Origin of the sequence: Aquimixticola soesokkakensis (assembly GCF_900172375.1) — a bacterium.
GTDB lineage: Bacteria > Pseudomonadota > Alphaproteobacteria > Rhodobacterales > Rhodobacteraceae > Aquimixticola > Aquimixticola soesokkakensis.
Window position 1 is genome coordinate 166478 of record NZ_FWFS01000003.1, and the last position, 55940, is coordinate 222417.

The window sequence follows — 55940 nt, forward strand, 5'->3', positions numbered from 1 at the left end:
ATATGACATCCATGCCCTCTGCGCCTTCAGCGGGCACTGAGCGAACGCGCCAACCTGTCGCAAAACGCGATTATGTTTTTACGTAGGTGCGTAAACCGAATCTTTACCATATCGCGGCAATGCTCGTCTTGTCCGACGGAGCCGGACACTGCTTGCACCACATGTGATTGCGAAATCACGGAAGGCCTCGCTGCCCCCCAGCGGGGCCTTCAATTTTGCCGCTTTGGCCGCTTACCCCTTGGTCACATCCACCACCGCACCGGGGTTCATGATGCCATTGGGATCAAGCGCCAGTTTGATCGTGCGCATCGCCGCGTGTTTGGCGGGGTCCTGATAGTGGTCCAGATCCGCGACTTTCAAGCGCCCCACCCCGTGTTCTGCACTGACCGAGCCATTGTAGCGGTGGACCAGATCATGGACACAAGCCGCCACGCGTTTGGGCATGTCGGGATAATCGGCGCGGGTTTTTCCCTTGGCCGGAAAAACATTGTAATGCAGATTGCCGTCACCCAGATGGCCAAAGCAATTCACCCGAAAATCGCCCAGTTCTTTCAGCTTTTCAATGCCTTCGGGGATAAAGGCAGGGATATCGGAGCGCGGGATCGAAATGTCATGCGAGGAAATCGACCCCACCCGTTTGTTCCCTGTCGGGATCGTTTCGCGCACGGCCCAAAAGTCCTGACGCTGCGCCTCCGATTGCGCAATCATCCCGTCACGCACCAAGCCTGCTTCTGAGGCCTGTACAAACAGATCCTCCAGCGCGGCCTGCGGGTCCTGCGCGCGCGCCAGCCCAAGGTCGATCAACACCATCCAGTCGGGGATCGGGTCGAACGGCAGGCGCAGCTCGGGCACGGTTTCGGCCAAAAAGCTCTGCCCCATGCCCGACATCATCTCAAACGCGCTAATCCCGTCCCCGATCAGCTTGCCCGCCAGCGCCAGCAGGTCCAAAGCTGCCTGCGGGTCCGGCACAACCATCAGAGCCGTGCCGGTACGTTCCGGGCGCGCAAAGAGGCGCAGCGCGGCTGCGGTGATGATCCCGAGCGAGCCTTCCGCGCCGATCAGCAGGTTGCGCAGATCATAGCCCGTGTTGTCCTTGCGCAGGCGTTTGAGCCCGTGCCAGATCGTGCCATCCGGCAGCACCGCTTCCAGCCCCAGACACAGCTCGCGCGCATTGCCGTACCGCAGCACATTCACCCCCCCCGCATTGGTCGACAGATTGCCGCCAATCCGGCACGAGCCTTCCGAGGCCAGCGACAGCGGAAAGAGCCTGTCCACCGCATGGGCGGCCGCGTGGACATCGGCCAGAATGGCTCCCGCCTCGGCAACCATCATGTTTTCAACCGGATAGACCGCGCGGATCGCGTTCATCCGTTCCAGCGACAGGGTGACGGGCGCAGGGCCTTCTGTCTGGATTTGCCCCAACACAAGGCCCGTTCCACCGCTGTAAGGCACGATGCCGATGCGCGCGGCATTGCAGGCTTTGACAAGCACCGCGACCTCCTCGACGGACGCGGGCGCAACCACCAGCCCCTCGACGCCTTTCACGCGTCCGCGCGGGTCCTCGAAATATTTCGGCTCGGCGGGACGAAAGGCAGCGGCGGGCAGAACGGCGCGCAGCTGCGCCTCGAAATCTGGCGTGACAGGGTTGAGCATGGTGATCTCGGCGTGGTTGGGGTTGCGCCTGTGTAGCCTCCTGCCCTGCGCGCGGCAACAGCCTCGCAGAGCGCTTAGGCCAGCCCGATATCCGTGCGCCCGCGCCGGTCGGCACGCAGGTTGGAATAGAGCACATGATTGCGCCAGCGCCCGTTGATTTGCAGATAGGCCTGCGCGACGCCCTCATATTTGTAGCCGCATTTTTCCAGCAGGCCGCGCGAGGCAACGTTTTCGGGCAGGCAGGCGCTTTCGATCCGGCTCAGATCCAGGCTGTGAAACGCGTAGTGGATCAGCGCCTCGACGGCCTCGCGCATGTAGCCTGCGCGGGCATAGCGCGCGCCGGTCCAATAGCCGATGGTGCCCGCTTGGGCCGGGCCGCGCCGGATATTGTCCAGCGTCACCGCCCCCACCAGCTGCTGGTCTTCGCGCCGGATGAGGAAAAACGGCACCGCAGACCCGGAGGTGATGGAGCGGTTCGCCCAATACACCCGATTGGTAAAGCTCTTGCGCGACAGATGATCGGGGGACCATGTCGGTTCCCAGGGCTTGAGAAAATCCTGACTTTCGAGGCGCAATTCGGACCACGCGTGGTAGTCGCCATGCACCGGAAGGCGCAGCGTCAGACGCTGCGTCTCCAGGCGCGCTGACTTGCGCCGCATCAGCATCAGGCTGCAAACCGCCGGAGCAAGGCGTCCAGCCCCGGCGCACCGCTTACCGGCCCATACAGCGCCATCGCGGATTTTGCCTGCACCAGCGATCCGGCAAAATTGCGCACATCCGCAAGCGAGACCGCGTCAATGCGCGCCACGGTTTCTTCCAGTGGTGGCATCCGGTTCCAGATACCGATCAGACGCGCCATACGTTCGGCGCGGTTGGACGGGCTTTCCAGCCCCATCAACAGGGAGGCCTTTTGTTGCGCCCGCGCCCGCGCCACCTCTTCTTCGGTGATGCTGTCGGCGGCGCGTTTCAGCTCGTCGATGGTGACTTCGGCCAGCTGCGCGATCTCGTCCTTGCCGGTGCCCGCGTAGATCGTGGTCATGCCGGTATCGGCGTAGCTGCCGGCATGGGCGTAGATCGAATAGCACAGGCCGCGCTTCTCGCGGATCTCCTGAAACAGCCGCGACGACATGCCCCCCCCCATCACGATGGAATAGGTGTTGGAAATGTAGATATCGTCGTGGGTGTAGCCCGGGGACTCAAAGCCCAGCGTGAAATGCACCTGTTCGAGCTTTTTGGACTTGCGAAACTCCCCGCCTTGGAAATCGGCAGGCAGCGCGACAAGCGAGCTGCGCTTGGGCAGATGCCCAAACAGCGCTTGCGCTGCGCGCACGATGGCGTCGTGATCGACCGCCCCCGCAGCGGCCAGCACCATTTGCTCGGGCCCGTAGCGTTCCTCGACGAAGCGGCGGAAATCCTGCGCGCCAAAGGCGGACACCCGCTCGGCAGGGCCCAGAATGGTGCGGCCCATCGGTTGGTCCGGATAGGCCACTTCCTGCAGCCAGTCGAAGACAACATCGTCGGGCGTATCGAGAGCCTGCCCGATTTCCTGCAAGATCACGCCGCGCTCGACCTCGATCTCGCGCGGATCAAACACCGGATTGAGCAGGATGTCGGCAATGACATCCAGCGCCAGCGGCACATCCTGCCCCAGCACCCGCGCGTAATAGGCCGTATTTTCCTTGGAGGTATAGGCGTTGAGATAACCGCCCACATCTTCCAGCACTTCGGCAATCTGCAAGGGCGAGCGCGTGGTCGTCCCCTTGAACGCCATATGTTCAAGGAAATGCGCAATGCCGTTCTGTTCGGGGCGTTCGTGACGCCCGCCTGCACTCACCCAGATGCCGATGGAGGCACTTTCGAGAGAGGGCATGTTTTCGGTGACAATCCGAAAGCCGTTGGACAGGGTGTGGGTCTGGACGGTCAAGAAATACGCTCCTTCACCAGCGCTTTGAGCGCTGCGAGGTCATTGGGAACACGGGTGAAACGCTCGTCGCGCTCGAACAGATCCCCCATGCGTTCGGGCAGCGCGGGACGAATGCCGGTCGCAGCAAAGACCGCATCGGGGAATTTGGCGGGATGGGCGGTGGCGAGTGTCACCATGGGCGTTTGGCCCAGATTCTCTGTGGCCACCTTCACGCCCACGGCGGAATGCGGGCACAGCACTTCGCCGCTGCCTGCGTAGACATCGCGGATCGTCGCGCGGGTGTCGTCTTCCGAGGCGCGCCCGGAGGCAAAGAGATCGCGCAGACGCCCGATGGCCCCCTGGCTGACGGTAAAAGAGCCTGCTTTCAGCTCGTCCATCAATTGCGCCACCGCCGCGCCGTCGCGGTCATAAACGTCAAAAAGCGCGCGCTCGAAATTCGAGGACACCTGAATGTCCATCGACGGGCTGATCGAGGGCGTCACCCCCTCTTTCGTATAGGCACCTGTCACCATGGTGCGGTGCAAAATGTCGTTCTGGTTGGTCGCGATCACCAGTTTTTCGATGGGAAGCCCCATGCGTTTGGCGACATAGCCCGCGAAAATATCCCCGAAATTTCCGGTGGGCACAGTGAAGCTGACGGGGCGCAGCGGTCCGCCAAGCGACACGGCGGCCGTAAAGTAATATACCACCTGCGCCAGCACGCGCGCCCAGTTGATCGAGTTCACGGCGGCGAGTTTCACACCATCGCGAAAGGCGATATCGGCAAACATGTCTTTCAACGCGGCCTGGCAATCGTCGAAATCGCCCTCTACCGCCAGCGCATGCACGTTGGCCTCGGGCGGGGTGGTCATCTGGCGGCGCTGCACATCGGACACGCGGCCATCGGGGAACAGGATGAACACATCCACATTCGCCAGCCCCTTGAAAGCCTCGATCGCCGCCGACCCCGTGTCACCGGAGGTGGCGCCGACGATGGTCACGCGTTTGCCCGAACGCGACAGCGCGGCCTGAAACAGTTGACCGATCAACTGCATCGCAAAATCCTTGAACGCCAGCGTCGGCCCGTGGAACAGTTCAAGCAGGAAATGGTTCGGCCCCAACTGCACCAGCGGCGCGCGCGCCTCATGCCCGAAGGTGGCATAGGCTTTGGCGATGATGTCTTTGAACTCGGCGTCCGTGAAGGTGTCACCGATAAACGGCTTCATCACGCGAAACGCGACCTCCTCATAGCTTTGCCCCGCCAGATCCGAAATCTCCCCGGGCGAGAGCGTCGGGATGGATTCAGGCACGTAGAGGCCGCCATCGGAGGCAAGTCCGGTCAGCATGGCTTCTTCAAAAGAAAGCTCGGGCGCTTGGCCGCGGGTCGAAATATAACGCATGGAAACGGCAGTCCTATCGGTTCAGACGGGTTTTGTCCTGATACGCCACAGCAGAAGCAGTGTCATCCCCAACCACACCGCTGCGAACAAAAACCACTGCACCACATAGCCCATGTGGTTGTTGGGAATTCCTTCGCTACTCACGGGAAGCGGGGTCATCGCGGGTTCTATGGCTCCGCGCGCGATCACCAGCACAGGCTCTGTGTCCAGCGCCCGGGCCATCACGGGCACGTCGCGCGCATACCAGTAATTGGCCACGGCATCGTTTTGCGGCGTATAGCTGTCGCGCTCCTCGGGCCAGTGCAGGTTGCCGGTGATCGTCATCGGCCCCGACACGCGCGCGCTGTCGCGCGCCTGCGTCAGGACAAAGCCGCGATCCACCATCACCCGCCGCCCGTCCTGCGTCACAAACGGCGAGATGATGCGAAACCCTGCCCCGAGGTCGCGGGTCGAGACCAACACATGCAGTTCCTGCGGCTCCAGCGTGCCTTCCAGCACCACCGCAAGATATTCATCGGCATCGGGATCAGGCTGCGCGGGCAGCGCAACGGGGTCTTGGGCGATACGCTCTTCGATCTGCGCCAGCACGCCCTGCTTCCAGTAGTGGCGACGCAATTGCCAAAAACCAAGGCTGACAAGGATGGAAAACCCGACAATGCCGAAGATGGCGGCGGGGAGGAGGCGTTTCACGGGGCAGGCTCCGCAGGACAAAGGAAAAGGCAGAAGGGGCGCGGAAATCCCGCGCCCCTCTTGAAGGATCGTGTCAGTCTTGCGCAGACCTATCCGGGCGCGCTTACTGGCCCCAGATGTAGACGGCGATAAAGAGGAACAGCCAGACCACATCAACGAAGTGCCAGTACCAGGCCGCAGCTTCGAAGCCGATGTGATCTTCGGGGGTGAAATGGCCCTTCATCGCGCGGATCAGGCAGATCGTCAGAAAGATCGTCCCGATGATCACGTGAAAGCCGTGGAAGCCCGTCGCCATAAAGAAGGAGCCGTAGAAGAATTCGCCGCCAAAAGTGTAGCCCTCATGCACGAACAGCTCGTAGTATTCGTAGGCTTGCAGCAGCGTGAACAATACGCCCAGCGCGATCCCGATGGACAGGCCGGTGATCAGGTCCTTGCGGTTGTTTTCATGCACCAACGCGTGGTGCGCCCAGGTCACAGCCGCGCCCGAGCACAGCAGGATCAGCGTGTTGATCAGCGGCAGGTGGAAGGCGTCGATGGGGATGATTTCGGGTTTGACATAGGTCGTGCCCGCATAGTCGTACATCGGGTAGAGCGCGTTCTTGAAGAAGGCCCAGAACCACGCGACGAAGAACATGACTTCGGACATGATGAAAAAGATCACGCCATAGCGCAGGCCGATGCGCACCACCGGCGTGTGATCGCCTGCGATGTTTTCTTTGATCGTGTCAGCCCACCAGCCCCACATGGAGTAGAGCGTGGCGATCAGGCCGATAAAGAACATGAAAGGTGTGATCGCGTGCATCCAGAGCACCGCGCCAAACAGCATGATGAATGCGCCGACGGACGAGAAAAATGGCCAGATCGACGGCGGGAGGATGTGATAATCGTGGTCTTTTGCATGCGCCATAGTGCGTCCCTCTTCCCGTAATTATTGCACGACGGGTTCGTTGGTGGCCTGTCCGGTGGTGTCAGCCTCAAGGCTGGCCACATCATCGGGCAAGTCGGTTTCGTAGAATGTGTATGACAGCGTGATGCGTTTGACAAACTTTGCGTCACGATCTTTGACGATTTCGGGATCGACATAGAAGGTAACCGGCATGTCAACGCGCTCGCCGGGCTGAAGCACCTGCTCGGTAAAGCAGAAGCATTCGATCTTGGTGAAATAGCCGCCGGCCTCATAGGGGGCAACGTTATAGGCGGCGGTGCCGGCGATCACGCGATCGGTCGGATTGTAGGCTTCGTAAAACGCCAGCCCCGTTTCGCCGATGCGGATCTCCATCTCGTTTTGCTCGGGGCGAAATTCCCACGCCATGTCGGGATCGGTGTTGGCCACAAAGCGGATCTTGACGGTTTCGTCCAGAATCACATCCGACGCCGTGGCCGAAACCGAGGTCGTGCCGCCATAGCCGGTCACGCGGCAGAACCACGAATAGAACGGCACCGCCGCCCAGGCCATCGCCCCCATAAAGACCACAAGGCCAAGGGTCGCCATCAGCGTTTTGGTGTTGCGGTCCATTTTGCTCATTGGGAGGCCTCTGGGCTGGCTGCGGGTTCTTGCGGGGCAAGGGGCGCGGTTTCGAACGGCATCGCGGGCGCCTCGCCGGCTTGCTCGGCCTCAAGGCGCGCCGGATCGAGCACCGACACTTTGGCAATCGTCAGGCCAAAGACCATGCCGGCAAAGGCGATCAGGACAAAGCCAAGGCCGATGTTGCGGCTCAGACGCCGTTTGTGCATCTGCGAATCGCGGGTAATCGCCATTTAGAACGTGCCTCCCAGCAGACCGCCAAAGACGCCCGTGCCGATCAAATCATAGCCCCGCAACAGGGCGTCGATCATCAACGCCGAGAAATGCAGGAACAGGTAAAACAGGGAAAAGCGGAAGAATTTGCGTTCGACCGCATATTTATCCGCCTCCGCTTGCGCCTCGCTGCGGCGGTAAATCTGTACCGCACCTTTGATGAACAGGAGGTTCATCACCACCGCGACAAAAGCATAGACCGGACCGGCGATCGAGGTAAGCAGGATCGCCAGCGCGAAAGGCGCCAGTGCCAGCGTATAGGCAAGGATGTGTTTGCGCGTCACGCGACGCCCATGGGTCACGGTCAGCATGGGCACGCCTGCCGCATCATAGTCGGAATTCATGAACAGCGCGAGCGCCCAGAAATGCGGCGGCGTCCACATGAAGGTCAGCATGAACATCAGCACCGATTCGACGCTGATGCCGCCCGTTGCCGCCGCCCAGCCGATCATCGGGGGAAAGGCCCCCGCTGCGCCACCGATCACGATGTTCTGTGGCGTCCAGCGCTTGAGCCACATGGTATAGATCACCGCGTAAAAGAAGATCGTAAAGGCCAGAAGGCCCGCCGCGACCCAATTCGTCGCAAGACCGAGCATCGCACAGGAAAAGCCCGACAGGGCAAGGCCCAGCGACAGGGCTTCGCCGCGCTCGATCCGGCCCGACGGGATCGGACGGGCTGCGGTGCGCTTCATCACGGCGTCGATATCGCTGTCATACCACATGTTGAGCGCCCCCGAGGCCCCGCCCCCGATGGCAACGCACAGGATAGCAAAAAACGCGATAAACGGATGCACAGTGCCGGGGGCGACCACAAGCCCCACAAGGGCCGTAAACACCACAAGCGACATCACGCGGGGCTTGAGCAGGGCGAAATAATCCCCGAATCCGGCGTCTTTTTCATATTCCATCAGGCTTAGATCGCTCATTGGCTTGGAACTCCGCAGGGCGGTTTGCCCCGATATGTGCATTTCACGCGCGGGGTCTTTGCCCTCTTGTGCGTGCAGAAGAGCGCCACGGCGGCTGCAGCGCCGCGTGGCGCGATCCGGACTTGTGGCGCTTTGTCGCAGGCATGGTGCCTTCAAAGCAGCGAGGCCGTGATCTTTGACCACGGCCCCCGTTTTCGTATCTCAGGCGCGTGGCGTTACCGAGCAGCGGCCAGTTTGATCGTGCGCGGCGCGCTCTCGAGCGAGGCGTATTCCTCTTTGGCTTCCAGCAACCACTGCTGGTAGGCTTCGGGGGAGACAACCTTGACGGTGATCGGCATGTAGGCGTGGTCTTTGCCGCACAGCTCTGAACATTGGCCAAAATACACGCCTTCGACCTCGGGCTCGAACCACAGTTCCGCCACACGACCCGGCACAGCGTCCTGTTTCACGCCAAAGGCAGGGATCGTCCAGGAGTGGATCACATCCGCGCCGGTGACCTGCATCACCACAACCGCGCCGGTGGGCACAACCACCGACGTGTCGGTCGCCAGCAGGTAGAGATCGTCGGTATAGCCGTTCTCGGCAAGCTGGTCGCGCGGCAGCATGAAGCTGTCAAAGGCGATGCCCTCGTCGGAATATTCATACGACCAGTACCATTGGTTGCCGGTCACCTTGATGGTGATGTCACCTTCGGGGATTTCCTGTTGCTTGAACAGAACCGGCAAGGAATAGGCCCCGATGACCACAAGAATGAGGATCGGAACAATCGTCCACGCCACTTCGAGGGGCGAGTTATGGGTAAAGGTCGAGGGGGTGGGGCGCGCTTTGCGGTTGTGACGCACGATGACCCAGGCCATCAGCGCCATGACGAACAACACGATGACCGTGATGATCACCAGCAGGAAATGGTCCAGCCCGTGGATGTCACGCGCCAGTTCGGTCGCGGCAGGTTGAAAGCCCATTTTGCCGTTCACCGGCTTGCCGATGATTTCCAGCCCGTCGGTCGCGCTCTGTGCGAAAAGCGCAGTGCCCGAAGCCAGAGTGCCAGCCAGTGTCGCAAAAGTGGCCGTCAGGCCCGTCGAGAGGAATTTTGTGCGCATGTTCGTTTCCCATTTCGTCGTGTCGCGCCCCGATCGTAGGGCAGTGTCCCCTGCCCGATCAAGGCCACCACACGGCGCCGCTGCCCGTGCTGGTGCGGATTACCGTTGAGTCTTACGCCCCAAAAACCATATTAGGCCGGTGGGGACAAGATTTTGTGCTGCGTCATTGAGCCGCTTTTTGGCTTCGGATCAAGTCCCGAAAAGGAGAAATTATATGACCACTGCCCATTCCGGCGACCGTTTCGCCCCTTTCGAGACCGATCTGGACCGCGAAGAGGCACTTTCGTCGCTGCGACAGGCCGTCGCAGGGGCCGATGACGGCGAACTTTTCTTTGAACGCAAGCGCTCGGAAGGCATCGTTTTTGACGATGGTCGCGTGCGGACTGCGTCTTATGACGCGAGCGAGGGCTTCGGGCTGCGCGCCGTGCGCGGGGAAACCACGGGCTATGCGCATTCGACCGAGATTTCCGAATCTGCGATCAAGCGCGCTGTGGAGACCGCGCGCCTTGCCGTGGGCCATGGCGGCGGCAGCCTTGCGCAGGGACCGCGCCCGACAAATGTGAAACTCTACACCGATGAGAACCCGATGGAGGGGGCGGCATTCAACGTCAAACTCGACACCCTGCGCGAGATCGACGCCTTTCTGCGCGATCTTGACCCGCGCGTGGTGCAGGTCACCGCCTCGCTTGCCGCGTCGCACCAAGAGGTGTTCATCCTGCGCCCCGAGGGCACGCTGGTCAGCGACATCCGCCCGATGACGCGGCTCAATATTTCGGTGATCCTCGAGGAAAACGCGCGGCGTGAAAGCGGCTCTGCGGGGGGCGGCGGGCGCACGGGGTTGCTGGGGCTGATCAGCCGCGCGCATTGGGAAGACGTGGCGCGCGAGGCCCTGCGGGTCGCGGGTGTCAACCTTTCGGCCGAGGCGGCGCCTGCGGGCGTGATGGATGTGGCGCTTGGCAACGGCTGGCCCGGAATTTTGCTGCACGAAGCGGTGGGTCACGGGCTTGAGGGGGATTTCAACCGCAAGAAAACCTCCGCCTTTGCCGGCCTCATGGGCCAACAGGTCGCCGCGCGCGGCGTCACCGTTCTGGACGATGGGACCATTCCCGACCGGCGCGGCTCGATTTCCGTTGACGACGAGGGCACGCCCAGCGCGCGGAACGTGCTGATCGAGGACGGGGTTCTGGTGGGCTACATGCAGGACCGCCAGAACGCACGGCTGATGGGCGTCGCACCCACAGGCAACGGACGGCGCGAAAGCTACGCCCATGCCCCCATGCCGCGCATGACCAACACCTATATGCTGGGGGGGGAGGCCACGCGCGAGGACATCGTGGCCGAGCTGAAGGACGGGATTTACGCCGTGGGTTTCGGCGGCGGTCAGGTCGATATCACCAACGGCAAATTCGTGTTTTCCTGCACCGAAGCCTACCGCGTCAAAAACGGCCGCATCGGCGCGCCCGTCAAAGGTGCCACCCTGATCGGTGACGGGGCCACCGCGTTGCAGAAAATCCGTATGATCGGCAATGACATGGCCCTCGACCCCGGCATGGGCAATTGCGGCAAACAGGGGCAATGGGTGCCAGTCGGGGTCGGCCAGCCCTCGCTTTTGATCGGCGGGCTGACGGTGGGCGGATCGGCGGCGTAACCATGGCCCTCTGGCGCTCGGCGCGAACAGGCCACCGGATGCTTGGATGGTGGCGCTTGCTGGGCGCAGCCCTTGTGCCGGTGGTCGCGCTACCGCTCGTCGGGCTGGGGCTGTTTTTTCTGACCGCCGCGCAGGAGGACAGCCTGTCGGTCAATGCCGCGCAGGCGGTCTCTGGCGTGGCATTACTGCTCGCCTTTAGCCCCACCCTGTCCCTGCCCGTCATGCTGGTCGCGCTGCCGCTCACCTGGCTTGCACTGGCACGCGGCCTTGCCGGATGGGGCAGCGCCCTGTGCCTGTGCTGCGTGCTCTGCCTTGGCCCTGCCCTCTGGCTTCAGACCAGCCTGCGCGACATCGCTGCGGCCTGGGCCCTGTTCTGTGCCTATGGCGCTGTTCTGGCGCTCAGCTTTCGCGCCACCCTGCTGTGGCTCTGCCCGCAGGCTTTCAGACCCGAAGACGCGCAAAAGCGGGATTTCGATAAAATTTGAGCCTTAGTCGTAAAAACTTGGATTTGGTAACGAACGGTTAACCAATTTGCGCGAAACAGGAGGGGCAGAAGACGGAGCGAGACGGACATTGGATCACATCCCTTCCAACCACCCCCTCACCCCACCCCACTGTGCGGAAGCTTATTTCGACTGGCTTCGTCTTTTGCGTTCCCGCCGCGTCGGCCCCGCCACTTTTTTCCGCATGATGCGCGAACATGGCACGGCGCGCGACGCCCTTGCCGCGCTGCCCGATGTGGCCCGCGCGGCTGGCGTCACCGATTATTCCCCCTGCCCCACTGGCGTGATCGACGCCGAACTGAAAGCGGCGCGCAAAGCGGGCGCAACCCTGCTGGCCTTCGGGGATGAGCACTACCCGGCCGCCCTGATGGACCTTGACGATGCCCCGCCGATGCTGTGGGCACTGGGCGATCTGTCGCTCTTGAAACGACCCATGATCGCCCTTGTGGGGGCGCGCAACGCCTCCTCTCTGGGGCTGCGCATGGCCCGCGCCCTCGCCCGCGAGTTGGGCAAAGAGGGCTTTGTCACAGTCTCCGGCCTCGCGCGCGGGATCGACGCCCAAGTGCATCAGGCCACGCTCGACAGTGGTACTGTTGCGGTCCTCGCCGGTGGCGTCGATGTGGTCTATCCCGCAGAAAACGCCGTTTTGGCACAAGATATAGCGAAAAAGGGGCTGCGCCTGTCAGAACACCCCATGGGGATGAAGCCCTTCGCGCGGCATTTCCCCATGCGCAACCGCATCGTCTCGGGGCTGGGACGCGCGGTTGTCGTAATCGAGGCGGCCTCCGGTTCGGGGTCGCTGATCACCGCGCGCACCGCGCTCGATCAGGGACGCGATGTCATGGCCGTTCCCGGACATCCCTTTGACGGGCGCGCGGCGGGGTGCAACATGTTGCTGCGCGACGGTGCGACTCTGGTGCGCGGCGCGCGCGATGTGATCGAAGCGCTTCCCGCAGATGAGGGCCCCACGCCGTCCGGGCAACTGGATCTTGCGCTTTCCCCGCCCCGCGAAACACGCAGCCTGGCCGACCATGCCGCACTGCACCGCGAAATCCTTGCCCGCCTTGGCCCCTCGCCCCTGGCCGAGGATCAACTCATCCGCGACCTTGCCCTTCCCGCCGAAGCCATCGCGCCGCAACTTTTGGCGCTCGAATTGGAGGGGCGGATTGCGCGCCACTCGGGGGGGCTTTTGGCCCTGGCATAGAGGGTTCGTTCCCCTCGCAAAATCGTGCGCAACTTTCCTGCCCTAAAGGGCAGTGGCAACCAAAGCGGGGCTTGCGCATTGACAAGCCCCGCCGCGGCCCACATCTTCCGCCGCCAAGAGCACAAGAGCAGTCCCCGAAAGGAATCTCATGCCGGTCGTCGTCGTGGAGAGCCCTGCAAAGGCCAAAACAATCAACAAATACCTTGGCAGCGACTATGTCGTTCTCGCCTCCTATGGTCACGTGCGCGACCTGCCGCCCAAAGACGGATCGGTCGATACCGAGCACGATTTTGCCATGAAATGGGATGTCGGGGCGGACAGTCGCAAACACGTCAAAGCCATCGCGGATGCGCTGAAAGATGACGACACGCTCATTCTTGCAACTGACCCTGATCGCGAAGGCGAAGCCATTTCGTGGCACCTCCAGGAAGAGCTGACGAAGCGCAAGGCGATCAAGAAAACCACCGCCGTCAGCCGCGTGGTGTTCAACGCGATCACGAAAGCCGCCGTCACGGAGGCGATGAAAAACCCGCGTCAGGTCGACACGCCGCTGGTGGATGCCTATCTGGCGCGCCGCGCGCTGGACTATCTGGTCGGCTTCAACCTGTCTCCGGTTTTGTGGCGCAAGTTACCCGGCGCGAAATCGGCAGGCCGCGTGCAATCGGTCTGTTTGCGCATCATCGTCGAGCGCGAGATGGAAATCGAAGCCTTTGATCCGCAGGAATACTGGTCGGTGAAATCGGTGATCGAAACCCCGCGCGGCCAGACCTTCGAGGCGCGGCTGGTGTCGCTGTCGGGCAAGAAGCTGGACAAATTCGACCTCAAGGACCGCGTGTCCACCGAATTGGCTGTGCAGGCGGTCTCGTCGCGCAGCCTCACCGTGCAATCGGTCGAAGCCAAGCCCGCCGCGCGCAACCCCTCGCCCCCCTTCATGACCTCGACCCTGCAACAGGAAGCCAGCCGCAAATTCGGCATGGGCGCACGTCAGGCGATGAACGCCGCGCAGCGCCTGTATGAGGCCGGTTTGATCACCTACATGCGGACCGACGGCATCGACATGGCCCCCGAAGCCGTGGCCGCTGCGCGCGACACCATTGCCGCACGCTACGGGGCGAAATACGTCCCCGAAACCCCGCGCATCTACAAAAACAAAGCGAAAAACGCCCAGGAAGCGCACGAATGTATCCGTCCGACGGAAATGTCCGCGCATCCCGACGAGGTCAAACTGACCGACGCCGACCAGCGGCGCCTCTATGATCTGATCTGGAAGCGCACAACCGCAAGCCAGATGGCGGCCGCACGTCTGGAACGCACCACGGTCGAAATCGGCTCGCCAGATGGTCAGGTGGGCCTGCGCGCCTCCGGTCAGGTCGTCGTCTTCGACGGGTTCATGGCGGTCTACACCGAGGGCCGTGACGATGTGTCCGAGGACGAGGATGACGCGCGTCTGCCGCAGGTGATGCAGGGCGAGCCTGCCAAAATCGCCGCCGAGAGCTTGCGCCCCGATTACGCAAAACACGCCGAGGCCGCACAAACGCTGGGCACGGGCGCGCCGCAAAACGTGGTGCTCTCGGAAAATGCGGGCACTTTGGGTCTGCAACACCACACCAACCCGCCCCCGCGCTACACCGAGGCCACGCTGGTCAAGCGGATGGAAGAACTCGGGATCGGGCGTCCTTCGACCTATGCCTCCGTGCTGACGACCATCGTCGAGCGCGAATATGTCCGCAAGGAACAGAACCGCCTGTTCCCCGAGGACAAAGGCCGGATCGTCACCATTTTCCTGATGAATTTCTTTCGCAAATACATCGGCTATGATTTCACCGCCAATCTCGAAAGCGAGCTGGACGATGTGTCGGCAGGGGACGCCGATTGGAAGGAAGTGCTGGCGAAATTCTGGCGCGATTTTTCCGCGGCGATTGCCGAAACATCCGAGTTGCGCATCACCGAGGTGCTCGACAAGCTCGACGATGCGCTTGCGCCCACGCTCTATCCGCCCCGCGAGGACGGCAGCGATCCGCGCGTCTGCCCACGCTGTGGCGAAGGGTCGTTGCACCTGAAAACCTCCCGCACGGGCGGTTTCGTCGGCTGTTCGCGCTATCCCGAATGCCGCTACACCCGCCCCATCGGCGGCGAAGGGGCCGAAGGCGAGGACCGCGTGCTGGGCGTCGATGGCGATGACGAAATCTTTCTGCGGACAGGGCGTTTTGGTCCCTATGTCCAGCGCGGAGAAGTCAGCGAAGAAGTGAAAAAACCGCCCCGCGCCTCCTTGCCCAAAGGGTGGTCGGCCGAGGCAATGGACCTGGAAAAGGCGCTTACGCTGCTCAGCCTGCCGCGCGAGATCGGCCTGTATGAGGGCGCGATGATTTCCGCCAACTTCGGGCGATTTGGTCCCTATCTGATCCATCAGCTCGAAGGGGAAGCCAAGCCCGTCTACGCCAATCTCAAAACCACCGATGAGGTTTTCGAGATCGGCATGAACCACGCGGTTGAGCTGATCACCCACAAGCGCGAAAACCCCGGTCGTGGACGGACGGCTGCCAAGGCGCTCAAGGAACTCGGGGACCACCCCGATGGTGGCCCGATGCAGGTCTTCGAGGGGCGCTATGGGCCCTACATCAAATGGGGCAAGGTCAACGCGACCCTGCCCAAAGATGTCACCCCCGAGGATGTGACGCCCGAGCGCGCGATTGAAATCGTGAACGAAAAAGCGGCCAAGGGCGGGAAAAAACCTGCCAAAAAGGCAGCGGCCAAGAAACCGGCAGCAAAAAAGCCCGCGGCGAAGAAACCCGCCGCCAAGAAGGCCACCACCGCCAAAACAACCGCCGCCAAGACAACCACCGCAAAGACCACAACGCGCAAGGCGCCCGCGAAAAAAGCAGCGCCCAAAGCCGAAGATACGGCACCCGATGCGGGCGATCTGACCGAGGAGTGATCCGCGCGAATCCCGTCAATCAGGCACATGCCCCGCTGGATCAGCGGGGCATTTTGCATTTTGGGGGCAGTGCCACAGATCAAAATTCTACGATGCAGGCCACATGCACCGCAAGGCGGTCCGCGCACCTGCAGCAATTGCGTTGACACTGCACCGGAATCGCGCCCTACTCGCCTAAAGAACTGGGGAGAGAGCCATGAAGAAAGTCTATAGCTCCGCGTCCGAAGCCCTTGAGGGGCTTTTATTCGACGGGATGCTGATCGCTGCGGGGGGCTTTGGCCTGTGCGGCATTCCCGAACTTCTGATCGACGCCATCAAGGAGGCGGGCACCAAGGATTTGACCTTTGCCTCCAACAACGCGGGTGTGGATGATTTCGGCATCGGACGGCTGTTGCACACGCGTCAGGTAAAGAAAATGATCTCTTCCTATGTTGGTGAAAACGCCGAATTCATGCGCCAGTATCTGTCGGGCGAGCTGGAGCTGGAATTCAACCCGCAGGGCACTTTGGCCGAGCGGATGCGCGCCGGTGGCTGCGGCATTCCGGGATTTTACACCAAAACAGGTGTGGGCACCGTGATTGCCGATGGCAAGGATGTGAAATCGTGGAACGGTCAGGATTACATCCTAGAAGAAGGCATTTTTGCCGATCTTGCCATCGTCAAAGCGTGGAAGGCCGATGAGACCGGCAATGCGATTTTTCGCAAGACCGCGCGCAATTTCAACCCGCCTGCGGCCATGTGCGGCAAGACCTGTGTGATGGAGGTCGAGGAAATCGTGCCCGTGGGCAGTCTTGATCCCGATCACATCCACCTGCCCGGCATCTATGTGCACCGCCTGATTCAAGGCGCGCACGAGAAACGGATTGAACAGCGTACCGTGCGGGAGGCGAAATAATGGCTGATGTAAAAACCGGTTGGGATCGCAACCAGATGGCCGCGCGCGCGGCGCTTGAGCTGGAAGATGGCACCTATGTGAATCTGGGCATCGGCATCCCCACGCTGGTTCCCAATTTCATCCCCGAGGGGGTGAATGTCACATTGCAATCCGAGAACGGGATGCTCGGCATGGGGCCGTTTCCCGTTGCGGGCAGTGAGGATGCCGATCTGATCAATGCGGGCAAACAGACGATCACCGAGCTGCCGCAAACCGCCTATTTCGATTCTGCGACCTCCTTTGGCATGATCCGCGGTGGCAAGATTGCGGCCGCCATTCTGGGCGCGATGGAAGTCGCCGAAAACGGCGATCTGGCGAACTGGATGATTCCGGGCAAGCTGGTCAAGGGCATGGGCGGCGCGATGGATCTGGTCGCCGGCGTGGGGCGTGTGGTGGTGGTGATGGATCACCAGAACAAGCACGGCGAGAGCAAGGTATTGAAAGCCTGCACCCTGCCCCTGACGGGGCGCGGCGTGGTGGACCGGATCATCACCAACCTCGGGGTGCTGGATGTTGTCGAGGGCGGTTTGAAGATTGTCGAACTGGCGCAGGGCGTGTCCGAGGCCGATCTGCGCGCGGCCACCCAAGCGACGATCGTTTGAACCCTGCGTCATATTTTTGAAAAAGCCCCGCCAGGTTGCGGGGCTTTTTATTTGGGTATTTTCATCCGAAAGAAGACCCTAGTTGCGCACCGTGTCCTTCGAGGTCGCAAAGACGCAGCCGTCGGAATAGAGTTCGGGCTGGGTGAGGCACAGGCCCCGCGCAACCGTCCAAGCCGCCATGACTTTGGGCACATAGGCGCGGGTTTCGGCGTAGGGCGGCACGCCGCCTGCCTTTTTGACCGCGCCCTCGCCCGCGTTGTAGCCTGCCAGCGCCAGCACCGGATCTCCGTTGAATTCGCCCAAAAGCCAGTCGAGATAGGTGATCCCCGCGCGGATATTTTCGCTGGCGTCGGTAGCATCGCTGACATCGAAGCGTGCGGCGGTATCGGGCATGAGTTGCATCAGCCCCTGCGCCCCCACGGGGCTGGCAGCATCGGATTTTCCCGCGCTTTCGACTGCGATCACCGCCAGTGCCAAGGCCGGTGAGACCTGCGTGTCGATGGAATTGATCAACAGATCGGCGCCGTATTGATCGACAATGGCGGCAAGATCGGCAAGGCGGGGCACGGGCACGCGTTGCCCCTCGGGGCCTTCGAGGCTGGCAACGGCTTGGGTAAAGCGCGCGGCATCTGCGCCGGCCAGATCATGTGCGACCTGCGCCCAATACCATTCATAGCCCGACAGCGGCGGTGTTGCGGGTACGGGGCCCGCAAGCGGCGACAAGGGCGTCACGGCGGTTTCATCCACACTGGACAGGCCTGCCTGTTCGAGCATGAGCGCGTGCAGCTCGGCCTGAGCGGCGGCGGCTTTTGCGGCGTCTTCCTGTGTGATCTGCACGGTGATCCGCTTGCCGATGGGGCCGGAGGGCACGCCGATGCGCTTGCTTTCGACTTTGGGCCAGGGGCGCGGCGTGACACGCACCTCCTGCGCAAAAGCTGCAAAGCCCTGCACGCAAAGCAAAACGCTAAACCCTGCACAAAACAGGAGAATCGACTGTCGCATGGGGACCTGCCTCTCGGGTCACTGCTGAGGACATGCAATCTTGGTGACTGCTTTGTTAACTCATTGGAAACAAGAATGGCAAAATTCGCGGTAAAAAGCCAGCAACAGGTGCCACATCGGAGACAATACGCCCCCCGTGCGAAGCGAATTCTGCGTAAAAAGCGAAAAGATATAAATTCGTTAAAATTTTTTATTACGTAAAATCAATATCTTAAAAGGTAAACGCGTTAAGAATTCCGCTGCGCCAAAAACGTACCAAAGGTGCCCCACTCTCGCCCCAATCAAACGGCCATATAGCTACATCGAAAGCGCGGTAACGAGCCGGACGGGAAAACCGGTAAGGCACAGCGCGACGGTAGACAGAATAAAACAAGCTCAACTGAATCTTCGGAGGGAAACATGAAATTCTTCAAGCTTGCTAACAACTTCCAACGTGACGAAGACGGTGCTGTGACCGTTGACTGGGTCGTCCTCACCTCCGCCGTTGTCGGCATCGGTGTTGCTGTGCTGGCAACCGTCCAGGGCGGTATCTCCAGCCTCGGTTCGACCATCAACACCGACCTCGCTGGCCGCAGCGTCGTTGACTACTCCGCAACCGAATAATCACGTCACGTCAGGATAAAATCATGAAATTCTTCAAACTCGCAAACAACTTCAAACGTGACGAAGACGGTGCTGTGACCGTTGACTGGGTCGTCCTCACCTCCGCCGTTGTCGGCATCGGTGTTGCTGTGCTGGCAACCGTCCAGGGCGGTATCTCCAGCCTCGGTTCGACCATCAACACCGACCTCGCTGGCCGCAGCGTCGTTGACTACTCCGCAACCGAATAATCACGTCACGTCAGGATAAAATCATGAAATTCTTCAAACTCGCAAACAACTTCAAACGTGACGAAGACGGTGCTGTGACCGTTGACTGGGTCGTCCTCACCTCCGCCGTTGTCGGCATCGGTGTTGCTGTGCTGGCAACCGTTCAAGGCGGTATCTCCAGCCTCGGTTCGACCATCAACACCGACCTCGCTGGCCGCAGCGTCGTTGACTACTCCGCAACCGAATAATCACGTCACGTCAGGATAAAATCATGAAATTCTTCAAACTCGCAAACAACTTCAAACGTGACGAAGACGGTGCTGTGACCGTTGACTGGGTCGTCCTCACCTCCGCCGTTGTCGGCATCGGTGTTGCTGTGCTGGCAACCGTCCAGGGCGGTATCTCCAGCCTCGGTTCGACCATCAACACCGACCTCGCTGGCCGCAGCGTCGTTGACTACTCCGCAACCGAATAAGCGTCGTTCGCTGCGTTATCCCACCGAAGAGGGCCGGTTCTGGAAACAGGATTGGCCTTTTTCCTATGCTTTTGTGCGCGCCAGTGCAGGTCGCATAGGCTACGCCAAAGGCAAAAAATCGCGTCGATTGTCGCGTCTGGCTGCAAACTCCCCATCTGCGCCGCGCCGCGACCACGGTTTTGCCGTATTCGCGCGGCAAGGTTAACCCGATATCGAGCAAAGCGGGGCCGGACCGATGTCCGCCAAGAGACCCCGCAGCAAAAAGGACAAAAGACATGCGTCTTGTATTCGGATTGGTGCTGATCGTTGGCGTCGCGCTGGCGGGGTTTGCGGTCTACATGACCCGCGGTTATCTGGCCGCCTATCAGGCAGAGTTGTCGCGCGAACGCGCGGCGCGTCAGGAGATGGTGCAGACCGAGGAGGTCTATGTCGCCACGCGCGCGCTGAAATACGGCGAGGTCCTCACGCGTGAGGATGTCAAATCCGTGCGTTTCCCGCTTGAAGCGATGCCCGAGGGGGCCTTCAAATTGACCCCTGCCGAGGACGAGCCCGTTTTGTTTGGCGAGGACGACAAGCCGCGCATCGTGTTGCGCACCATGGAACCGATGGAAGCCCTGATGGTCAGCAAAGTCACAGAACCCGGACGCGATGCGGGCGTGGCCTCGCGCCTGGGCGTTGGCATGCGGGCCTTTGCGATCAAGGTCGATGTCACCTCGGGCGTGTCGGGCTTTTTGTCGCCGGGCGATCGGGTCGACATCTACTGGACCGGCAAAGCACCAACGCAGCTTTCCACGATTGGGTCTTCATCGGAAGTGACCAAATTGATCGACGCCTCGGTCCAGATCATCGCCGTGGACCAGCTGGCCGATAGCGAGCGTAACAACCCGACAATCGCACGCACCATCACCGTCGAAGCCACGCCCCAGCAGGTCGCCGCCCTCGCGCAGGCACAATCCTCGGGCCGTTTGTCCCTGTCGCTGGTCGGCTACTCCGACGAGACCGTCAGCGCAGGCGTCGAGGTGGATCAGAACAGCCTGTTGGGCATCGAAGAGGCCGAAGTTGTGCAGCTGCAAAAGGAACGCGTTTGCACGATCAAGACCCGCAAGAGCGGCGAAGTGCTGGAAACGGTGATCCCCTGCCGCGACTGAACCGGGCTCTACCGAACCGGTTATCGTGACCAAAAGAACGGCGCGCCGCGGTGCGCCGTTAACCTTTTCAAGGCTTTCGCTGCGCTTGCGCGCGAAAACACCCCCTCGCAGTGCCGCAAATTTTGTCGGCCTGTTGCCACATATCCACATTGATTGATGCTCATAATATATTGATTCTTGCAAATATTCCCAACCTCGCGCATCTTCTGGCGCGAAGGACCATCAGAGTCCGTGCGTGCAGACGTGAAAAATGACGTGAGACTGAGAGGCAGGATCACATGGAAATGTTAAAGATTCTCAAGGCGGGCTTGATCAGCCTTGCGGTGATGTCAGCGACAAGCGGCGTGGCCACGGCTGACAAACTCAAGGTGATGTCCGGCTCCACGTCGGACGAATTGAACGTGCCGATGAACCGTGCGGTGGTGGTCGAAAGCGACGAGCCCTTTGCCGAAATTTCGGTCGCGAATGCGTCGATTGCCGATATTTCCACCCTCTCCGATCGCTCCATCTACGTTCTGGGCCGCGCGCCGGGGCAGACGACGATGACGCTGCTGGCGGCGGATGGTTCACTTATTACCAACGTGCAGATCCTCGTGACACCGGATGTGACCGAATTCAAACAACGCCTGCAGCAGGTCTTGCCGGGCGAAAAGATTGAAGTGCGCACCGCCAATGACGGCATCGTGCTCTCGGGCATCGTGTCCTCGGTTTCGGTCATGGAAAAAGCGGTCGAACTCGCCTCGCGTTATGCGCCGGATCGCGTCTCCAACCTCCTGTCCATCGGCGGAACGCAGCAGGTGATGCTCAAGGTGCGCTTTGCGGAAATGCAGCGCTCCGTGTCCAAAAACCTCTCCGCCTCCTTGGGGTTGAACGGATCTGTTCTTGGGGGCGGTCTGGGGATTCAGGGCGGCTCGGGGGCCTTTGTCAACCAGAGCAACGTCAACAATGCCTTTGACGGTGACAGCACCACGGGCGTGACCTCGGGCGACGAAAGCAACGGGCGCTTCCTCTTGGGCGGCTCTGTTGGCGGCCTGGAAATTGCCGTGGCGCTGGAAGCGCTTGAGCAAAAAGGCGTTGTGCGGACTTTGGCGGAACCCAACCTCACCGCGCTGTCGGGTCAGCAGGCGAAATTCCTGGCCGGTGGCGAATATCCCATTCCCGTCCTCGGTGAAAACGGCGTCTATATTGATTACAAACCCTTCGGTGTGGAGCTGGAATTCATCCCGCGCGTCATCGAAGGTTCGACGATCAACCTCGAAATGAAGGCCTCGGTCTCGGCGCTGGACAGCACCGTCACCTACAACCTTGACGGCTTTTCCCTGAACGCGTTCAAACGGCGCGAGACCTCCACAACGGTGGAAATGCGCGACGGCGAAAGCTTTGCGATCGCGGGTCTGTTGCAAGACGATTTCCAGGACATGGCCGGTCAGGTGCCCTGGCTGGGCGATGTGCCGATTCTGGGCGCGCTGTTTCGTTCTGCCGATTACACCCGCGAGCAATCCGAGCTGGTCATCATCGTCACGCCCCATCTCGTGAGCCCGACCAAAGGAATCGCCCTGTCGGTGCCCACCGACCGCATCCAGCCGCCGACCGAGAGCGAATTGTTCCTCTTTGGCAAAACCGCCGGTTCCGCACCCAAAACGGGCGCGGCCGCAGAAGTGGCCAAGCAGGATTTTTCCGGCTCCTACGGCTATGTGATGGAGTAAGACATGCGTCCCACGTTTCGCCCTTCGGCCCGCAAGACGATCACCACCCTCTTTGGCGCGGCCAGCTTGCTGGCGCTTGCCGCCTGTTCCGACCACCAGATCGGCGATGCCTGGACGCAAGAGGCCGGAGGGTTTCTTGATGACGGGTACTTTGGCAATGCCACGATGAACAACACCCTCGTGCAGACCGGCCAGAAAAACTACATCACCGACCTGAACGAAAAATTCCAGGCCGCAGTGCCGACCACGGTCAATTTTGCCTTTAATTCTTGGGCGTTGGACGCGGCGGCGCGCAGCATTCTGGATGCACAAGCCGCCTATATCACCCAGTATCCCGAAGTGCGCTTTCGCGTTTACGGACACACCGACCTTGTCGGTTCAGAAGGCTACAACAAGGTTCTGGGCCGTCGGCGCGCCGAAGCGGTCGTCGCCTATCTGGCAACGCGCGGCGTGAACCGCGCCCGCCTTGAGGCGCTGGTGTCTTATGGCGAAACGCAGCCGGTGGTCGCGACCCCCGAAGAAAACATGGCCAACCGCCGTGCGATCACCGAAGTGTCGGGCTTTGTCGAAAGTCACCCCACGGTGATGAACGCAAACTATGCCAAGATCGTCTATCGCGAATATATCGCCAGCGCGACGGCGCCCTCCGAACTGATCGACTTTGGCAGTTCCTCCACGGATACGATGGGCGCGAATTAAACGGGCGGGCCGGATCGCAACCTCGGGAAAACCCCGACAACAAACCGGCCCCTTTCTGATCGACCGTCGCGAAAAAGCGCATAATGACGCCAATTCAGCCTCAATGTTGCCCAAGTTCACCGTCATCTTATGAGCACTGGGAGCAGTCCCGCGACCGCGATGTCGCGGGGAGGGGGCGTCCGCGGCAGGGGGAAATGGCGACTCGAATGTCCCGCATCCTAATCCGCCAGGCGTCCCGAACCAAAAAGGACGACGGAAATGACGAGTGCAGCGAACGTGGAAAACCCCGTGACCGAAGTCGAAGCCCCGCTTGTGGCCTGTACGATTTCGCGCGATGTGCAAAATTTCGACCTTCTGATCGAGGACATGGAAACCGAGCTGGGCGAAGGCTGGGGCGATCTGTCCTTTGACGACGCGCGCCAGTTTTTCAAACAGGACGAAGCGCGCGACCTCGAATTCGTTGCCGTTGCCATTGATGGCGAGGACGTGGATCGCCTGGCGCAGATTGCGGATGTGATCAAATCCGCACGCGACGCCGAGATCAAGGTCATCGTCATCGCCGAAGAGGTCAGCCCCAGCGCCCTGCACCAGTTGCTTCAATTGGGGGCAGAAGAATTTATCCCCTACCCGCTTCCCGAGGAGGCTCTGGCAGGCGCGATTGCCCGTCTGCGCACGCCCGCCCCCAGCGCGGCCCCTGCCCCGCAGGCCGCGCCCGTGGATGTGCCCGGCGGCAGGCTTGAGGGAAAATCAAACGGGATTATTTTGCCGGTTCAAGGGCTTGCGGGCGGAACCGGTGCATCGACACTTGCGGTTAATCTTGCCTACGAGTTGGCGACGGTCGAAAAGAAAGGCCCCCAACCGCGCGTTCTTCTGATCGACCTGTCGCTTCAACACGGGGCGGTTGCGACCTATCTCGACCTACCGCGCCGCGAGGCTGTGTATGAATTGCTGTCCTCCACGGATGTGATGGACAACGACAGCTTCTTGCAGGCCCTGTTGAACTTCAACGACAAGATGTCGGTTCTCACCGCCCCTGCCGAATTGATGCCGCTCGACGTGATCGAGCCCGAAGATGTGCAGCGTCTGCTCGACATTGCGCGCCGCAATTTCGACTATGTGGTGGTCGATATGCCCACGACGATCGTCAGCTGGACGGAAATCGTGCTGACCGAAGCCGAGGTTTTTCTCTCGACGCTCGAACTGGACATGCGTTCGGCCCAGAACTGCCTGCGCTTCCTGCGTGCGCTCAAGGCCGAAGAACTGCCGATCGAAAAGCTGCGCTACGTGCTGAACCGCGCGCCGCGCGGCATGGATATCACCGCCAAATCGCGCATCAAACGCCTTGCGGAAAGCCTTGATATCGACATCGAATTGCAGCTTCCCGATGGGGGCAAACAGGTCGCGCAATCGGGCGACCACGGCCTGCCGCTGTCTGAAAGTGCGGCGAAAAACCCGCTGCGCAAAGAAATCATGAAACTGGCACAAGCGCTGCATCTGCGTACCCGCGACGCCAAGGCGATTGCCGCCTGAACCGCGCCCCGCTTGACCCCTGACGCCCATCCACGGAGCTAACCCGATGTTTTCGCGCTACAAAAAAGACGACACAGCCAAAGCCGCATCGGTTGCAACACCGCAAGCGACCCCCGCAAAGGCCGCCGCAAGCGGCCCCGAGGTCAAGCAACCCGAAAAGCCGCGCGTCCAGCGCCGGCTTCAGCCCGTGGCCGCGCAGGCCGTCCCGCAGGACAAAGAGAAAAAGCGCAAGGAAAAGCTGTCCGACATCAAGGTCGAGATGCACAAGCGCCTGCTGGAAGATCTCAACCTCGGGGCGCTCGAAGCCGCCTCGGAAAACGATCTGCGCAGCGAGATTGCCAATATCACCGGTGAGGCGCTGACCGAACTGGGCATGGTGTTGACGCGCGACGAGCGCCTGATCCTCAACCAGGATCTCTATGACGAGGTGCGCGGCCTTGGCCCGCTCGAAACCCTGCTCAAGGACGACACGGTCAACGATATTCTGGTCAACGGGCCCCAGCAGATTTTCGTCGAACGCAACGGCAAGCTGATGCTGTCGGATGTGACCTTCAAGGACGAAAAACACCTGCTGCGGATCATCGACAAGATCGTGTCCGCCGTGGGGCGCCGCGTCGACGAATCAAACCCCTATGTCGATGCGCGGCTTGCCGATGGGTCGCGTTTCAACGCCATGGTGCCCCCCGTTGCGGTGGATGGCTCCCTGGTGTCGATCCGGAAATTCAAAAAGGAAAAGCTGGCGATTGACGATCTGGTCAATTTCGGCGCCTTCACCGAAGAAATGGCCGCCTATTTGCAGGCCGCCGTGTCCACCCGCCTCAATGTGATCGTGTCGGGCGGGACCGGTTCGGGCAAAACCACCACCCTCAACGCCCTGTCCAGCTTCATCGACAACGACGAACGCATCCTCACCATCGAGGATACCGCGGAATTGCAACTGCAACAGACCCATGTGGGCCGGATGGAAAGCCGTCCGGCCAACGTCGAGGGCAAAGGGGCGGTCAGTCAGCGCGACTGTCTGCGCAACGCGCTGCGGATGCGCCCTGACCGCATCATCGTCGGGGAAACCCGCGGCGAGGAAGTCATCGACATGTTGCAGGCGATGAACACCGGTCACGACGGGTCGATGACCACCATTCACGCCAACTCGGCGCGCGATGGTGTGTCGCGTCTGGAAAACATGGTCGCAATGGCGGGCATCGAGATGCCCCTCAAGGCAGTGCGCTCGCAAATCTCCTCGGCTGTGAACCTGATCGTGCAGGCCTCGCGCCTGCAGGATGGGTCGCGGCGCATGGTCTCGATCACAGAGATCACCGGCATGGAGGGCGATGTGATTTCGATGCAGGAAGTGTTCCGTTACCAGCGCACCGGCCTCACCCCCGACAACAAGATCATCGGGCATTTCACCGCCACCGGCGTGCGGTCGCATTTCTCCGAACGGTTTAAAATGTGGGGCTATGATTTGCCCCCGTCCATTTTTGAACCGTTCCGTCCCTGATTTGGCCGCAATCGACCGGTATTCGTGACTCTGTAGACAAACCCGACCGCAGAGTCGCGCGCGCCCCGAGCAAGAGAACTGACCCATGAATATTACTGCCGAACCTATCATCTATGGTGTGATTTTCATCGCCGTGCTGTTGCTCGTCGAGGGCATCTATCTGACGGTCTTCGGCAAGTCGATTTCGCTCAACAACCGCGTGAACCGCCGCCTTGAACTGCTCGAAAAAGGCGGCGCGCGCGAAGAGGTTCTGGACCAGCTGCGCAAAGAGATGTCGCAGCACCTCAAGTCGCGCCAGATCCCGCTGTATTCGGTTCTTGCCGAGAAGGCGCAAAAGGCCAATATCGCCTTTACCCCTGCGCAACTCATTATGATCATGGGCGTTTTGTCCTTCATCGCTTTTATCGGGCTTTCGGTTGCGACCGAAACCGCGCCTGCCGTGCGCATGTTGGTCTCGGCCGTGATGGGGATTGGGGCTGTCTTTGTCTGGGTGAATGGCAAGGCCAAGAAGCGCATGGCGCTGATCGAGGAACAACTGCCCGATGCGGTGGAGCTGATGGTGCGATCCCTGCGCGTCGGCCACCCGTTTTCGGCGGCGCTGACCATCGTATCCAAGGAAATCGCGGATCCCCTTGGCTCGGAAATGGGCGTTATTTCGGACGAGGCTGCCTATGGTCGTGACCTTGGCGAAGCGCTCAAAGGCATGGCCGAGCGCCTCGACATCCAGGACATGCGCTTTCTGGCCGTGGCTGTGGCGATCCAGCAGCAATCGGGGGGCAACCTTGCCGAAGTGCTCGACGGTCTGGCCAAGGTGATCCGCGCCCGCTTCAAACTGTTTCGCCGCGTCAAAGCCATTACCGCAGAGGCGCAGTGGTCGGGGAACTTCCTGTCCGGCTTTCCCCTGCTTGCCGTCGTCATGGTGAATGTGATCAAGCCCGATTACTACGATGTCGTCAAAGAAACCGGCGCATTTATCCCCGCCTGTCTGGTCGTCGCAGGCTTTCTGGTGACCAACATCTTCGTGATGAAGGCCCTCGTGAACATCAAGGTCTAAGGCAACACCATGAACGCATTGAACTCTCTTGCCGCTTCGATTTTCGGGGACAGCCTTGGACCCTTTGGCGGGCTGATTATCGTCGGCATTCTGGGCCTGATCCTGATCGTGCTGACCCTGCCGATGTTCCTGAACCAAAAGAAAGACCCGCTGGACAAGCTGCGCGACGAACGCCGCGGCCTCACGCCCAAGGACAGCGAAAAGAAATCCCTGCGCTACGGCACCAAGAACGACAAGCTGGCGAAATATTCCGCCTTTCTCGAACCCCAGGACGAGGAAGAATATTCTGCCGTGCAGCTCAAGCTGATCCAGGCGGGCTATCGCGGCAAAAACGCCGTGCGCATGTACCATTTCTCGCAATTCGCGCTGGCGCTTGGCCTGCTTGCTGTGGGCGTGTTCATCGCCATCATCAAATCCGCCACCGGCGAGCCCTCGACCCAATCGCTGATCATGTCGGTGCTGATTCCGGGCGGCATCGGCTACATGGGCCCCAAATACTGGATCACGCGCCGTGTCGAGGAACGCAAAAAGGAAATCACCAACGGCTTTCCCGACGCGCTCGATCTGATGCTGGTCTGCGTCGAGGCCGGACAGTCGATGGACCAATCCATCATTCGCGTGTCCAAGGAAATCCGCGCCGGTTTTCCCGCGCTGGCAGATGAATTCGAAATCGTCAGCTTTGAGATCAAGGCCGGTAAGGACAAGACCACCGTGCTCAAGGACATGGCCGAGCGCGCCGGTGTGAACGATGTGACCTCTTTTGTGACCGTGCTGATCCAGTCGCAAAGCTTCGGGACCTCGATTGCCGATGCGCTGCGGGTCTATGCGAGCGAAATGCGTGACAAACGCGTGATGCGCGCCGAAGAGGCCGCAAACAAGTTGCCCACCAAGATGACACTCGCCACAATGATGCTGACGGTTCCACCGCTGCTCATTATTCTGATTGGCCCCTCGGTCTATGACATCTATGTGCTGCTGAACCAGAACAACTTCTGAGGCGACATGACCCGATTTGCGCATCTGCGCTTTGACACGACAGCGGCGCGGGGGCCTTCCCGCGCCCGTTGCCGTTTTGCGTCCCTGCTGGGCGTCGCCGTTCTGATGGGGCTTGCGGGCTGTGCGCAGACCGGCGCGCTCAAACCGCTCAGGGATACCGACGGCTTTGCGCCGGGGGTGGCGCAGGGGGCGTCCGTGGACGGGTTGATCGTCGGCCACCGCCTGATGGCAGCGGGGCAATACGAACTCGCGCTTGAGGCCTATCTGCGCGGCGCGGCCGAACACGGTCTGACGGTCGATGTGCTCTCGGCGATCGGATCGGCGGACCTGCGGCTGGGCCGTTTGGGACAGGCCGAAGAGGTGCTGCGGCGCGCGATAACCGTGGACGAGACCTTTGTGCCGGCATGGAACAACCTTGGTGTTGTGCTTGCCGAGCAGGGCCAGTGGGGCGAGGCAGAGCGCGTGTTTCGCACGGCCTATGCGCTGGATAGTGGCGAAAGTGCCGAAATCCGTGAAAACCTGCGTCTGGCGCTCGCCAACTTGGACGATCCGCTTTATGGTGAAGGGGTTGAGAGCAATTTTGCCTTGGTACGACGGGGAACGGGGTCTTACCTTCTCTTGTCGACCTGACCGCTCTTGCACAGGCTTGGGGACGATCCGGCACCATACAGAGTGCGCATAATCGGACGGACCACCAGATAAAGGCCGTGCATCGGGATAAACGGGGCAACGAGCAGTGAGAGGGACGCAGGCAAAATGCGCCATTCAAAGATTCTTATGCTGTGCCTCGCGGGCATGGTGTCCCTGTCGGCCTGCGGCAAGAACGCGACCGATGACGTCAAACGTGCCAAAACATCCGTCAATGTGATCGACGAAAGCGGGTTGAGCGACATCATGCTCTCGGCCACCGATCCCGAAGAAGCGGTTTCCTACTTCGAGCGCGCCTCGCAATCCGAACCCGACCGCATCGACCTTAAACGCGGGCTGGCGCTGTCGCTGACCAAAGCGGGCAAGTCGGTGCAGGCGATCAGCATCTGGCAACAGATCCTCGAGACCTCCGACGCGACGAATTCCGATCGGGTGAATCTGGCCGAGGCATTGATCCGCGCCGGTGACTGGGACAAGGCCGAACTGGCCCTCAACGAGATCCCGCCAACCTACGAAACCTTCCAGCGCTACCGCCTTGAGGCCATGGTCGCCGATAGCGACAAGGAATGGCAAAAGGCCGATAGTTTCTATGAAACCGCTGTGGGCCTGACCACCAAGCCCTCCGGCGTGCTCAACAACTGGGGCTATTCGAAACTGTCGCGCGGCGATTACCGCGAAGCCGAAAAGCTGTTCGCCCAAGCCATCACCTATGATCCCTACCTCTTCACCGCCAAGAACAACCTCGTTCTGGCGCGCGGCGCGCAGGGCAAATACGACCTGCCGGTGGTCGATATGACCCAAAGCGAGCGCGCCGAGCTGCTCTATACGCTCGCCCTTTCGGCGATCAAACAGGGGGATGTGACCATCGGGCGCGGCCTGTTGCAAGATGCCATCGAAACCCACCCGCAGCACTTCGAGGCCGCAGCCCGGTCGCTTGCCGCGCTCGAAGCCAATGTCGTCAACTAAGGGCGGCGGGTCATGTTAGCGCTTCCCGCCTCCGCCGCGCTGTGGTTCCTGCCCTTCGCGATTGTGATCGGCCTTTGGGTCGCCTTTAACGACATGCGCGCCATGAAGATTCCCAACCTTGCGGTCGGGGCGTTGCTGGTGGTCTATGTGGTGATCGGGCTGATCGCCCTGCCGCTGGATCAATATCTGTGGGGCTATTTGCATTTCGTTGTCGTGCTCGCGATCGGCTTTGTGCTGAACATGGCGCGCGCGCTTGGCGCAGGGGATGCAAAATTTGCCGCCGCCATGGCGCCGATGGTGCCGATGATCGACCTGCCAGCCGTGGCGGTGCTGTTTGCGGCCTGCCTTTTGGCGGCCTTTGCCACGCACCGCCTTGCCCGCGCAATCCCCATAGTCCGCCGCGTCACGCCCGAATGGGCAAGCTGGACCCACGGAAAATTCCCCATGGGGCTGGCACTGGGACCGACCCTGATTTTCTATCTCCTGCTGGCCAGCTTCATCGGCGCGCCAACGCCCTGATCCCCCAACACATCGAGCCAAGATCACATGACCGCGCAAAACACCCCCAATGTGACCCCGCCCCCCGTGCCGCGGACTTTGGCCGAAACCGGCCTCTCGCTGGTGATGATGCGGGATATCCTGCTCAAAACCATGTTTCGCCAGAACCTTGAGCAGGTCTCCGAGCTCAGTCGCGGGCTGTGCCTGCCGATTACGGTGACGCAGGAGCTGGTCGATCTGGCGCGCACGCAGAACCTTGTCGAGGCGACCGGCACGCTGCATGCCAACTCGTCGAACGAAATGGGATATCGCCTGTCGGATGGCGGCAAGGCCCGCGCGCTCGATGCGCTGGCGCAGTCGGAATATTACGGCGCGATGCCGATCCCGCTTGAGGTCTACCGCGAGCAGATCAAACGCCAGTCCGTGCGCAATATGAACCTCACGCGCAAGGATCTGACCGATGCGATGGGGCATCTGATCCTGCCCCCCACCCTTTTGGACCAGCTTGGGCCTGCCGTGGGGGCCGGTCGCTCGATTCTGATGTATGGTCCGCCGGGGAACGGGAAATCCTCGATCTCCAACGGGATTCGCGATGCGATGGGCGACAATATCTATGTCCCGCGCGCGATTGAATATTCCGGTCAGGTGATCACCGTCTTCGATCCCATCATCCACAGCGAAGCCGCCGAGGCCGAAGACGACCCCAACGCCCTGCGCCGCACCGCGCGCCGTTTCGACCGCCGCTACGTCTACTGTCAGCGCCCCACGGTGGTCACGGGCGGCGAGCTGTCGCTCTCCATGCTCGACCTCGTGTACAACCCCACAGCGCGCACCTATCAGGCCCCGCTCCAGCTGAAATCCACGGGCGGGATTTTCATCATCGACGACCTTGGTCGTCAGGAAGAGCCGCCCCAGAAAATCGTCAACCGCTGGATTGTGCCGCTGGAAGAAAGCAAGGATATCCTTGCGCTCCAGTCGGGCGAAAAATTCGAAGTCCCCTTCGATACGCTGGTGATTTTCTCGACCAACTTCCACCCGAACGAAATTTTCGATGGCGCGGCCTTGCGCCGGATTTTCTTCAAAATCAAGGTCGACGGGCCGGATCAGGAAGGCTTTTTGAAAATCTTCGCGCTTGTTGCGCGCAAGAAAAAGATGCCGCTGGATGAGGGGGCGTTGATCCATCTGCTCAAGAAAAAATACCCCACGATCCAGAATAATTTCGCCAACTACCAGCCGGTGTTCCTGATCGACCAGATGATCGCGATTTGCGACTTCGAAGGCATCCCCTACCAGATGACCCCCGATCTGATCGACCGCGCATGGGCGAATATGTTCGTCAAAGAGGAAGTCATCGCGCATTAGGCGCAACAGGGTCTCAGGCGCTGGCGCGTCCGGCGTATTGCCAACCGGCCTCTTCGATCACGCCTTGGTTCGCGCGGCTCACAGGGACGCGCTCGCCGTTGATCAGGACCAGAAAATGACGCCCGTTTTCCTTTTCCACGCAGCGCACCGCCGCATGGGCCACCCAATGCGAGCGATGCACCTGCGCGCCCTTGAGACCGTCCAATTCGGCCACAGCATCGGCAAAGCGCATCAGCACCCGTTCCGAGCCCAGATTGGTCGCCACCTCCACATAGTGGTCGTCCACGGTCAAATGGTAGACCGTAAGCGCGCGTTTGTCCGACAGGCGTTCCAGCAGGCGTAAGCGGCGGGGCACAGCCGTGATTCCTGCCCGAACAAAGAACACCCGCCCCACCGACAACAGCGCGCAGACAAGAACCGTCACCGGCAAAATGAAGTAAATATCATCGGGATTCAGCCCCTCGACCCCCGCGAGGCCGGTGGTCACCGAGTAGCCGTAGGGGCAATAGAGCAGCGTGATCAGCACCGTTTCCGCGCAGCCCCGCCAGACCAGATCGACCTGGGGAAACCGCCGATCAAGGGCGACGCGCACGCAGTAGCCCAGAACAATGGCCCCCGCAATCATCACCGCCCAATAGGCCAGCCGTGCTGCAAAGGGCATGTCGTAGAAGGTGCCGAACGGGCCGGACATGCCCATCACCATCGTCAGCACGAAAAAAACGAACAAGCGAAACGGTGCTGTGACCTCCGCCATCACGTCCTTGATATAGTTCATCTCTGCCCCTGCCCCCGTTCTCAGGGACTGGGAATAGACAAAAAACCCAATATTTTCAATGGATAACTCATTAAAAAATACAAAAGTATATCTGCGTGAATATTCTTGTGAATATTACGCAGTCAGCCCCTCGGGTTCGGCCACATCATGCGCGCGACAGCAGGCCGTGACCGTATTGGCCAGCAGGCAGGCAATGGTCATTGGCCCCACGCCCCCCGGCACCGGTGTCACGCCCCCTGCCACCGCGGCCACGGAGGCAAAGTCCACATCGCCCACAAGGCGGGTCTTGGTCGTGCCGTCCTCGTTCGTGCCCCGCTCGGGGGCGTCGATGCGGTTGATGCCCACATCGATCACCGTCGCGCCCGGCTTGATCCAGTCGCCTTTGACCATTTCGGGCCGTCCCACGGCAGCCACCACGATATCGGCTTGCGCCACCACTGCCGCGAGGTCTTGGGTGCGCGAATGGGCAATGGTCACCGTGCAGCTATCGCCCAGCAGCAGTTGCGCCATCGGCTTGCCCACGATGTTCGAGCGGCCGATCACCACCGCAGATTTCCCCGAGAGCGACCCAAGCTGGTCGCGCAGCAGCATCAGACAGCCCAGCGGGGTGCAGGGCACCATCGACTTTTGCCCCGTGCCAAGCAATCCGACATTGGAAATATGAAACCCGTCAACGTCCTTTGCGGGATCGATCGCGTTGATCACCAGCGCCTCGTCCAGATGCGCAGGCAGCGGCAATTGCACCAGAATGCCGTGAACCGAAGGGTCGCTGTTAAGCTGGTCAATCAGTGCCAGCAGATCGGCTTGGGATGTGTCCGCCTCCAACTTGTGTTCGAAGGAATTCATCCCCACTTCGACGGTCTGCTTGCCCTTGGCACGCACATAGACCTGACTTGCCGGATCCTCGCCCACCAGCACCACCGCAAGGCCCGGCGTGATTGAGTGGCTTTCCTTGAGGCGGGTCACATGGGTTGCGACCTTTTCGCGAACGGTCGCGGCAAAGGCTTTGCCGTCGATGCGGGTTGCGGTCATGTCATATCTCCTGCGGTGCCGAGGGTTTGTTCTTCGCGAGCAATAGAGGTCTCGATCATTTCGCGCCAGAGCCGCGTGGCCAGCTCGGGATCAAAGCCGGTGCTTTCGGCCTTGGCGCGCACTTTTTCCAGCACATCCGCGACACGGCTATGCGAGCGGGCGGCGATGCCCTCGGCAGGCTTCAGGTCGATGGCACGGTCGATATAGCTTTGGCGGATCGTCAGCGCCTCCACCAGATCCCGATCCAGCCGGTCAATTTCAGCGCGCAGTTCGGCCATGGAACCGATCTGTGCAGCGGGGCGATAAGGGGACATCTGGGCGCTCCTGACAGGGGTGTCCGTCCAAGCGACCAGATCACTTCGAGGCGCCATCACGAACAGTGTTAAGGGGGCTTTAACACGTGGGACTTAGGCTGTGAAAGACCGCGCCAGACGCTTGTGGAACATTTTTGACGGTCCGCGCGTTGTCTTGGTGTCACAAAGGAGATGAGTTATGAAATCCGCAGCTATCGCAATCCCCGCATGTTTTGGTCTTGGCCTGATGTTCAGCGCTGTGTTCTTGCTGCTTCTCTAATCCCGCATCTTGCCCTGCGCGCCATTTGTTGGCTCGCGACTTGGCACCTAAGGCGCGGTCCAGCCGCGGATGCCCCCGCATGGCGGCCCCGCCCACGCAACGATCCCGCTAACGCAGCAATCCCGTTCACGCAGCGATGAGGCCCGCTCTCGCGCTCACTCGGGTATTTTGACCACGGCAAAGAGCCTGCGGAAGGGAAACCAGAGTGCCCGCCCCGCCGTACGCGGATAGGCCGCTTCGATTTCGCGACTGTATTGCGCAAGGTAGAGCGCCTGATCCGTTTCTGAAAGCGCCTCAAGATAGGGCTTGAGGTAGGTCGCACGGGTGAAGGTGACCACAGGATGCTCCTCACGGCTCGCATCCATTTTCTGAACATAAGTACAGGTCCAGACATCGGCTTGCCCCAAGCCGTCCAGAAGATCTGCGTAAAACGCCATGTCGCGAACATGAAGCGGGCGCGGCGTCGAAAACCGATCCGGGAACAGGGCTGCGGCAACCTCGCGTGCAAGCTTGTGGCTTGGCGCATCATGCTGGTCGGGCATCTGACAGGCCAACACGCCCCCCGCTCGCAACACCCCCGTCAGGCGCGGCAAAACCGTGTCATGCCCGGGCACCCAGTTCAAAACCGCATTGCTGAAGATCAGCGCAGGCGGTTTGGGCGGCTCCCAGCTCCGCACATCCCCCAATTCGCAATATTTATAAGCACCGTTGTCGCTTGCCTGTGCCAGCATCTCTGGCGAGGCATCGACCCCGATAATCGAGCGGTCAGCAAAGTGAAGCGACAGCGCAGGCCCCGCCGCCCCGTTGCCACAGCCCAAATCCACCACGCGCCCCTTGGGCAAGGTCGGCACCCGCGCCATCAAATCCAACGCCGGACGCAGCCGCAGGTCATGGAACTGCTCATAGAGGGCAGGATTCCAGCCCGTTTCCAACACGGGTGTCGGCTTGGGCGGTTTCTTTGAGGACGCTGTCCGTTTCCTGGCAAGTTTATCGGCCATTTCCGGCTCCTTTTCAGTATTGCCGCCTTATCGCACAGCCATGTGGCAAACCCGTGAAGGCGCATAAAAACGCCGCACAGTTTCCTGCGCGGCGTTCTCTCATTCTGTCACGTCCAAATCGAACGGATCACGAGGTTGGCTCCGGCTCCAAACCGCTGTCGCCCTCTGTTTTTGGCTTGGAGCGGGTCTTGGGAATGGCCGTCACGGAGGGCGCGTTGCCTTGGTCCGTATCGTCGTCATCGCCCCGGTTCAACGCTTCACCTGCGATCACCCGCGTGATCTCTGTGCCCGTCAGCGTCTCATATTCCAAAAGACCCTGCGCAAGACGTTCGAGATCCTCGTTCTTTTCGGTCAGGATGCGCTTGGCTTCGTTATAGCCGTTGTCGATGATTTCCTTGACCTTGTCGTCGATCAGTTTCTGGGTGTCGGAGGAATGGTTGGTCCCGCCACCGTAGTTGCCCAGATAACTGTCCTGCTCATTGGCATAATCGACAAACCCAAGCTCATCCGAATAGCCGAACTGCGTGACCATGGCGCGCGCGATGCGGCTGGCCTGCTGGATATCCGAGGAGGCGCCAGAGGTGACGTTTTCCTTGCCAAAGATAAGCTCCTCCGCGACACGCCCGCCCATCGCCATCGCGATTTTCGAGGTGTATTTCGTGTAGCTCACCGACAGTTGGTCGCGTTCGGGCAAGGACAGCACCAGACCAAGCGCGCGCCCGCGCGGGATGATCGTCGCTTTGTGGATCGGATCATGCTGGGGCACGTTGAGACCGACAATCGCGTGGCCTGCTTCGTGATAGGCGGTCAGTTTCTTTTCGTCCTCGGTCATGACCATGGACCGCCGCTCGGCCCCCATCATCACTTTGTCCTTGGCGTTTTCGAAATCTTCCATCGTCACGAAATGACGCCCGACACGCGCCGCCATCAGCGCCGATTCGTTCACAAGGTTCGCAAGATCCGCGCCCGAGAACCCCGGCGTGCCGCGCGCAATCACGCGCAAATCGACGTTGGGACCAAGGGGCACTTTGCGCGCATGGACGTTGAGGATTTTCTCGCGGCCCTTGATATCGGGATTGGGCACCTGCACCTGACGGTCAAAGCGACCGGGGCGCAACAGCGCCGGGTCCAGCACGTCGGGGCGGTTAGTGGCAGCCACAAGGATAATGCCCTCGTTGGCCTCGAACCCGTCCATCTCGACCAGCAGCTGGTTGAGGGTCTGTTCACGCTCGTCATTCCCGCCGCCATAGCCGGCACCGCGCGAGCGGCCCACGGCGTCGATTTCGTCGATAAAGATGATGCAGGGCGCGTTCTTTTTGCCCTGTTCGAACATGTCGCGCACACGGCTCGCACCGACACCGACAAACATCTCGACGAAATCAGAGCCCGAAATGGTGAAAAACGGCACGCCCGCCTCGCCCGCAATCGCGCGCGCCAGCAGGGTTTTCCCCGTCCCCGGAGGCCCGACCAGCAACGCACCCTTGGGGATTTTGCCGCCCAGACGCGAGAATTTCTGCGGATTGCGCAGGAATTCCACGATTTCTTCCAGCTCTTCTTTGGCTTCATCGATGCCGGCCACGTCGTCAAAGGTCACGCGGCCATGCTTTTCGGTGAGCAGCTTGGCTTTCGATTTGCCAAAGCCCATCGCACCGCCTTTGCCGCCGCCCTGCATGCGGTTCATGAAATAGATCCAGACGCCGATCAGCAGCACAAAGGGCAGGAATGTCATCAGGATCGTCTGGAACCCGCTTTCCTCCTGTGCTTTGGCGTTCACCGTCACACCGTCGGCCAACAGTTTGCTGGTCACCTCGGCGTCTTGCGGTTTGATCGTGTAATAGTTGCTGCCGTCGCTACCGCGAAACAGGACGCGCTCGCCGTCAATCGTGACGGTCGTCACATCACCGTTGTCGACCTGACGCACAAACTCGGAATAGCTCATCTCGCCAGTGTTCATCGTCGTCGCATTGCCGCTGAACAGATTGAACAGCGTCAGGATCAGCAAAAACAGCACGACCCAAAATGCGATGTTTCTCGCGTTGCCCACGGGAATTCTCCTCAAAACTCATCTCTGTCGGAGGCCCGACAGATTGTTTCTCTAAAATAGGGATCAGCGGCCCAAGTTCAATGCGATAAAAGCGTTGAAAAGAAGTGAACGCCATCGGGCACCGTCCAAAGGCCGTCCGACCCGCTGTCCAAAAGCGGCGCGACGCGCAGGTTGTCGCCTTGCCACAGCCCCGGCGAGACCTCAAGCACTTCGCGCGGCAGGCCCGATGCGCGCCATTCGGGCCGCGCCCCAAGCCCGTCACTGCCCAAAGCGCGGATCACAAGCCCTTCGCTTTGCTCACATTTCAGCTGCCAGCGCTGGTCCCAAAGCGCCCCTGCAGGCACCGCAAGACCGGCAATGGCCCCATACTCGCGCAGCAGCCAGACCTCCTCCTTGCCCGCCAGCAAGCGACAGCCATGCAGGGTTGCCGCACGCCCGCGCAACAGCGCGCTGAGGAAGTCCTGAAGCGCCATCGCCCGTGGGCCGTAATCCGCCGAAGACAGCCAGCGCAGCGCCTGAGACATCAGACGGCGGTTGATTTCGGGCGCCGCCTGGCCAAATTTGCGCCGGTTGATGCACAAGGCCCCGCCCGCGACCCGCAGGCAGCTGCGCGCGTGTGCCTGCGTTGCCACGTCGAGCGCCTGTTGCACCTGCGCCAGATGATCCATCACCCGCCCCACCACATGCATGTCGATGCCAAGCGGGGCCAATTCGCCCATCGCCTTGCGGGCTTTCACCCGCTCGAAGGCCGCATCGTCATTGGAGGGGTCGTCGATCCACGGCTGGCGGATTTCGCGCAGATAGGCGCGCAGCTCGAAGCGTTCCTGCATCAGCAGCGGGCGTACCCAGGTCAGCCCGCCCTCCTCACGCCGCCGCGCCATGCCGGTCAACCCGTCCAGCCCCGCCTCGCGCGCCAGACGCATGAAAAACGTTTCGGCCTGATCGTCGGCGGTATGGGCCAGCGCAACGCAACCAAGGCCGCGCCCGCGCGCCCACTCCCCGATCAGCGTATAGCGCGCGCGCCGCGCCGCACCTTGCAGGTTGCCGCTGCCATCCCAATCGTCCCAGCGCAAAATATCATGCGACACCCCGAGGGCGGCGCAGGTATCCCCGACGAAGCGGGCCTCCTGCGCGGCCTCGGCCCGCAGCCCGTGATCGACCGTCACCGCATGGAGGGTGATTTTCTCGCGCCCTGCCCACTCCACCATCAGCCGCAGCATCGCCATGGAATCGCCGCCGCCCGACACCGCGACCCCCACCGCGCGCGGTTTGTCATGCGCGAAGGCGCTCGCGATACAATGTAACAGAAACGGGATGTTGGGCGCGCTCACCCTGACGTGTTCCGGGCCATCGCCAATCAGGAACAGCCCAAGCTTTGGCGCGAAAAGGTCGCATCGCTTGCGGCTTGCGATCCGGCGTAGCGGCTCATCACTTCGCCCAGCATCACGCAGGCCTTGTCGGTTTGCCCCAAAGAGGCCAGCGTCGTGCCCACGCGCAACAGCGCATCGGGGGCCATGTTGCCCTCGGGAGCGGTTGAATAGGCCTCAAGATAGGCCCGCGCCGCATCCGACGCCCGCCCCGTCGCCAGCAAGGCCTCGCCGCGATAATACATCGCCGCAGGGGTCAGCGGACCGCCGGGATAGGTTTCTGTAAATGTCGCAAAGGCGCTCAGCGCCCCCTCATATGCGCCACCGTCCAGCATGGATTTGGCGGCGTCGAAATCCGATTGTTCGTTGATGGCAAGCTGGGGCATGTCGCCCCCGCTCGGAGTCGCGGGCGCCACAGAGGTCGGGGTCGCGCTGGTGCCACTGCCCCCGCCCAGCGGGGCAAGGGGGGGCAGATTGCCGATGTCGCAGCCCGCCTCAAGTTCACAGATACGGAAATTGAGATCGTCGAGCTGGTTGGTCCCGTCCTCGACCACGCGGTTCACACGAAACTGCAATTCTTCCAGCTGGTTGGTGAGTTGCGTCAGACGCGCTTCGATCAGGTCGACTTTTTCCAACACGCCGGCCTGAGCAAAATTCGCGCTTTGCGTTGCGCCCGAACCGTTCATTTCCTGCCGCAACGCCACAATTTGCGCGGCCAGTGTCGAGGCCTCGGCGCGGATATCGGCCAAAGTGGCGCTGTCTTGCGCCTGCGCAGGCAGGCAGAGCGCCAGGGATGCGGCAAAAGCAGCGCCCGCAACGGCGCGCGGCAGGGTCAAAGCGGTCAGAAACCGGAAGGTCATCGCAAAATCCTTTTTGTCGGCGCGCGCAACGCCTTTTGCGCGCGCCATTTTACGCGGTCAGCTAGATCAGACGCCAGCGCCCGCCGCAAGAACGGTCACGGCGCGACGGTTTTGCGCGTAGCAGCTTTCTTCGGAACACACCGCCAGCGGACGCTCCTTACCATAGGTCACCGTGCGCAGACGCGAGGGCGCGATGCCTTGGGCGATCAGGAATTCCTGCACCGCAGCGGCGCGGCGCGCACCCAGCGCAAGGTTGTATTCGCGGGTGCCCTGCTCATCGGCGTGGCCTTCGATGATGGCCGTGTAGCCGGGGTTGTTCACCAGCCAGTTGGCCTGGCCCTGCAACACGGTGCGCGCGGTGTCCGAGAGGGTGGATTGGTCGACGAGGAACAGGATGCGATCCCCGACCTGCTGGTTGAAATAGGCCACCGAATGGGGGTCGTTCACGCCGCCCAGACCGTTCTGGTCAATGCCGGTGCTCATGCCGCCATTGAGGCCATCCGCGGCGCCGCCGGAGCCGTTTTTGAAGCGGTTGGGATTGGTACAGGCGCTTGCCGCGAGGGCTGCGACCAGAAGAATGGCAGTCGAAAGTTTTTTCATTTGGCTGTCCTCGCCGTTTATCGGGCCAGTGTGACTGGCGTTTTTATCGGCTCCGCACCCGCGCGGAGATGTGGCAAAGCCCCCGCCAATCGGGCGGGGGCAAGACTCTATTGCAAAAGCGGCGACCAAGCGGGGTCTGACGCCGCGCCTTGCGTGGTCACGCGGCGCAGGTTGCGCCCGGAGATATCGACCGAATACAGCGCCGCCTCGCCGCCCGCCCCCGCGCCTTCGCGGGTAAACATGATGACGCGCCCATTGGGGGACCAAGTCGGGCCTTCGTCAAGGAAAGAGGCCGTGAGCAGGCGTTCTTCGGAGCCATCCGTGCGCATCACGCCGATGTGGAAACGCCCGTTGGCCTGTTTGGTGAAGGCCACAAGATCGCCGCGCGGTGACCAGACGGGGGTGCCATAGCGCCCGTCGCCGAAGGAAATCCGCGTCGCCTCACCGCCATTTGCGGGCATGATATACAGCTGCTGGCTGCCCGAGCGGTCGCTTTCAAACACGATGCGCGACCCGTCGGGGGAAAACGACGGCGCGGTTTCAATCGAGGGCGTGTTGGTCAGCCGGGTCATCCCGCCCCCCATCACCGGCATCGAATAGATATCCGTGTTGCCGCCTTGGGTCAGGGAAAACACCACCGTTGTGCCATCGGGCGAAAAGCGCGGCGCAAAGGTCATGCTTTCGGCAGGCACCGCCAGCGGCGTGCGCGACACGGTGGCGACATCCAAAAGCATGATCTGGGGGAAGCCCGTTTCATAGGAGGTGTAGAGCACACGATCCCCCGAGGGCGAAAAGCGCGGCGCAAGCACGATGGACTGATCGCCGGTGAGATATTGAACATTCTCGCCGTCATAATCCATCACCGCCAGACGTTTGAGGCGCGCGTCCTTGGGGCCGCTTTCGGCCACGAACACCACGCGGCTGTCGAAATACGCCCCCTCGCCGGTGATGCGCGAATAGACCACATCGGCCACTTTATGCGCGATGCGCCGCCAACTGGTGGTCGAGCCGCCAAATTGCAGACCCTCGCCCAAAGGCGCGTCCGAAAACACGTCAAACACGCGGAATTTCACGTTCAACCGCCCCGAGGCATCCTGCGTCACAGCGCCGGTCACCAGCCCTTGGGCGTTGATCGCTTTCCAGTCGGAATATTGCACGGGACTTGCGAAATTGGTGATCTGGCTCACGAAAGCCGAGGGCGGGATTTCCCGAAACAAACCGGTCCCCACAAGGTCGGAGGCCACGACTTCGGAAATCATGCGCGCCATTTCGGCCGCTTGCGGAGTCTCTGCGATGAAATCAGGGATGGCCAGCGGCACCGGCTCGATCACCCCCTGGTCGATGGTGATGCGTAGCGGGCCGTTGGCCTCTTGCGCGAGGGCTGCGGGGGCATGGCCCAACACCGCAAGCGAAAGCCCAAGCAGCAGACCCGATGTCAGGCGGCTGGCAGCAGAAAACAGTGTCATTTGTACCTCATCTGTTCGGGATCGAACGTCATCTCGATTGTGCGCCATTGGTCGTATTTTTCGACCGGCAAATTAAATCCATTCGCACCACAGCGGATAATCGCCCGCCGCGCGACCTCAAAGCCTGCTTGCGCGGCGGCATTGTCACCGCCCTGCTGTCCGATCAGGCGGATCGACCCTGCGTCTGGCTTGCCATCTTGTGACATCTTCACCTCGACGGTGATCACGGTGCGCATGGCTTCCGACGACATTGCGCCGACGTTCCAGCACTGCGCCACGGCAACCCGCAGCGCATCGCGCTCGCCGCTGGTCATTGGCGGACCGGTGCGGGTCGTGGGGGCGGCTGCGGTTTCACCCTGCGCTGCGGCGATGGCCGCAAACACATCATCGGCCACGGAATCGGGTTCCGCCGCGGGTGCGGGCGTTGCCGGTGCGGGCGTTGCCGGTGTCTGGGGCGCGGGTTCGTCGGGCGTGGCGGCGGCTTGCGCGGCAGCCTCTGCCGCCTCTTTCGCGGCCTGAGCGGCGCGCGCGATCGAGGGCGGGCGCGATTGCGGGCGTGGCGACGAAGCCATGCCGTTGGGCGTTTCGGCCTCGGTCACGATTTCGGTCGTGGCCTCTTCGGGGGCTGCGGCCGCTTGTTCGGGTTTGACCGTTTCGACGGGCGCTTGCGCGTCGGGGGCCACTTCGGCCTGTGCGGTGTCGGCGATCTCGGGCGTCGGTTCGGGGTTGATCACCGCTTCGGGCGCAACGCGGTTCACGGGGCGCGGCGTCGGCTCGCGGTTCGGAATCGCGGGGGCATTCGCGCCCTGTTCCTCAAACGACGGCTCGGCAGGGCTTTCGGGGATCGCGGGATCGACGGGCGTGGGCAGCGCCTGGGGCACCGCAGGCACGGTTTCGGCCTCGGGCGCGGGGGTCGGTTCGGGCACGGGAACGGGGGTTGGCGCGGGCGCATCGGGCGTCGGCGTCTGGGGCGTTGGATCGCTGGCGGGGGGCTGGGGCGCGGGGGGTGTGGTGGTCACCTCGGGGGCCTCGCGCGGGGCCGTGAGCGCCGCAAATTCCGCGCCGGAGATGAGCGAGACTTCCTGACTGGGCATCGCAATATCATTCGGGCGCACGAAAATCCCCCCGAGCAAAGCCCAGAGGATCAACCCGCCATGGGCTGCGCCGGAAATATACTGGCCTGTGTTCACTCGACCCTCGACGTTTCGTCAGTTGCTCGAACCGGTGGTGCCGTTCATCGCCGGCCCGCCTGTATCAGTCACCAGACCGATGTTGCGAAACCCGCCCGCATTCAGCGCGCCCATGACCTGCACAACGCGCTCGTAGGGAATGGCGCCATCCGCGCGCAGGAACACCTTGTCATCCGTGCGCTCCGCGGCAATCGCGGTGAGTTTGCTCACCAGATCGGTCTCGTCTTCCTCGTTGGACATCAAAAGCGTACGCCCGTCCGCCGTCAGCGTGATGGTCAGCGGTTCTTCCTGCTCCTGCGGCAGGGCGGTCGCGGCGGTCTTGGGCAGTTCCACCGGCACACCGACCGTCAACATCGGCGCGGCCACCATGAAGATGATCAACAGCACCAGCATCACGTCCACAAAGGGCGTGACGTTGATTTCCGACATCGCCGCAGAACGTCCGCGCGAACGGCGTCCGCCCCTGCGCCCGCCGCCTGCGCCCTTTTTCATCACGCCTCCGCCCATGGCTCAGGCGTCCAATTCGCGCGACAGGATGGTGGAAAATTCATCCGCAAAGCTTTCGTAGCCCCCGAGGATGTGATCGGCGTCCGCCTGCAGCTTGTTGTAAAACACCACCGCCGGAATAGCGGCAAGCAGGCCCAGAGCCGTCGCCAGCAGGGCCTCGGCGATGCCGGGGGCCACAACGGCCAGGTTGGTCGATTGCGCCATGGCGATGTCTTCAAAAGCGGTCTTGATGCCCCAAACCGTGCCGAACAGCCCCACGAACGGCCCCACGGACCCCGTTGTCGCCAGAATGGAAAGCTGGCTGTTGAGGCTTTCGGCCTCCTTGGCGATCGCCACATCCATCGAGCGGTCAATCCGGCTTTGGGCATTGGCCAGAAAACGGCCATCGGCACGGTGCGAACGGCGCCATTCGGTCATGCCGGCGAAAAACACGCGCTCGGCGCCGGTTTGCGGGCTGTTGCCGATCTGCTCGTAAAGCTCGTCCAGCGGCTCCCCCGACCAGAAGGCTTCGTCAAAGCGTGCGCTATCGGCGCGGGTTTTGCGAAACTGGATGTGTTTCTGGACGATGATCGACCACGACCAGAAAGACGCCGCGATCAGCATCAGCATCACGAGTTTGACCACAAAGGTCGCCCGCAAGAACAAAGCGATCAGCGAGAAATCGAGTTCCTGCGCCATCGCCAGTGTTTGAGTATCCATAAACCGCTCTTTCCGCCAGTCGGGCCGCGTCACTGCACGGCTCTCGTTACCAGTTGAAATAGCTTATTCGCAGGGGCTCTGCCATAACTCTTGTGTGAGTTGGCGAAACAATCGCGCGCAAATCGCGCCCTTCAGTGCAGATTTCGGCGAATTGTTGCCGGAAGGCGCACAGGCTGGCCCGCAGCGCCAATGGCAACCAGCGTTACAAGGGCCGAAAACAGAACTTCCCCCGCCCGCTTGACCTCCTGTTTCAAGACGATCCGCGCGCCCGAAAGACTGTCGAGCGTCGTTTCCACCAGCAAATCATCATCGAAATGCGCAGGGCTGAGGTAGTCGGCCTCGACACGGCGCACCGCAAAGACCACACCGTCTTCGGCCTTGAGCGCCCGCTGGTCAACGCCCAGATCGCGCACCCATTCGGTCCGGGCCCGTTCGATAAATTTGAAATAATTCGCGTAGTAGACGATGCCCGCAAGGTCGGTGTCCTCGTAGTAGACATGGCAGGCGAAATGATGCGCTTGGGTCGCCATGCTCGGTCACTCCGCCGTGGCGCGGGCAAAGACCCGCAGCGCATGGGAGGGGTCGCGCGCCGCCACCGGCAGCACCCGATCATAGGCCGCGCGCAGCACATTGGCGACATCGGCCCGAACAATGGGGCCATCGGGTGTCGCGCCAAGCGGGCTGTCCTGGGTAAAGGCGGTATCGGACCACAGCAGCATGGCCTGAACCGCCTGCGTCAGCGCGATCACATCCGCAGGAACCGTGTCCATCGCCCCGCCCATGCGCACAAAGGTAAAGCAGGCCTTGATCCCGCCCGCCTCATCGAAGCGAAACGCGCGGTATTGATGGGCATCGCGCGCCAAAAGCTGCGCGACGCGGGAGTCCAGATCGGGGATCAACTCACCCAGTTTGGGCACCTCGAGTAACTCGTTCCAGTCACTGAGAAAAAACACCATGAGGTTGACGCCCAATTCGGGATCGGTTTCGGCCATCTCATGCCCTGCGATCACCACGCAATTCTCGATTGCGCCCTTGACGACTTGCAAAGTGTCTTCCTCGACGCCGAACACCACCGGCGCGATGGGACGGTTCCAGCGCGCAAATACATAGTCGCCATTGGCGCGGGTAAAGAAGCCTTCGATGTCTTCGGGGGTCAGCGCTTGGGTCATGGGGCCTCCGTCAATTGCTGCGCTCTTTTTGGGCCCAAGGGCGCGCAAATGTCCAGCCGCTTAGCCGAACATATCGCTTTGATCGGGCGCGCGCGGCGGCTCAAGCCCCATGTGCCGCCAGCTTTTTTGCGTCAGCATCCGGCCGCGCGGCGTGCGTTGCAGCAATCCCTGCTGTAGCAAAAACGGCTCGATCACTTCCTCGATGGCATCGCGGCTTTCCGACAGTGCCGCCGAACAGGTTTCCACGCCGACAGGCCCGCCGCCGAAGTTTTCCGCGATCATGCCAAGGTAGCGGCGATCCGCGCCGTCCAGCCCCAGATGATCGACCCCCAACCGCGTCAGCGCATTGTCCGCAATGGCCTTGGTGATCGTCCCGTTGCCCTCGACCAGCGCGAAATCCACAACGCGCCGCAACAGCCGACCGGCGATGCGCGGCGTGCCACGCGACCGCTTTGCGATTTCATAGGCCCCCGCATCCTCGGTGGGAATGTTGAGAAGCCGCGCGCCGCGCGTGACGATCTGGTGCAGCTCCTCGACGGTGTAGAATTGCAACCGCGTGGGAATGCCGAAACGGTCGCGCAGCGGCGTCGTCAAAAGCCCCAGCCGCGTTGTCGCCCCCACCAGCGTAAAGGGCGCAAGTTCGATACGTACCGTGCGCGCGGCGGGCCCCTCCCCGATTACCAGATCGAGTTCGAAGTCCTCCATCGCCGGATAGAGCACCTCCTCGACCACAGGATTCATCCGGTGGATTTCGTCAATGAACAGCACATCGCGCGGCTCGAGATTGGTCAGAATCGCCGCCAGATCACCGGCCTTGGCCAGCACCGGCCCGGAGGTCATTTTGAAATTGACGCCCAGCTCACGCGCCATGATTTGCGCCAAGGTGGTCTTGCCCAGACCCGGCGGACCGTGAAACAGCGCGTGATCCATCGCCTCGCCGCGCATCTTGGCGCTCTCGATAAAGACGCGCAGGTTAGCGCGGGCCTCGTGCTGGCCGATGAATTCATCCAACCCCTGCGGGCGCAAGGCGCGGTCGGCATCCTCGGGGCGGCGTTCGGGGCGCAGGGTGGGGTCGGGTGTTTCCACGGGTTATCCTTTTGGCGCCAGCAGCTTGAGCGCCGCACGGATCAGGGTCGACGTATCGGCATCGGGCGCGTCACTGGCCGATTGCGCCACCGCGCCCACGGCTTCGGAGGGCGAATAGCCGAGATTTTGCAAGGCCGACAGGGCTTCGGCCTCTGCGGAGGCATTGGCTTTGGGCGCGGCTTTGGGCGCGGCTTTGGGCGCGCTGCGCTTGGCCGCGGGGGCCGCCGCCTCGATCACCGCGTCATCGTCGCCCGCCTGCGCCAGCGCCTCACCAAGGCTCGCGCCCATCGCCATCACCACAGGGGCCTTGTCCTTGAGTTCCATCACCACGCGCTGCGCGATTTTCGGCCCCACGCCAGGCGCGGCTTTGACTGCGTTCCAATCGCCAAGCGCAATGGCGCGTCCCGTGGCCTCCGGCCCCAAAGTGCCTAAAATCGCCATGGCCGCCTTTGCGCCGATGCCCTGGACAGAAATAAGCAAGCGGTACCATTCCTTTTCCAAAAGCGTTGCAAAGCCAAACAGTTGCAAGTTGTCTTCGCGCACCAAAAGATCGGTGTAAAGCGCCACCACCTCGCCGCGCGCGGGCAGCATCCGTAGGGTGCGATCCGAGCAGTACACGATGTAGCCCACGCCGCGCACATCGATGAGCACGTGATCCTGGCCGCGAAAATCCAGCGTTCCGGTCAGTTTGCCAATCATCTCGTACTCCCAGCAGCGCGCGCATCGGCCTTGGCCAGCGCAGCCGTCAATCTATTCGAGCTTTGCGCATGATGCGAATGGCAAATGGCGATGGCAAGCGCGTCCACCGCATCCGGCCCGTTCAGGGTCACATTCGGGAGTTGCAGCTTGATCATATGTTCGACCTGTTGCTTGGCGGCATGGCCCACGCCCACAACGGCCTTTTTCACCGCATTGGGCGCATATTCACCAATCGGCAAGCCCGCCTGCGCGGGCACAAGCAGCGCCACCGCGCGCGCCTGACCCAGTTTGAGCGTGGCGACCGCGTCTTTGTTGACAAAAGTCTGCTCGACGGCCGCGCAATCGGGCGCAAAGCGGTGCAACACATCGCTGAGCTGGTCAAACAAGGACAGCAAACGCTGCGCAAGATCCTGCGTTGCATCGGAATGGCAAATGCCGTTTGCCACATGGCTGATGCGCGGTCCTGTCACATCGATGATGCCCCAGCCCATATTGCGCAAGCCCGGGTCGATCCCCAAAACACGCATGTTCTACCTGCTCGTTTATTCTCGTTAAGATTTGAGTAGCACGAAAAGAGAACATCCGCCAAGAGGCGATACGCCGACAGAGTACAAGAGGCGATCCGCGCGCGCCCCTCCCCCGAAAACAGGAAACCCGCGCCGGAGGGAACAGGCGCGGGTCGTATCCGTAGCGCAATGCGCGCAATTGGGGAAAAAGCGCATTGCTCGGAAAGATTTGAAAGCCCTAGAGGACGTATAGGTTCAGCTGCGCGGCCATCCACACGGTGAATGTATCGGCCGTCATCGCCCATGCGCCCGCCTTTTCGGCCATGGAACCGTCCGCGAGCGCTGCAACATGTTCGTTATAAGCGGCAGGACCGATGTCGGCGTAGACGAAAGCCTTGAACGCCATCACCATAGCGAGGATCACAAACAGCATCCGGTAGGGAAACCGGATGCCCTGACGCACCGGGCGGGCTTCGACGATGCCGTTCTTTTTGACCTCAAGCGCATAGCCGCGTGCGAGACGTTTCTTGCGCTTTTCGATCTTGTGGATCCGGCTGTAAAATTCTCTGCTATTGGCGTAGGCCATTGCGGAAACTCACTGGTTATCGGCCCCCACCGACAATGACCAATTTACGGCGAAATGTGGCGAGAATGAGGCAGAATGACCCAAAAGGGGCAATTCCAAGAAATTTCGCCACATTTCGACTATTTCAAATTAGCTGCGTTCCAGCACCAGTGTCGACCACTCAACAATGCGCGCATGTTCAACAAGATTGAACCCGTTTTGCGCATAAACGCCGATCACCTCTTCGGCCTGCTCATTGAGAATCCCCGAAAGAATCGCGATACCGCCGCTTTGGACATAGGATTTCATGTCGGGCGCCAGACCGATCAGCGGCTTTTTCAGGATATTGGCAAAGACCAGATCAAAGGGCGCGGCCTTGAGGATATCGGGATGGGCAAATCCCGCCGCCTCCAGACAGATCACCCGGCCCTCCAACCCGTTTGCCACCACATTCGCGCGCGACACATCGACCGCTTGTTGGTCGATGTCCGACGCAATCACCGGATTTGGGGTGACATGCGCCGCCGCCATGCCAAGCACAGCCGTCCCTGCCCCGATGTCCGCGACATTTTCAAAGAGGCGCCCCTGTTCGACAAGCTTGTCAAAGGCCCGCAGACACCCCAGCGTCGTGCCGTGGTGGCCGGTGCCAAAGGCCATCGCCGCCTCGATCAGCAGGCCGATGCGCCCCGCGGGCAGCTTGTCGGCATCATGGCTGCCGTAAACGAAAAACCGTCCCGCCTCGACGGGGGTGAGTTCACGTTTCACATGGGCCACCCAATCGGTTTCGGGCAATTCGGAAATGATGAACGGGTCGGCCTCTTGCGACATGGCCAACAGCGCCAGCGTCACCTCGTCGGGCGCCTCCTCGAAATAGGCGGCAACCTCGTACAGGCCCGAACCGTCCTCGATTTCGAAGACGCCGACGCCCGTGGGGGCCTCGTCGAGGTCCTCAAGCAACTGGCCCAGCGCCTCGGCGGGGGCCTTGCCACGGGTTTTGGTATAGGCGGTGAAAGTGGTCATCAAAGGAGCCCTCGCAAACTGCAGTTGTCCCCTCGTAGCGCCCGCGCGCCCAGCGCGCAATCGGGCAGGCAAACCGGCGTCACGCCCGACACGCTATGTCAGCGCCCGTTTGGAGAAGGGCAGTGCGTGATCGACGGGCGTGGGACGTGCGGGGCGTAGGACGTGCGGGGCGTAGAGCGTGCGAGGCGTAGGACGTGCGAGGCGGTGGCATGACGCCAAAGGGTTACCCCAGACGGCGCAACCGCTGGGTGGCGCCAAGCGGGACGCTCTTGCGCTCTGGTGCCTGCGTCACAAGGTCCAGCGCGGTCAGAGCCAGTTGATCGGGCGGCGCAGAGGCATCCAGTTCGAACACCGGACAGTCAAGCGCATCCAGCCAACGGCGGTGGCGCGCGATAGAGCGGCCGCGAAAATGGGTGTGATCATAGCCGCTTGCCCAGCACATAAAGGCGCGATAGCCCGCTTCCATCACCCCGCCCTCTTCGATCGCAGTGCCATAGCGCAAACGTTCGCGGTGGCGCAGGCGTGCGAGGCGCACCTCGGGATCAAGTGTCATCAGGATAACATGGGTAAAGCGGTGTTGCAGCGAGCTGCCCCAGGACGCAAGCCCGCCCGAGAGCACCCAATCGCGACGTGGCAGAAAGGTCTGCTCCATCAGGTCGAGGCGCTCGGCGACGCTGCGTTTCTGGGAAAAAGGCGGATCTGTGGGATGCCAGTAGAAATCGTCGGTATCAAAGGCCTGACTTTTCAGCAGCGACGCCATCGAGCGGGCAAGTGTGGAGGTCCCCACGCCGCTACCACCGATGATGTGAATGCGTTTCGCAGGAGCAAGCCCTTGCAGATCAGTCATTAACAACCCCCAGAACAATCATAAAGACGTGCGCTCATGTTATTCCGGAACAGGAATACCAATCGGACAGGTCACGCCTGTCCCGCCAAGGCCACAGTAGCCGGCGGGATTCTTTGCAAGGTACTGCTGATGATAGGCCTCTGCAAAGAAGAAATCACGTAGTTGCAAAAATTCAGTCGTAATTGTGCCATAATCCGCAGCAGCAAGGCGCTCTTGAAACGTCAGTCTGGACGCCTCGACAGCGGCGGCCTGCGCCTGCGAGGTGGTCAGGATGGCCGAACGGTACTGCGTGCCACGGTCATTGCCCTGCCGCATTCCCTGAGTGGGATCATGCCCTTCCCAAAAGGTCCTGAGCAATTCGGGAAAGCTGATCACCGCGGGGTCGAAAACGACGCGCACGACTTCGGTATGGCCGGTGCGCCCCGAACAGACTTCCTCATAGGTGGGGTTGGGCGTGTAGCCGCCCGCATAGCCCGCGGCGGTGTTATAGACGCCATCGAGGGTCCAGAACAGCCGCTCGACGCCCCAAAAACAGCCCATGCCAAACACGACCTCCTCAAAGCCATCGGGGATCGCGGCCTTGAGGGGACGGTGGAACACGAAATGCTCCTGCGCGGTGGGCAGCGCCGTCTCACGCCCGACCAGCGCTTCCTGCGGTGCGACCATGTCGTCTTTCTTGCCAAGGCTCAGTCCGAACATTGCTGTCTCCCTCAAAATCTGTCTCAAACTCTGACGTTCCCAAGTTGCGGGCCAACGCTGCAGGCGAATGCTACAGGCGCGGCCGCGCGGAACGAAACGCCGCTCACCGCAGATGTAACACCCCTGCGCCGCAATCCAAGAGGCCGCCCCTGCGCGCGCGATCACGTTTTGCGCAGGCCCGATCTATTCAGGCCCGATCTACAGGCCGAACCTATTCAGCCGCCGTGGCCACCGGGACGCGCCCCGAAAGCACCGTTTCACGACCTTTGAGAGGATGGCGCGGGATCAACAGCGCCAGCACCAGCGAACAGGTCGCCATGCCCGCCGCCAGCAAAAACACCGAGGACGGGTTCACCACCCAAAGATACCCCAGTGCCGCCGGCAGGAACACCGCTGCGATATGGTTGATGGTAAAGGCAACCGCCGCGGTCGGCGCGATATCCTGCGGATCGGCAATCTTCTGGAAATAGGTTTTGAGGGCAAAAGCGAGGCCGAACAACATGTGATCAATCACATAAAGCGTTGCGGCCACGATCACGCCCCAGCCCATCCAGTAGACTCCGCCATAGGCCAGAAACACCCCGATCAGGCCGAGATATTCCGCCATCAACACGCGCCGCTCGCCAAAACGCGCAAGCACCCCGCCCATCAGCGGAGCAAAGAGCATATTGGCCAAAAAGTTGATCAAAAACAGGCCGGTGACCTCATGCACGGCAAAGCCGAAGCGCTCGACCATCATGAAGGCGGCAAAGACCACGAAAATCTGGCGCCGCGCACCGGCCATGAACTGCAGCGCATAGTAAAGCCAGTAGCGGCGGCGCAAGACAAACCCTTTGAGCTGCGGCTCGGCGGCCTGAAACCGCGGAAACGCCAGCGCACAGTAGATCACGATGATCAACGACAGCCCGCCCGACACCAGATAAACGATGTTATAGCTCAGCCCCAGCGCATCGAAGGTCACCATCAGCACGCCGTAGGAAATCAGGGAAGCCGCAGAGCCCGCACCGACCAGCAGACCCAACACCTTGGGCGCTTCGTCCTTGGTAAGCCATTGCAATTGCAACGACTGGTTCACAGCCTCGAAATAGTGAAAGCCGATGGAAGAAATCACCGTCACCGTCATGATGCCGCCAATGGTGGGAAACCATGCCGTAACGGCCGTGGCCAGCGCCAGGGTCGCCAAAGCCAGCAAGGCCGCGACCTGTTCATGCATCACCATCAGCACGAAAATCACAAGGAACGACAAGAACCCGGGAATTTCGCGCAGCGTGTGCAGCCAGCCGATTTCGACGCCGGTAAAGCCTGCAACCTCAACCACAAAGTTGTTGAGCAAAGCGTTCCACGTCGCAAACGCCAGCGGCATCGCGAAGGACATCAAGAACAACAGCGCCACGGGGCGGCGATGCAGCGGAAGGGCTTTGCCTTGGGCAAGGGGGAGCGTCTTTATCATTTGACGTGTCTAGCGCGCCGGTATCGCCCTGTCGATCCACCGTGATTGCACGGATATATCTGCGTTTTTGCGTAACGGCGACACCGGCCGCAACACACCGGCCGCAACACCGGCCGCGATCACCAGAAACTTTGCGGGTCGATGTCGATCTGCACCCGCACGTTGGGCGGCACCCGCACGCCGCCCAGCCACCGCGACAACGCCGCCTGCAGGGGGGCGGTTTTTGCGGCCTTGACCAGAAGGCGCACGCGGTGCTTGCCGCGCACGCGGGCAATCGGTGCGGGGGCGGGCCCGAAAACCTGCGCACCGATCTCGAGCAAGGGACGGGTGGCGCGCGCCATCTGGCCGGCGGTCGCAAAGACCTCCTGCACATCGGGGCCCGACAGGATGATTCCCGCCATGCGCCCGAACGGCGGCACACCGGCCTGGCGGCGCTCGTCGGCCTCGGCCTGCCAGAACCCTTCCTCGTCCCCTGCCAGAATGGCGCGGATGACGGGATGCTCGGGCTGGTAGCTTTGCAGCAGGGCAAGGCCCTCTTTCTCCGAGCGCCCCGCGCGCCCCGCGACCTGGCGCATCAGCGCAAAGGTCCGCTCCGCCGCCCGCAGATCCGATCCTTGCAGCCCCAGATCGGCGTCGATCACCCCCACCAGCGTCAGATTGGGAAAGTTGTGCCCCTTGGCGACAAGCTGCGTGCCGATGATGATCTGCGTGTCGCCCTGCGCGATCGTGCGGATCTGCTCCTTGAGCGCGCGCGCCGAGCCGAACAAATCCGACGACAGAACAGCAACGGAGGCCTCGGGGAAGCGCTCGGTGACCTCCTCTGCCAACCGCTCGACTCCGGGACCGACGGGGGCCAGTTTGCCCTCCACCGCGCAGGACGGGCAGGCGTCTGGCATCGGTTTGGTCTCGCCGCATTGATGGCAGACCAGCCGTTTGAGAAAGCGGTGTTCGACCATGCGGCTGTCGCAGTGATCACAGGCGATCTGGTGCCCGCAGGCCCGACAGATCGTGACCGGCGCATAGCCGCGGCGGTTGAGAAACAGCAGGCTTTGCTCGCCCCGCTCCATCCGCAGGCGCACATGGGTTTCAAGCTGGGGCGAAATCCAGCGATTGGCGGGCAGTTTGTCGATGCGCATGTCCAGTGCGCGCATCTGCGGCATCACCGCAGGGCCATAGCGGCTTTCCAGATCGAGGCGATGATATTTGCCCGCCTGCACATTCACCCAGGATTCCAGCGCGGGCGTGGCCGACGCCAGAACCACTGCCGCCGAACACAGGGAGGCCCGCATCACCGCCATGTCGCGGGCGTTGTAATGAACGCCGTCCTCCTGTTTGTAGGAGGTGTCATGTTCCTCATCGACCACGATCAACCCGAGATTCTGGAACGGCAAGAACAGGGCCGAGCGCGCGCCGATCACCATCTGCGCGTCCCCCGTGCCAACCATTTTCCACAGGCGCCGGCGCTCGGTCATGGTCACGCCGGAATGCCATTCGGCAGGTTTGGCGCCAAAGCGCTCCTCGACACGGTCCAGAAACTCCGCCGTCAGCGCGATTTCCGGCAAAAGAACCAGGGCCTGCCGCCCTTTGGCCAGACATTCGGCCACGGCTTCGAGGTAGACTTCGGTTTTGCCCGATCCCGTGACCCCTTTGAGCAGCGTGGTCGAATAGGCCTGCGCGCCGACCCGCCCGCGCAAGACAGTGGCCGCCTCTGCCTGCGGGCCCGTCAAGTCTTTGCCCGCCGCCATCGGGTTCAGCCGCGGATAGGGCAGATCGCGCGGTGCCTCCTCCTCGCGCACCACGCCCTCGGGCAGCAAACCTTTGACCACCTGCGGCGTCACCCCCGCCATATCGGCCAGTTCGCGCAGGGTGAAAGACAGCCCGCCATACTCATCGAGCACCGCAATCACCTTGTCGCGCGCATCGGTGCGCCGCTTGGGCTGGCCTGCACCGCGCCGGAACACCTTGCGCATCGAGGGCGGGTCCATCAGCCCCGGCGCACGCGTGGCAAGGCGCAGCATCGCAGGCATCGGGGTCAGCGTGTAATCGGCCACGCGGGTGAGGAACTGGTGCATCTCGTCACGCATCGGCGCGCAATCAAGCACCGCCATCACCGAGCGCGCCTTGGACAGGTCGAAGCCGCCCGCCCCCTTGCCCCAAACACAGCCCAGAACCTTGCGCGGGCCCAGAGGAACGATGACAAAGTCCCCGACCGAACAGCCCCCCTCGGGGGCCTTATAGTCAAGCAAACGATCAAGCGGCTGCGTCGTCAGAACCGCCACCAGATTGCCAGAGGCAAAATCCGCCTGCTTAAAAAATGTGCTCAAAGATGTGCCCGCCGATCCCGTCATGCCCAAGGTATATAGGGCGCAACGAAGAGGACGAAAACCCTCTGACAGCCGCCGCCTTGCCACCGCCGCAAGTGCGCACAAAACAAAGGACATCACGACAGGGCGGGCCGCGAGTCCCCCCGCTCCGACCTATAAGAAAATGTTATACGCCAGGTCAAAGCGGCAGAGAACGCGCCCCTTAGAGGGCGATTTTTATGTCTTTCCACACAGATTTCGGGCCGCTCGCACCGCCTATTTAGTTAGTTTTGCACATAAAAATATCCAAAGGTATGGAATTCCTCCATTGGTATATGACCCTCAAAGACCTAACTTCCCCCTACGTAAAGAGTTGCGAACGGGATCGCAGCGCCTCCGCAAACGCCTTTGGCTAGCGCGGAGGCGTGGTTTTCCGCTCGGCTTTCAGGCTTCCGGGGGTGTCTTTTCCAGCGGCGTGAGAGGGTTTGTACGAGTATTCTGTGGGTCGCGTCGCCCCTTGGACTTTGGCTTCTGCCCGATTTCAAGGCGCTGACACGGGTCACAGTTCGTGTGGCATTTCGCACTGGTGTCATCTGGGTATGACATGGGCCGCATGCGCACATGGGCCTCACATATTCTCACATGGGCGTCACATCGGGTGCAGCGCGCAGCTTTTCCTCGACAGCCAAAGATCCCCACAGGCCCTACGCCTGTCCCCACCCAACACTCGCCCGCTTTCCCTGCCTCAGGCTGACGCGACTGTTTGCCAATCCGCCACAGTCCGCAACCGCGCGCGCAGCAGCGCCGTGTTTTCCCTGAAAAAAGTTGAATTGCCCCGCGTCAGCCGTCATATCTAGCAGCAGACCGGGCAAACCGGCGGGCAGATATATCGAGGCAGTATGACACATCCATCCGCGACTGCGGAGGATCTGCGCGAGCAGATCATCTCCGACCCCGACACGATTCTGGATGACCCGGAAGTGATGCGCGCGCTGGTCGCCGCGAACGAGCGGGTCATGGGCACCAATATTGTCGATCTGCGCGGCATTGCCATGGAGCGCCTCGAACACCGGCTCGACCGGCTTGAGGACACCCATCGCGGCGTCATCGCGGCCGCCTACGAAAACCTTGCGGGCACCAACCAGATCCACCGCGCGATTCTGGCGCTGATGGAGCCGCTGGATTTCGAAAGCTTTCTATCCACTCTGACCACGGATGTTGCCGGCACGCTGCGCGTCGATGCCATCCGGCTGGTGCTGGAAACCCGCCAGACCGAGGGCACAGCGACGCCCTCGCGCCTTGGCAACGCGCTGATCACGACCGAGACCGGCTTTATCGACAGCTATCTGACGCTGGGGCGCAATGTGCCGCTGCGTCAGGTCACCCTGCGCCAGGTCACCCCCGACACCGATGCGATCTACGGCGATCTTGCGGGGGACATCCATTCCGAAGCCTGCCTGCGCCTCAATCTGGGGCCGGGACGTTTGCCGGGAATGCTGGTGATGGGGGCTGAAGACCCGCATCAGTTCAAACCCACGCAAGGCACTGATTTGCTCGCCTTTTTCGGCGGTGTTTTCGAGCGCACCATGCGCCGCTGGCTGTCTTGACGTGGCGGGTCTGACGCCCTTGGGCCCAAACGGGTGAGCCTTGCGCTGTCCCCTGCCCTGCGCGATGCGCTGTCGCGCTGGCTTGACCACCAGTCGGCTCTGGCGGGCGGCGCACCAAACACAGTGACCGCCTATCGCAGCGATGTCACCGGCTGGCTCGCCTTTCTGGGCCAGCATCTGGGGGACAGCTT

58 protein-coding genes (2 of these 58 running past the window's edge) are annotated in these 55940 nt (G+C 61.5%); 24 read left to right on the top strand and 34 right to left on the bottom strand.

Going from position 1 to position 55940, the window contains the following annotated elements; genetic code table 11:
- Positions 1-40, top strand: partial view of an adenine phosphoribosyltransferase gene (locus AQS8620_RS05220; protein WP_085835790.1) — the 3' end only. The gene continues 494 nt to the left of window position 1, outside the view; the window shows 40 of its 534 coding nt (coding positions 495-534); the start codon falls outside the window, past its left edge; the stop codon is at positions 38-40.
- A 191-nt stretch (positions 41-231) separates the two neighbouring features.
- Here AQS8620_RS05220 and AQS8620_RS05225 read toward each other — a convergent pair whose 3' ends face one another.
- The 10 genes from AQS8620_RS05225 to coxB all read right to left on the bottom strand — a co-directional run bounded on the left by AQS8620_RS05225 (position 232) and on the right by coxB (position 9470).
- On the bottom strand, positions 232-1653 hold the full coding sequence (locus tag AQS8620_RS05225) for an FAD-binding oxidoreductase (RefSeq protein WP_085835791.1): 1422 nt from the start codon (positions 1651-1653) through the stop codon (positions 232-234).
- A 74-nt stretch (positions 1654-1727) separates the two neighbouring features.
- Positions 1728-2318: a GNAT family N-acetyltransferase gene (locus tag AQS8620_RS05230; RefSeq protein ID WP_085835792.1), complete on the bottom strand. Its 591-nt coding sequence runs from the start codon at positions 2316-2318 to the stop codon at positions 1728-1730.
- Positions 2318-3577 carry a M16 family metallopeptidase gene (locus tag AQS8620_RS05235; RefSeq protein WP_085835793.1) on the bottom strand — a complete coding sequence of 420 codons (1260 nt, stop codon included), beginning with the start codon at positions 3575-3577 and terminating at the stop codon, positions 2318-2320. The genes AQS8620_RS05230 and AQS8620_RS05235 overlap by 1 nt, the downstream gene beginning before the upstream one ends.
- Positions 3574-4956 (bottom strand): threonine synthase, encoded by a 1383-nt coding sequence (gene thrC, locus AQS8620_RS05240; protein ID WP_085835794.1) that lies wholly within the window; start codon positions 4954-4956, stop codon positions 3574-3576. Before thrC ends, AQS8620_RS05235 begins: the two co-directional genes overlap by 4 nt.
- A gap of 21 nt (positions 4957-4977) precedes the next feature.
- A complete protein-coding gene (locus tag AQS8620_RS05245; RefSeq protein WP_143267425.1) occupies positions 4978-5646 on the bottom strand; it encodes an SURF1 family protein in 669 nt (222 codons plus the stop codon).
- 103 nt (positions 5647-5749) lie between these two features.
- Positions 5750-6553, bottom strand: a complete 804-nt coding sequence (locus AQS8620_RS05250; RefSeq protein WP_085835796.1) for a cytochrome c oxidase subunit 3 — start codon at positions 6551-6553, stop codon at positions 5750-5752.
- 21 nt (positions 6554-6574) lie between these two features.
- Positions 6575-7171, bottom strand: coding sequence for a cytochrome c oxidase assembly protein (locus AQS8620_RS05255; RefSeq protein WP_085835797.1), 597 nt, complete (start codon positions 7169-7171; stop codon positions 6575-6577).
- Positions 7168-7404: a cytochrome c oxidase system small membrane protein gene (locus AQS8620_RS05260; RefSeq protein ID WP_085835798.1), complete on the bottom strand. Its 237-nt coding sequence runs from the start codon at positions 7402-7404 to the stop codon at positions 7168-7170. Before AQS8620_RS05260 ends, AQS8620_RS05255 begins: the two co-directional genes overlap by 4 nt.
- Positions 7405-8370, bottom strand: coding sequence for a heme o synthase (gene cyoE, locus AQS8620_RS05265; protein WP_085835799.1), 966 nt, complete (start codon positions 8368-8370; stop codon positions 7405-7407).
- 215 nt (positions 8371-8585) lie between these two features.
- On the bottom strand, positions 8586-9470 hold the full coding sequence (coxB, locus tag AQS8620_RS05270) for a cytochrome c oxidase subunit II (protein ID WP_085835800.1): 885 nt from the start codon (positions 9468-9470) through the stop codon (positions 8586-8588).
- 214 nt (positions 9471-9684) lie between these two features.
- On the opposite strand from coxB, the gene tldD reads away from it, so the two are divergent.
- The 6 genes from tldD to AQS8620_RS05300 all read left to right on the top strand — a co-directional run bounded on the left by tldD (position 9685) and on the right by AQS8620_RS05300 (position 17296).
- Positions 9685-11118 (top strand): metalloprotease TldD, encoded by a 1434-nt coding sequence (tldD, locus tag AQS8620_RS05275; protein WP_085835801.1) that lies wholly within the window; start codon positions 9685-9687, stop codon positions 11116-11118.
- A 2-nt stretch (positions 11119-11120) separates the two neighbouring features.
- Positions 11121-11603 (top strand): hypothetical protein, encoded by a 483-nt coding sequence (locus AQS8620_RS05280; protein WP_143267426.1) that lies wholly within the window; start codon positions 11121-11123, stop codon positions 11601-11603.
- Between the two features lie 163 nt (positions 11604-11766).
- A complete protein-coding gene (gene dprA, locus AQS8620_RS05285) occupies positions 11767-12825 on the top strand; it encodes a DNA-processing protein DprA (RefSeq protein ID WP_085835803.1) in 1059 nt (352 codons plus the stop codon).
- A gap of 148 nt (positions 12826-12973) precedes the next feature.
- Entirely contained in the window at positions 12974-15760 is a 2787-nt protein-coding gene (gene topA, locus AQS8620_RS05290) for a type I DNA topoisomerase (RefSeq protein WP_085835804.1), read from the top strand.
- Between the two features lie 196 nt (positions 15761-15956).
- Positions 15957-16655 carry a CoA transferase subunit A gene (locus tag AQS8620_RS05295; protein ID WP_085835805.1) on the top strand — a complete coding sequence of 233 codons (699 nt, stop codon included), beginning with the start codon at positions 15957-15959 and terminating at the stop codon, positions 16653-16655.
- A complete protein-coding gene (locus AQS8620_RS05300; RefSeq protein WP_085835806.1) occupies positions 16655-17296 on the top strand; it encodes a 3-oxoacid CoA-transferase subunit B in 642 nt (213 codons plus the stop codon). Before AQS8620_RS05295 ends, AQS8620_RS05300 begins: the two co-directional genes overlap by 1 nt.
- Positions 17297-17374: 78 nt before the next feature.
- Here AQS8620_RS05300 and AQS8620_RS05305 read toward each other — a convergent pair whose 3' ends face one another.
- Complete coding sequence (locus AQS8620_RS05305) at positions 17375-18298, bottom strand: lytic transglycosylase domain-containing protein (protein WP_085835807.1); 924 nt, start codon at positions 18296-18298, stop codon at positions 17375-17377.
- A gap of 399 nt (positions 18299-18697) precedes the next feature.
- Between AQS8620_RS05305 and AQS8620_RS05310 the strand changes: the two genes are divergently transcribed.
- The 15 genes from AQS8620_RS05310 to AQS8620_RS05380 all read left to right on the top strand — a co-directional run bounded on the left by AQS8620_RS05310 (position 18698) and on the right by AQS8620_RS05380 (position 31687).
- The gene (locus AQS8620_RS05310; RefSeq protein ID WP_085835808.1) at positions 18698-18901 is read left to right on the top strand and encodes a Flp family type IVb pilin; all 204 of its coding nucleotides are present in this window, start codon (positions 18698-18700) and stop codon (positions 18899-18901) included.
- A gap of 23 nt (positions 18902-18924) precedes the next feature.
- Positions 18925-19128, top strand: coding sequence for a Flp family type IVb pilin (locus tag AQS8620_RS05315; protein WP_085835809.1), 204 nt, complete (start codon positions 18925-18927; stop codon positions 19126-19128).
- A 23-nt stretch (positions 19129-19151) separates the two neighbouring features.
- The gene (locus AQS8620_RS05320) at positions 19152-19355 is read left to right on the top strand and encodes a Flp family type IVb pilin (RefSeq protein WP_085835809.1); all 204 of its coding nucleotides are present in this window, start codon (positions 19152-19154) and stop codon (positions 19353-19355) included.
- A gap of 23 nt (positions 19356-19378) precedes the next feature.
- Positions 19379-19582, top strand: a complete 204-nt coding sequence (locus AQS8620_RS05325; RefSeq protein WP_085835809.1) for a Flp family type IVb pilin — start codon at positions 19379-19381, stop codon at positions 19580-19582.
- Between the two features lie 275 nt (positions 19583-19857).
- Positions 19858-20730, top strand: a complete 873-nt coding sequence (gene cpaB / locus AQS8620_RS05330) for a Flp pilus assembly protein CpaB (RefSeq protein ID WP_085835810.1) — start codon at positions 19858-19860, stop codon at positions 20728-20730.
- A gap of 278 nt (positions 20731-21008) precedes the next feature.
- Complete coding sequence (locus AQS8620_RS05335; protein ID WP_085835811.1) at positions 21009-22436, top strand: type II and III secretion system protein family protein; 1428 nt, start codon at positions 21009-21011, stop codon at positions 22434-22436.
- Positions 22437-22439: 3 nt separating this feature from the next.
- Entirely contained in the window at positions 22440-23135 is a 696-nt protein-coding gene (locus AQS8620_RS05340; RefSeq protein ID WP_085835812.1) for an OmpA family protein, read from the top strand.
- Between the two features lie 258 nt (positions 23136-23393).
- Positions 23394-24665, top strand: coding sequence for a CpaE/TadZ family protein (locus AQS8620_RS05345; RefSeq protein WP_085835813.1), 1272 nt, complete (start codon positions 23394-23396; stop codon positions 24663-24665).
- A 46-nt stretch (positions 24666-24711) separates the two neighbouring features.
- A complete protein-coding gene (locus AQS8620_RS05350) occupies positions 24712-26163 on the top strand; it encodes a TadA family conjugal transfer-associated ATPase (protein WP_085835814.1) in 1452 nt (483 codons plus the stop codon).
- An 85-nt stretch (positions 26164-26248) separates the two neighbouring features.
- Positions 26249-27217, top strand: a complete 969-nt coding sequence (locus AQS8620_RS05355; RefSeq protein WP_085835815.1) for a type II secretion system F family protein — start codon at positions 26249-26251, stop codon at positions 27215-27217.
- Positions 27218-27226: 9 nt separating this feature from the next.
- Entirely contained in the window at positions 27227-28213 is a 987-nt protein-coding gene (locus AQS8620_RS05360; protein WP_085835816.1) for a type II secretion system F family protein, read from the top strand.
- A gap of 105 nt (positions 28214-28318) precedes the next feature.
- The gene (locus AQS8620_RS05365; RefSeq protein ID WP_085835902.1) at positions 28319-28843 is read left to right on the top strand and encodes a tetratricopeptide repeat protein; all 525 of its coding nucleotides are present in this window, start codon (positions 28319-28321) and stop codon (positions 28841-28843) included.
- Between the two features lie 126 nt (positions 28844-28969).
- Complete coding sequence (locus tag AQS8620_RS05370; protein ID WP_085835817.1) at positions 28970-29827, top strand: tetratricopeptide repeat protein; 858 nt, start codon at positions 28970-28972, stop codon at positions 29825-29827.
- Positions 29828-29839: 12 nt separating this feature from the next.
- Entirely contained in the window at positions 29840-30346 is a 507-nt protein-coding gene (locus AQS8620_RS05375; protein WP_085835818.1) for a prepilin peptidase, read from the top strand.
- Positions 30347-30373: 27 nt separating this feature from the next.
- The gene (locus AQS8620_RS05380; protein ID WP_085835819.1) at positions 30374-31687 is read left to right on the top strand and encodes a DUF8689 domain-containing protein; all 1314 of its coding nucleotides are present in this window, start codon (positions 30374-30376) and stop codon (positions 31685-31687) included.
- 13 nt (positions 31688-31700) lie between these two features.
- Here AQS8620_RS05380 and AQS8620_RS05385 read toward each other — a convergent pair whose 3' ends face one another.
- The 23 genes from AQS8620_RS05385 to AQS8620_RS05495 form a co-directional block, all read right to left on the bottom strand.
- A complete protein-coding gene (locus AQS8620_RS05385) occupies positions 31701-32462 on the bottom strand; it encodes a LytTR family DNA-binding domain-containing protein (RefSeq protein WP_085835820.1) in 762 nt (253 codons plus the stop codon).
- 114 nt (positions 32463-32576) lie between these two features.
- Entirely contained in the window at positions 32577-33494 is a 918-nt protein-coding gene (folD, locus tag AQS8620_RS05390; RefSeq protein WP_085835821.1) for a bifunctional methylenetetrahydrofolate dehydrogenase/methenyltetrahydrofolate cyclohydrolase FolD, read from the bottom strand.
- Positions 33491-33808 carry a chorismate mutase gene (locus AQS8620_RS05395; RefSeq protein ID WP_085835822.1) on the bottom strand — a complete coding sequence of 106 codons (318 nt, stop codon included), beginning with the start codon at positions 33806-33808 and terminating at the stop codon, positions 33491-33493. Before AQS8620_RS05395 ends, folD begins: the two co-directional genes overlap by 4 nt.
- 414 nt (positions 33809-34222) lie before the next feature.
- Entirely contained in the window at positions 34223-35065 is an 843-nt protein-coding gene (locus AQS8620_RS05400) for a methyltransferase domain-containing protein (protein WP_085835823.1), read from the bottom strand.
- A gap of 127 nt (positions 35066-35192) precedes the next feature.
- Entirely contained in the window at positions 35193-37109 is a 1917-nt protein-coding gene (gene ftsH, locus AQS8620_RS05405; RefSeq protein WP_085835824.1) for an ATP-dependent zinc metalloprotease FtsH, read from the bottom strand.
- Between the two features lie 77 nt (positions 37110-37186).
- Positions 37187-38440: a tRNA lysidine(34) synthetase TilS gene (gene tilS, locus AQS8620_RS05410; protein WP_143267427.1), complete on the bottom strand. Its 1254-nt coding sequence runs from the start codon at positions 38438-38440 to the stop codon at positions 37187-37189.
- Positions 38441-38466: 26 nt separating this feature from the next.
- Positions 38467-39336, bottom strand: a complete 870-nt coding sequence (ybgF, locus tag AQS8620_RS05415; RefSeq protein WP_085835904.1) for a tol-pal system protein YbgF — start codon at positions 39334-39336, stop codon at positions 38467-38469.
- 66 nt (positions 39337-39402) lie between these two features.
- On the bottom strand, positions 39403-39936 hold the full coding sequence (gene pal / locus AQS8620_RS05420) for a peptidoglycan-associated lipoprotein Pal (protein ID WP_085835825.1): 534 nt from the start codon (positions 39934-39936) through the stop codon (positions 39403-39405).
- A 107-nt stretch (positions 39937-40043) separates the two neighbouring features.
- Positions 40044-41402: a Tol-Pal system beta propeller repeat protein TolB gene (gene tolB, locus AQS8620_RS05425; protein ID WP_085835826.1), complete on the bottom strand. Its 1359-nt coding sequence runs from the start codon at positions 41400-41402 to the stop codon at positions 40044-40046.
- Positions 41399-42592: a cell envelope integrity protein TolA gene (gene tolA, locus AQS8620_RS05430; RefSeq protein ID WP_085835827.1), complete on the bottom strand. Its 1194-nt coding sequence runs from the start codon at positions 42590-42592 to the stop codon at positions 41399-41401. Before tolA ends, tolB begins: the two co-directional genes overlap by 4 nt.
- Positions 42593-42610: 18 nt before the next feature.
- Positions 42611-43099 carry a protein TolR gene (tolR, locus tag AQS8620_RS05435; protein WP_085835828.1) on the bottom strand — a complete coding sequence of 163 codons (489 nt, stop codon included), beginning with the start codon at positions 43097-43099 and terminating at the stop codon, positions 42611-42613.
- A gap of 3 nt (positions 43100-43102) precedes the next feature.
- On the bottom strand, positions 43103-43798 hold the full coding sequence (gene tolQ / locus AQS8620_RS05440; protein WP_085835829.1) for a protein TolQ: 696 nt from the start codon (positions 43796-43798) through the stop codon (positions 43103-43105).
- 131 nt (positions 43799-43929) lie between these two features.
- Positions 43930-44328 (bottom strand): tol-pal system-associated acyl-CoA thioesterase, encoded by a 399-nt coding sequence (gene ybgC / locus AQS8620_RS05445; RefSeq protein ID WP_085835830.1) that lies wholly within the window; start codon positions 44326-44328, stop codon positions 43930-43932.
- 6 nt (positions 44329-44334) lie between these two features.
- Positions 44335-44967, bottom strand: a complete 633-nt coding sequence (locus AQS8620_RS05450) for a hypothetical protein (RefSeq protein ID WP_085835831.1) — start codon at positions 44965-44967, stop codon at positions 44335-44337.
- A 60-nt stretch (positions 44968-45027) separates the two neighbouring features.
- Positions 45028-46053, bottom strand: coding sequence for a Holliday junction branch migration DNA helicase RuvB (gene ruvB, locus AQS8620_RS05455; protein WP_085835832.1), 1026 nt, complete (start codon positions 46051-46053; stop codon positions 45028-45030).
- Between the two features lie 3 nt (positions 46054-46056).
- Complete coding sequence (ruvA, locus tag AQS8620_RS05460) at positions 46057-46752, bottom strand: Holliday junction branch migration protein RuvA (protein WP_085835833.1); 696 nt, start codon at positions 46750-46752, stop codon at positions 46057-46059.
- Positions 46749-47279 (bottom strand): crossover junction endodeoxyribonuclease RuvC, encoded by a 531-nt coding sequence (gene ruvC, locus AQS8620_RS05465; protein ID WP_085835834.1) that lies wholly within the window; start codon positions 47277-47279, stop codon positions 46749-46751. Before ruvC ends, ruvA begins: the two co-directional genes overlap by 4 nt.
- A 217-nt stretch (positions 47280-47496) precedes the next feature.
- Positions 47497-47844, bottom strand: coding sequence for a hypothetical protein (locus AQS8620_RS05470; RefSeq protein ID WP_085835835.1), 348 nt, complete (start codon positions 47842-47844; stop codon positions 47497-47499).
- Between the two features lie 129 nt (positions 47845-47973).
- On the bottom strand, positions 47974-48843 hold the full coding sequence (locus AQS8620_RS05475; protein ID WP_085835836.1) for a 50S ribosomal protein L11 methyltransferase: 870 nt from the start codon (positions 48841-48843) through the stop codon (positions 47974-47976).
- A 223-nt stretch (positions 48844-49066) separates the two neighbouring features.
- Positions 49067-49690 (bottom strand): P-loop NTPase family protein, encoded by a 624-nt coding sequence (locus AQS8620_RS05480; RefSeq protein WP_085835837.1) that lies wholly within the window; start codon positions 49688-49690, stop codon positions 49067-49069.
- Positions 49691-49729: 39 nt separating this feature from the next.
- Positions 49730-50389 carry a peptide-methionine (S)-S-oxide reductase MsrA gene (msrA, locus tag AQS8620_RS05485; protein ID WP_085835838.1) on the bottom strand — a complete coding sequence of 220 codons (660 nt, stop codon included), beginning with the start codon at positions 50387-50389 and terminating at the stop codon, positions 49730-49732.
- A gap of 211 nt (positions 50390-50600) precedes the next feature.
- Positions 50601-51839: an MFS transporter gene (locus AQS8620_RS05490; RefSeq protein ID WP_085835839.1), complete on the bottom strand. Its 1239-nt coding sequence runs from the start codon at positions 51837-51839 to the stop codon at positions 50601-50603.
- Between the two features lie 119 nt (positions 51840-51958).
- Positions 51959-54187 carry a primosomal protein N' gene (locus tag AQS8620_RS05495; protein ID WP_085835840.1) on the bottom strand — a complete coding sequence of 743 codons (2229 nt, stop codon included), beginning with the start codon at positions 54185-54187 and terminating at the stop codon, positions 51959-51961.
- Between the two features lie 854 nt (positions 54188-55041).
- On the opposite strand from AQS8620_RS05495, the gene AQS8620_RS05500 reads away from it, so the two are divergent.
- Positions 55042-55749 carry a DUF484 family protein gene (locus AQS8620_RS05500; RefSeq protein WP_085835841.1) on the top strand — a complete coding sequence of 236 codons (708 nt, stop codon included), beginning with the start codon at positions 55042-55044 and terminating at the stop codon, positions 55747-55749.
- A gap of 33 nt (positions 55750-55782) precedes the next feature.
- Positions 55783-55940 carry the 5' portion of a tyrosine recombinase XerC gene (locus AQS8620_RS05505; RefSeq protein ID WP_085835842.1) on the top strand. 802 nt of this gene lie beyond the right edge of the window, so 158 of the gene's 960 nt are visible here — the first part of the coding sequence; it begins with the start codon at positions 55783-55785; its stop codon lies off the right edge, out of view.

Excerpts from the sequence above, each read along its gene's own strand:
- AQS8620_RS05225 (WP_085835791.1), bottom strand. The coding sequence starts at position 1,653 with ATGCTCAACCCTGTCACGCCAGATTTCGAGGCGCAGCTGCGCGCCGTT.
- AQS8620_RS05230 (WP_085835792.1), bottom strand. The coding sequence starts at position 2,318 with ATGCTGATGCGGCGCAAGTCAGCGCGCCTGGAGACGCAGCGTCTGACG.
- thrC (WP_085835794.1), bottom strand. The coding sequence starts at position 4,956 with ATGCGTTATATTTCGACCCGCGGCCAAGCGCCCGAGCTTTCTTTTGAA.
- AQS8620_RS05250 (WP_085835796.1), bottom strand. The coding sequence starts at position 6,553 with ATGGCGCATGCAAAAGACCACGATTATCACATCCTCCCGCCGTCGATC.
- AQS8620_RS05255 (WP_085835797.1), bottom strand. The coding sequence starts at position 7,171 with ATGAGCAAAATGGACCGCAACACCAAAACGCTGATGGCGACCCTTGGC.
- AQS8620_RS05260 (WP_085835798.1), bottom strand. The coding sequence starts at position 7,404 with ATGGCGATTACCCGCGATTCGCAGATGCACAAACGGCGTCTGAGCCGC.
- cyoE (WP_085835799.1), bottom strand. The coding sequence starts at position 8,370 with ATGAGCGATCTAAGCCTGATGGAATATGAAAAAGACGCCGGATTCGGG.
- coxB (WP_085835800.1), bottom strand. The coding sequence starts at position 9,470 with ATGCGCACAAAATTCCTCTCGACGGGCCTGACGGCCACTTTTGCGACA.
- tldD (WP_085835801.1), top strand. The coding sequence starts at position 9,685 with ATGACCACTGCCCATTCCGGCGACCGTTTCGCCCCTTTCGAGACCGAT.
- AQS8620_RS05280 (WP_143267426.1), top strand. The coding sequence starts at position 11,121 with ATGGCCCTCTGGCGCTCGGCGCGAACAGGCCACCGGATGCTTGGATGG.
- topA (WP_085835804.1), top strand. The coding sequence starts at position 12,974 with ATGCCGGTCGTCGTCGTGGAGAGCCCTGCAAAGGCCAAAACAATCAAC.
- AQS8620_RS05295 (WP_085835805.1), top strand. The coding sequence starts at position 15,957 with ATGAAGAAAGTCTATAGCTCCGCGTCCGAAGCCCTTGAGGGGCTTTTA.
- AQS8620_RS05300 (WP_085835806.1), top strand. The coding sequence starts at position 16,655 with ATGGCTGATGTAAAAACCGGTTGGGATCGCAACCAGATGGCCGCGCGC.
- AQS8620_RS05305 (WP_085835807.1), bottom strand. The coding sequence starts at position 18,298 with ATGCGACAGTCGATTCTCCTGTTTTGTGCAGGGTTTAGCGTTTTGCTT.
- AQS8620_RS05310 (WP_085835808.1), top strand. The coding sequence starts at position 18,698 with ATGAAATTCTTCAAGCTTGCTAACAACTTCCAACGTGACGAAGACGGT.
- AQS8620_RS05315 (WP_085835809.1), top strand. The coding sequence starts at position 18,925 with ATGAAATTCTTCAAACTCGCAAACAACTTCAAACGTGACGAAGACGGT.
- AQS8620_RS05320 (WP_085835809.1), top strand. The coding sequence starts at position 19,152 with ATGAAATTCTTCAAACTCGCAAACAACTTCAAACGTGACGAAGACGGT.
- AQS8620_RS05325 (WP_085835809.1), top strand. The coding sequence starts at position 19,379 with ATGAAATTCTTCAAACTCGCAAACAACTTCAAACGTGACGAAGACGGT.
- cpaB (WP_085835810.1), top strand. The coding sequence starts at position 19,858 with ATGCGTCTTGTATTCGGATTGGTGCTGATCGTTGGCGTCGCGCTGGCG.
- AQS8620_RS05335 (WP_085835811.1), top strand. The coding sequence starts at position 21,009 with ATGGAAATGTTAAAGATTCTCAAGGCGGGCTTGATCAGCCTTGCGGTG.
- AQS8620_RS05340 (WP_085835812.1), top strand. The coding sequence starts at position 22,440 with ATGCGTCCCACGTTTCGCCCTTCGGCCCGCAAGACGATCACCACCCTC.
- AQS8620_RS05345 (WP_085835813.1), top strand. The coding sequence starts at position 23,394 with ATGACGAGTGCAGCGAACGTGGAAAACCCCGTGACCGAAGTCGAAGCC.
- AQS8620_RS05350 (WP_085835814.1), top strand. The coding sequence starts at position 24,712 with ATGTTTTCGCGCTACAAAAAAGACGACACAGCCAAAGCCGCATCGGTT.
- AQS8620_RS05355 (WP_085835815.1), top strand. The coding sequence starts at position 26,249 with ATGAATATTACTGCCGAACCTATCATCTATGGTGTGATTTTCATCGCC.
- AQS8620_RS05360 (WP_085835816.1), top strand. The coding sequence starts at position 27,227 with ATGAACGCATTGAACTCTCTTGCCGCTTCGATTTTCGGGGACAGCCTT.
- AQS8620_RS05365 (WP_085835902.1), top strand. The coding sequence starts at position 28,319 with ATGGGGCTTGCGGGCTGTGCGCAGACCGGCGCGCTCAAACCGCTCAGG.
- AQS8620_RS05370 (WP_085835817.1), top strand. The coding sequence starts at position 28,970 with ATGCGCCATTCAAAGATTCTTATGCTGTGCCTCGCGGGCATGGTGTCC.
- AQS8620_RS05375 (WP_085835818.1), top strand. The coding sequence starts at position 29,840 with ATGTTAGCGCTTCCCGCCTCCGCCGCGCTGTGGTTCCTGCCCTTCGCG.
- AQS8620_RS05380 (WP_085835819.1), top strand. The coding sequence starts at position 30,374 with ATGACCGCGCAAAACACCCCCAATGTGACCCCGCCCCCCGTGCCGCGG.
- AQS8620_RS05385 (WP_085835820.1), bottom strand. The coding sequence starts at position 32,462 with ATGAACTATATCAAGGACGTGATGGCGGAGGTCACAGCACCGTTTCGC.
- folD (WP_085835821.1), bottom strand. The coding sequence starts at position 33,494 with ATGACCGCAACCCGCATCGACGGCAAAGCCTTTGCCGCGACCGTTCGC.
- AQS8620_RS05395 (WP_085835822.1), bottom strand. The coding sequence starts at position 33,808 with ATGTCCCCTTATCGCCCCGCTGCACAGATCGGTTCCATGGCCGAACTG.
- AQS8620_RS05400 (WP_085835823.1), bottom strand. The coding sequence starts at position 35,065 with ATGGCCGATAAACTTGCCAGGAAACGGACAGCGTCCTCAAAGAAACCG.
- ybgF (WP_085835904.1), bottom strand. The coding sequence starts at position 39,336 with ATGACCTTCCGGTTTCTGACCGCTTTGACCCTGCCGCGCGCCGTTGCG.
- pal (WP_085835825.1), bottom strand. The coding sequence starts at position 39,936 with ATGAAAAAACTTTCGACTGCCATTCTTCTGGTCGCAGCCCTCGCGGCA.
- tolB (WP_085835826.1), bottom strand. The coding sequence starts at position 41,402 with ATGACACTGTTTTCTGCTGCCAGCCGCCTGACATCGGGTCTGCTGCTT.
- tolR (WP_085835828.1), bottom strand. The coding sequence starts at position 43,099 with ATGGGCGGAGGCGTGATGAAAAAGGGCGCAGGCGGCGGGCGCAGGGGC.
- tolQ (WP_085835829.1), bottom strand. The coding sequence starts at position 43,798 with ATGGATACTCAAACACTGGCGATGGCGCAGGAACTCGATTTCTCGCTG.
- ybgC (WP_085835830.1), bottom strand. The coding sequence starts at position 44,328 with ATGGCGACCCAAGCGCATCATTTCGCCTGCCATGTCTACTACGAGGAC.
- AQS8620_RS05450 (WP_085835831.1), bottom strand. The coding sequence starts at position 44,967 with ATGACCCAAGCGCTGACCCCCGAAGACATCGAAGGCTTCTTTACCCGC.
- ruvA (WP_085835833.1), bottom strand. The coding sequence starts at position 46,752 with ATGATTGGCAAACTGACCGGAACGCTGGATTTTCGCGGCCAGGATCAC.
- ruvC (WP_085835834.1), bottom strand. The coding sequence starts at position 47,279 with ATGCGTGTTTTGGGGATCGACCCGGGCTTGCGCAATATGGGCTGGGGC.
- AQS8620_RS05470 (WP_085835835.1), bottom strand. The coding sequence starts at position 47,844 with ATGGCCTACGCCAATAGCAGAGAATTTTACAGCCGGATCCACAAGATC.
- AQS8620_RS05475 (WP_085835836.1), bottom strand. The coding sequence starts at position 48,843 with ATGACCACTTTCACCGCCTATACCAAAACCCGTGGCAAGGCCCCCGCC.
- AQS8620_RS05480 (WP_085835837.1), bottom strand. The coding sequence starts at position 49,690 with ATGACTGATCTGCAAGGGCTTGCTCCTGCGAAACGCATTCACATCATC.
- msrA (WP_085835838.1), bottom strand. The coding sequence starts at position 50,389 with ATGTTCGGACTGAGCCTTGGCAAGAAAGACGACATGGTCGCACCGCAG.
- AQS8620_RS05490 (WP_085835839.1), bottom strand. The coding sequence starts at position 51,839 with ATGATAAAGACGCTCCCCCTTGCCCAAGGCAAAGCCCTTCCGCTGCAT.
- AQS8620_RS05495 (WP_085835840.1), bottom strand. The coding sequence starts at position 54,187 with ATGACGGGATCGGCGGGCACATCTTTGAGCACATTTTTTAAGCAGGCG.
- AQS8620_RS05500 (WP_085835841.1), top strand. The coding sequence starts at position 55,042 with ATGACACATCCATCCGCGACTGCGGAGGATCTGCGCGAGCAGATCATC.